Source organism: uncultured Bacteroides sp., from assembly GCF_902491285.1.
GTDB lineage: Bacteria > Bacteroidota > Bacteroidia > Bacteroidales > Bacteroidaceae > Bacteroides.
On sequence record NZ_CABUHK010000014.1, the window covers coordinates 1 to 57,671 of the forward strand.

43 protein-coding genes and 1 pseudogene (1 of these 44 running past the window's edge) are annotated in these 57,671 nt (G+C 43.4%); 24 read left to right on the top strand and 20 right to left on the bottom strand.

Features of this window, described 5'->3' with window-relative positions:
* Positions 1-703, bottom strand: a pseudogene (locus RDN93_RS05370) (pyruvate:ferredoxin (flavodoxin) oxidoreductase); the annotation flags it as partial.
* 32 nt (positions 704-735) lie between these two features.
* Complete coding sequence (locus RDN93_RS05375) at positions 736-1,914, bottom strand: AAA family ATPase (RefSeq protein WP_308744544.1); 1,179 nt, start codon at positions 1,912-1,914, stop codon at positions 736-738.
* Positions 1,915-2,076: 162 nt separating this feature from the next.
* Here RDN93_RS05375 and RDN93_RS05380 point away from each other — a divergent pair, with 162 nt between their 5' ends.
* The 4 genes from RDN93_RS05380 (at position 2,077) to RDN93_RS05395 (ending at position 9,450) form a co-directional block, all read left to right on the top strand.
* The gene (locus RDN93_RS05380; protein WP_308744545.1) at positions 2,077-3,276 is read left to right on the top strand and encodes a hypothetical protein; all 1,200 of its coding nucleotides are present in this window, start codon (positions 2,077-2,079) and stop codon (positions 3,274-3,276) included.
* A gap of 255 nt (positions 3,277-3,531) precedes the next feature.
* On the top strand, positions 3,532-6,801 hold the full coding sequence (locus RDN93_RS05385) for a TonB-dependent receptor (RefSeq protein WP_308744546.1): 3,270 nt from the start codon (positions 3,532-3,534) through the stop codon (positions 6,799-6,801).
* Between the two features lie 20 nt (positions 6,802-6,821).
* On the top strand, positions 6,822-8,243 hold the full coding sequence (locus tag RDN93_RS05390; RefSeq protein ID WP_308744547.1) for a RagB/SusD family nutrient uptake outer membrane protein: 1,422 nt from the start codon (positions 6,822-6,824) through the stop codon (positions 8,241-8,243).
* A gap of 7 nt (positions 8,244-8,250) precedes the next feature.
* The gene (locus RDN93_RS05395) at positions 8,251-9,450 is read left to right on the top strand and encodes a TlpA disulfide reductase family protein (protein WP_308744548.1); all 1,200 of its coding nucleotides are present in this window, start codon (positions 8,251-8,253) and stop codon (positions 9,448-9,450) included.
* Between the two features lie 106 nt (positions 9,451-9,556).
* Here the strand turns inward: RDN93_RS05395 and RDN93_RS05400 are convergent, their stop codons facing one another.
* Positions 9,557-11,008 carry a family 10 glycosylhydrolase gene (locus tag RDN93_RS05400; protein WP_308744549.1) on the bottom strand — a complete coding sequence of 484 codons (1,452 nt, stop codon included), beginning with the start codon at positions 11,006-11,008 and terminating at the stop codon, positions 9,557-9,559.
* Positions 11,009-11,117: 109 nt separating this feature from the next.
* On the opposite strand from RDN93_RS05400, the gene RDN93_RS05405 reads away from it, so the two are divergent.
* The 3 genes from RDN93_RS05405 to RDN93_RS05415 are packed head-to-tail and all read left to right on the top strand — an operon-like array spanning position 11,118 to position 13,265.
* Positions 11,118-12,548 carry a carbon starvation protein A gene (locus tag RDN93_RS05405; protein ID WP_308744550.1) on the top strand — a complete coding sequence of 477 codons (1,431 nt, stop codon included), beginning with the start codon at positions 11,118-11,120 and terminating at the stop codon, positions 12,546-12,548.
* A complete protein-coding gene (locus tag RDN93_RS05410; protein ID WP_167966660.1) occupies positions 12,545-12,775 on the top strand; it encodes a hypothetical protein in 231 nt (76 codons plus the stop codon). Before RDN93_RS05405 ends, RDN93_RS05410 begins: the two co-directional genes overlap by 4 nt.
* Before the next feature lie 4 nt (positions 12,776-12,779).
* On the top strand, positions 12,780-13,265 hold the full coding sequence (locus RDN93_RS05415; protein ID WP_022138348.1) for an outer membrane beta-barrel protein: 486 nt from the start codon (positions 12,780-12,782) through the stop codon (positions 13,263-13,265).
* Between the two features lie 105 nt (positions 13,266-13,370).
* On the opposite strand, the gene uvrA is transcribed toward RDN93_RS05415, so the two are convergent.
* Positions 13,371-16,142, bottom strand: coding sequence for an excinuclease ABC subunit UvrA (gene uvrA / locus RDN93_RS05420; RefSeq protein WP_308744551.1), 2,772 nt, complete (start codon positions 16,140-16,142; stop codon positions 13,371-13,373).
* A 17-nt stretch (positions 16,143-16,159) separates the two neighbouring features.
* Here uvrA and RDN93_RS05425 point away from each other — a divergent pair, with 17 nt between their 5' ends.
* A complete protein-coding gene (locus tag RDN93_RS05425) occupies positions 16,160-17,746 on the top strand; it encodes a family 10 glycosylhydrolase (protein ID WP_308744552.1) in 1,587 nt (528 codons plus the stop codon).
* Positions 17,747-17,819: 73 nt separating this feature from the next.
* Here RDN93_RS05425 and RDN93_RS05430 read toward each other — a convergent pair whose 3' ends face one another.
* The 4 genes from RDN93_RS05430 to purL form a co-directional block, all read right to left on the bottom strand.
* Positions 17,820-18,368 carry a chromate transporter gene (locus RDN93_RS05430; protein WP_308744553.1) on the bottom strand — a complete coding sequence of 183 codons (549 nt, stop codon included), beginning with the start codon at positions 18,366-18,368 and terminating at the stop codon, positions 17,820-17,822.
* A gap of 68 nt (positions 18,369-18,436) precedes the next feature.
* A complete protein-coding gene (locus tag RDN93_RS05435) occupies positions 18,437-18,988 on the bottom strand; it encodes a chromate transporter (protein ID WP_308744554.1) in 552 nt (183 codons plus the stop codon).
* The gene (locus RDN93_RS05440; RefSeq protein ID WP_308744555.1) at positions 18,985-23,004 is read right to left on the bottom strand and encodes a two-component regulator propeller domain-containing protein; all 4,020 of its coding nucleotides are present in this window, start codon (positions 23,002-23,004) and stop codon (positions 18,985-18,987) included. The genes RDN93_RS05435 and RDN93_RS05440 overlap by 4 nt, the downstream gene beginning before the upstream one ends.
* A gap of 274 nt (positions 23,005-23,278) precedes the next feature.
* Positions 23,279-26,983 (bottom strand): phosphoribosylformylglycinamidine synthase, encoded by a 3,705-nt coding sequence (gene purL, locus RDN93_RS05445; RefSeq protein ID WP_308744556.1) that lies wholly within the window; start codon positions 26,981-26,983, stop codon positions 23,279-23,281.
* A 583-nt stretch (positions 26,984-27,566) separates the two neighbouring features.
* Between purL and RDN93_RS05450 the strand changes: the two genes are divergently transcribed.
* From RDN93_RS05450 to RDN93_RS05490, 9 genes are all read left to right on the top strand, one after another.
* Complete coding sequence (locus tag RDN93_RS05450; RefSeq protein ID WP_308744557.1) at positions 27,567-28,220, top strand: LysE family transporter; 654 nt, start codon at positions 27,567-27,569, stop codon at positions 28,218-28,220.
* Between the two features lie 10 nt (positions 28,221-28,230).
* Positions 28,231-28,776: a DUF4924 family protein gene (locus RDN93_RS05455; RefSeq protein WP_308744558.1), complete on the top strand. Its 546-nt coding sequence runs from the start codon at positions 28,231-28,233 to the stop codon at positions 28,774-28,776.
* Entirely contained in the window at positions 28,777-29,625 is an 849-nt protein-coding gene (gene rfbD / locus RDN93_RS05460; RefSeq protein ID WP_308744559.1) for a dTDP-4-dehydrorhamnose reductase, read from the top strand. It abuts the gene before it with no gap.
* 5 nt (positions 29,626-29,630) lie between these two features.
* On the top strand, positions 29,631-31,205 hold the full coding sequence (locus RDN93_RS05465) for a peptide chain release factor 3 (RefSeq protein WP_308744560.1): 1,575 nt from the start codon (positions 29,631-29,633) through the stop codon (positions 31,203-31,205).
* A 77-nt stretch (positions 31,206-31,282) separates the two neighbouring features.
* Entirely contained in the window at positions 31,283-31,873 is a 591-nt protein-coding gene (locus RDN93_RS05470; RefSeq protein WP_308744561.1) for a sigma-70 family RNA polymerase sigma factor, read from the top strand.
* Positions 31,874-31,881: 8 nt separating this feature from the next.
* Entirely contained in the window at positions 31,882-32,718 is an 837-nt protein-coding gene (locus RDN93_RS05475; RefSeq protein WP_308744562.1) for a FecR family protein, read from the top strand.
* 659 nt (positions 32,719-33,377) lie between these two features.
* Positions 33,378-33,638, top strand: coding sequence for an OadG family protein (locus RDN93_RS05480; RefSeq protein ID WP_308744563.1), 261 nt, complete (start codon positions 33,378-33,380; stop codon positions 33,636-33,638).
* Positions 33,639-33,667: 29 nt separating this feature from the next.
* Positions 33,668-35,497: a biotin/lipoyl-containing protein gene (locus RDN93_RS05485; RefSeq protein WP_308744564.1), complete on the top strand. Its 1,830-nt coding sequence runs from the start codon at positions 33,668-33,670 to the stop codon at positions 35,495-35,497.
* A complete protein-coding gene (locus RDN93_RS05490) occupies positions 35,497-36,732 on the top strand; it encodes a sodium ion-translocating decarboxylase subunit beta (RefSeq protein ID WP_308744565.1) in 1,236 nt (411 codons plus the stop codon). Before RDN93_RS05485 ends, RDN93_RS05490 begins: the two co-directional genes overlap by 1 nt.
* A gap of 95 nt (positions 36,733-36,827) precedes the next feature.
* Here RDN93_RS05490 and RDN93_RS05495 read toward each other — a convergent pair whose 3' ends face one another.
* The 5 genes from RDN93_RS05495 to RDN93_RS05515 form a co-directional block, all read right to left on the bottom strand.
* The gene (locus RDN93_RS05495) at positions 36,828-38,099 is read right to left on the bottom strand and encodes a TolC family protein (RefSeq protein ID WP_308744566.1); all 1,272 of its coding nucleotides are present in this window, start codon (positions 38,097-38,099) and stop codon (positions 36,828-36,830) included.
* Positions 38,100-38,186: 87 nt separating this feature from the next.
* The gene (locus RDN93_RS05500; protein ID WP_308744567.1) at positions 38,187-41,222 is read right to left on the bottom strand and encodes an efflux RND transporter permease subunit; all 3,036 of its coding nucleotides are present in this window, start codon (positions 41,220-41,222) and stop codon (positions 38,187-38,189) included.
* Positions 41,219-42,274 carry an efflux RND transporter periplasmic adaptor subunit gene (locus tag RDN93_RS05505; protein WP_308744568.1) on the bottom strand — a complete coding sequence of 352 codons (1,056 nt, stop codon included), beginning with the start codon at positions 42,272-42,274 and terminating at the stop codon, positions 41,219-41,221. Before RDN93_RS05505 ends, RDN93_RS05500 begins: the two co-directional genes overlap by 4 nt.
* 177 nt (positions 42,275-42,451) lie before the next feature.
* Positions 42,452-42,859, bottom strand: a complete 408-nt coding sequence (locus RDN93_RS05510; RefSeq protein WP_308744569.1) for a hypothetical protein — start codon at positions 42,857-42,859, stop codon at positions 42,452-42,454.
* A 169-nt stretch (positions 42,860-43,028) separates the two neighbouring features.
* Positions 43,029-43,283 carry a type B 50S ribosomal protein L31 gene (locus RDN93_RS05515; RefSeq protein WP_005678397.1) on the bottom strand — a complete coding sequence of 85 codons (255 nt, stop codon included), beginning with the start codon at positions 43,281-43,283 and terminating at the stop codon, positions 43,029-43,031.
* Positions 43,284-43,654: 371 nt separating this feature from the next.
* Here RDN93_RS05515 and RDN93_RS05520 point away from each other — a divergent pair, with 371 nt between their 5' ends.
* Positions 43,655-44,659 carry a class II fructose-bisphosphate aldolase gene (locus tag RDN93_RS05520; RefSeq protein WP_308744570.1) on the top strand — a complete coding sequence of 335 codons (1,005 nt, stop codon included), beginning with the start codon at positions 43,655-43,657 and terminating at the stop codon, positions 44,657-44,659.
* Positions 44,660-44,829: 170 nt separating this feature from the next.
* On the opposite strand, the gene RDN93_RS05525 is transcribed toward RDN93_RS05520, so the two are convergent.
* From RDN93_RS05525 to RDN93_RS05550, 6 genes are all read right to left on the bottom strand, one after another.
* Positions 44,830-45,990 carry a sodium ion-translocating decarboxylase subunit beta gene (locus RDN93_RS05525; RefSeq protein ID WP_308744571.1) on the bottom strand — a complete coding sequence of 387 codons (1,161 nt, stop codon included), beginning with the start codon at positions 45,988-45,990 and terminating at the stop codon, positions 44,830-44,832.
* Position 45,991: 1 nt separating this feature from the next.
* Positions 45,992-46,423, bottom strand: coding sequence for a biotin/lipoyl-containing protein (locus RDN93_RS05530; protein WP_294546856.1), 432 nt, complete (start codon positions 46,421-46,423; stop codon positions 45,992-45,994).
* Positions 46,424-46,447: 24 nt separating this feature from the next.
* Complete coding sequence (locus tag RDN93_RS05535) at positions 46,448-47,368, bottom strand: OadG family transporter subunit (protein ID WP_308744572.1); 921 nt, start codon at positions 47,366-47,368, stop codon at positions 46,448-46,450.
* Between the two features lie 32 nt (positions 47,369-47,400).
* Positions 47,401-48,954 (bottom strand): acyl-CoA carboxylase subunit beta, encoded by a 1,554-nt coding sequence (locus RDN93_RS05540; RefSeq protein WP_308744573.1) that lies wholly within the window; start codon positions 48,952-48,954, stop codon positions 47,401-47,403.
* 29 nt (positions 48,955-48,983) lie between these two features.
* On the bottom strand, positions 48,984-49,388 hold the full coding sequence (gene mce / locus RDN93_RS05545) for a methylmalonyl-CoA epimerase (RefSeq protein ID WP_308744574.1): 405 nt from the start codon (positions 49,386-49,388) through the stop codon (positions 48,984-48,986).
* A gap of 174 nt (positions 49,389-49,562) precedes the next feature.
* Positions 49,563-50,561 (bottom strand): GNAT family N-acetyltransferase, encoded by a 999-nt coding sequence (locus RDN93_RS05550; protein ID WP_308744575.1) that lies wholly within the window; start codon positions 50,559-50,561, stop codon positions 49,563-49,565.
* A 238-nt stretch (positions 50,562-50,799) separates the two neighbouring features.
* On the opposite strand from RDN93_RS05550, the gene RDN93_RS05555 reads away from it, so the two are divergent.
* The 3 genes from RDN93_RS05555 to RDN93_RS05565 all read left to right on the top strand — a co-directional run bounded on the left by RDN93_RS05555 (position 50,800) and on the right by RDN93_RS05565 (position 56,410).
* The gene (locus RDN93_RS05555; RefSeq protein ID WP_308744576.1) at positions 50,800-53,916 is read left to right on the top strand and encodes a TonB-dependent receptor; all 3,117 of its coding nucleotides are present in this window, start codon (positions 50,800-50,802) and stop codon (positions 53,914-53,916) included.
* Between the two features lie 12 nt (positions 53,917-53,928).
* On the top strand, positions 53,929-55,728 hold the full coding sequence (locus RDN93_RS05560) for a RagB/SusD family nutrient uptake outer membrane protein (protein WP_308744577.1): 1,800 nt from the start codon (positions 53,929-53,931) through the stop codon (positions 55,726-55,728).
* Between the two features lie 139 nt (positions 55,729-55,867).
* On the top strand, positions 55,868-56,410 hold the full coding sequence (locus RDN93_RS05565) for a carbonic anhydrase (protein WP_308744578.1): 543 nt from the start codon (positions 55,868-55,870) through the stop codon (positions 56,408-56,410).
* Here RDN93_RS05565 and RDN93_RS05570 read toward each other — a convergent pair.
* The gene (locus tag RDN93_RS05570; protein WP_308744579.1) at positions 56,345-56,620 is read right to left on the bottom strand and encodes a hypothetical protein; all 276 of its coding nucleotides are present in this window, start codon (positions 56,618-56,620) and stop codon (positions 56,345-56,347) included. The two genes, RDN93_RS05565 and RDN93_RS05570, sit on opposite strands and share 66 nt — an antisense overlap.
* Positions 56,621-56,721: 101 nt before the next feature.
* On the opposite strand from RDN93_RS05570, the gene RDN93_RS05575 reads away from it, so the two are divergent.
* The 3 genes in view from RDN93_RS05575 to RDN93_RS05585 are tightly spaced (at most 7 nt apart) and all read left to right on the top strand, a layout consistent with a single transcriptional unit that may run on beyond the window.
* The gene (locus RDN93_RS05575) at positions 56,722-57,258 is read left to right on the top strand and encodes a nitroreductase family protein (protein ID WP_055221928.1); all 537 of its coding nucleotides are present in this window, start codon (positions 56,722-56,724) and stop codon (positions 57,256-57,258) included.
* Between the two features lie 2 nt (positions 57,259-57,260).
* Entirely contained in the window at positions 57,261-57,596 is a 336-nt protein-coding gene (locus RDN93_RS05580; protein ID WP_308744580.1) for a hypothetical protein, read from the top strand.
* A gap of 7 nt (positions 57,597-57,603) precedes the next feature.
* Positions 57,604-57,671 carry the 5' portion of a DUF2520 domain-containing protein gene (locus tag RDN93_RS05585; RefSeq protein ID WP_308744596.1) on the top strand. 727 nt of this gene lie beyond the right edge of the window, so 68 of the gene's 795 nt are visible here — the first part of the coding sequence; its start codon is at positions 57,604-57,606; its stop codon lies off the right edge, out of view.

Below are 57,671 nucleotides of genomic sequence, written 5' to 3' on the forward strand. Positions count from 1 at the left end.
TGCATGATTCACGATGTTGGAAGAAGTGGTCGGGGTTTTCAGCCATACCACGGGCAACCGGTTTCATTGGATTCAGTGCGCGGGCACGGAATTCAGCCAAAGCTTCCTGGTCGATCAGCGGAGCCAAGTCTTCGTTTTCCAACATTTCGATCTTCTGGATTTCGTGAGATGTACGGAAACCATCGAAGAAGTTCATGAACGGAACACGTGATTTGATAGTAGCCAAGTGAGCTACACCGGCCAAATCCATAACTTCCTGTACAGAACCTTCAGCCAACATGGCAAAGCCAGTCTGACGAGCTGACATAACGTCCTGGTGGTCACCGAAGATACACAATGCGTGAGAAGCCAATGTACGGGCAGATACATGGAATACGCAAGGCAAGAATTCACCGGCAATTTTGTACATGTTAGGGATCATCAGGAGAAGACCCTGAGAAGCAGTGTAAGTAGTAGTCAACGCACCAGCCTGAAGAGAACCGTGAACTGCACCGGCAGCACCACCTTCAGATTGCATTTCCTGTACCAATACTGTTTCGCCGAAGATGTTCTTACGTCCTGCGGCAGCCCATTCGTCTACGTACTCAGCCATAGTCGAAGAAGGAGTGATGGGGTAGATAGCTGCTACTTCAGAGAACATATACGAGATATGTGCTGCAGCCTGGTTACCATCACAAGTGATGAATTTCTTCTGTTTAGTCATAACTAAATTAAATATTTAAGTAAATAAATCTTTTAATATAAAAAGCCGAACATCCAGAGAGGTATCTGGTTGCCCCGACCTATTTCAGCCTTATGCAACGCATATGTCACATTCGGGTTATTCTTTATTTTTGCTCCTTCCTGGCAAATTTTGAACGGCATGACCTCATCTACCATAAAAGAGACGTTTTTATCTCCTTTGTGTATCTTATGGTCTTTCCATAATGAATTTGCGAAAAAAGTATCCAGCACATCCTGTTCTTCCACTTTCACCGGATAGATGGAGTACATCAGGTTGGAGTTGTGCATCATTATCTTGGACGGTTTTTTGGGAAATTCCTCTCCTTTCGGATAAACCAGATTAATGAGTCGTGCGTCTGCCAGATACTTGATATAATTCATCACCGTGGCACGGGATGTCTGTATGTCGCTAGCCAATTGGCTGACATTCGGAGCCTTCGGGCCATCGACAGCGAGCAAATATAGTAATTTTTTTATCTTTGAAAGATATTTCAGTTCAATTTGTTTGAGGAGCAGGATATCTACTTCCACCATCATGTTCATCGTCTTCAGCAGATTCTCCGAGAAATTACGCTTCTCGAGGAAGAACGGGTAGAATCCATGATGCAGGTAATCTTGAAAATAATCCAGCGGACGAACCTTGGAAAGTACTCCTTTGGCTATTTGCTCGTGAGTGCTGAGAATCTCTTCGAGACTGTAAGCCCGGAATTTCATGCCTGTCTGCAAGTTCAGGAATTCGCGGAAAGAGAATCCGCGCAAATTATAGCTCTTTGCGATATCACGCAGTTCGAGGTTTTCTTCTTTCAGTCGCATCACTGACGAACCGGTAAAGACAATCTTCAGATTGGGAAAACGGTCGTAACACATACGCAGTTCCTTGCTCCATTCCGGGTGTTTGAACACCTGGTCGATCAGCAATACTTTTCCACCGCGTTTCTGGAACTCGTTGGCAAAATCTACGATACTATGTCCCGAGAAGTAGAAGTTGTTCATGTTGATGAACAGGCATGAACGGTCGGTTCCGAATTTCTCTTTGGCGTATTGGAGCAGGAAAGTGGTTTTTCCTACGCCACGTGTCCCTTTGATACCAATCAAGCGGTCGCTCCAGTCAATCTCGTCCATAAGGTCGCGGCGAACGGGGGCATTAGTGTGCTCAACTAGGTAGGCGTGTGTGCGATAGAATGATTCCATTTCTGTTCTTTGTTTTTCGGGTGGCAAATATAGTGCTTTTTTTAGGATTTGCAAAGTAGAGATGGCAAAATTGTGCTTTTAATTCCAACTTTCTGTTTATTGTGGACTTTCCTGACTATTTCCTGCATATATTTGCAGAATAATGTTTTGAATTCGTTTGAGATGACTAAAAAGACTCTTTATATATTCAATCCGGAGCATGATTTGGCACTTGCCAGTGGTGAAGCGAATTATATGGCTCCGGCTTCCGCCAGGCGTATGGCTTCCGAACTGGCTTTGCTTCCGATGTGGTATGCGGAGGAGGGGAGTGCGGTATTGGCTCCTTCTGCTTATAATCTGGATTATTTGAGGCAAATGCAGGAATTGCTGGATATTCCGGTTCATCTGGTGACAGACCCGGAACTGGCTTCTGAACCGGATTGGGATATTCACCCTTGGGGCTGGGACGCAGCTTTGCGGAAGCGGCTTTCAGTGCTGGGCGTGGATGAAGCCCTACTTCCTTCCATGGAACAATTAAACGGTTTACGGGAATATTCCCATCGTTCCAAAGCCGTTTCATTGCTTCCGGAATTGCGGTTGAATGAACATTTCTGTGGAGAATCTTATTACTTGAAAACACCGGAAGAATGGAGAACTTTTGTGGAAGAGCGGGAAGGCTGCTTGTTGAAAGCTCCACTTTCGGGAAGTGGCAAGGGATTGAATTGGTGCAAAGGTGTATTTACTCCTTTTATTTCCGGTTGGTGTACGCGTGTGGCTGCTTCGCAAGGTGGAGTTATCGCGGAGCCTATATATAATAAGGTGGAAGATTTTGCCATGGAGTTTTATTCCGACGGTATAGGCGGAGTGACGTTTGAGGGATATTCTCTCTTTCATACCGGTAAGAGCGGAATGTATGAAGGGAACTGTCTGCTTTCTAATGAGGCTATCCGGAAACAACTTTCGCAATATGTCCCTTTAGAAACTTTGACGGACTTGGAGAGCCATTTGAAATGCAAACTTTCTATGCTAATAGGAATTGCCTATAAAGGTTATTTGGGAGTTGATATGATGATTTGCCGGTTTCCGGCGAATGAAAAAACTGTATTCCGGATTCATCCTTGTGTAGAAATTAATCTGCGCATGAATATGGGAGTCACGACACGTCTTCTGTACGATCGTTATATGCATACTGATTCTATAGGACGTTTCGGAATTGACTATAATCCTTCGGAAGGCGAAGCCTTGAAAGAACATGAGCGAATGTCGGCAGCCTATCCGTTGGAAATCAGGGAGGGGAAGGTGTATTCGGGCTATTTACCTTTAGTACCTGTCTATAAGAAAAGCTGTTATCGGGCGTGGGCATTGGTTACTTCTGGTTTTTAACCAAAACGGCGTGGACGGCTCAGAAAGTAAGGGATAGATGTATATAAGCTATTTTCCATACAAGTTCAGTCTTATCTACGTATAGATAATCACCCTTACGAATGAAGCAGGTCATTCTATTTTTTTTTAGTTGAACTTTTTTTTAGTCTAATCTTGATTTATTATTCAAAAAAACTAAAGAGTTGTATAATAATTCATATATTTGTATCCTAACATAGAAACAAAACAAATCATGAATATAAAAAAACAACTCGTATGATTAAATGGATTTGTTGTTCTGCACTTATTCTTTTTGCCTGTCCTTCTTTTTCGAACGCAGCCGGGGTATCCGGTGAGTCTGATAAGACAAACATGAATTTGGTGCATTCTGTAGAACAAAGTAGAGAAGTAGTTTTAGAAGGAAAGGTGACTGACAAGGACGGGATAGAACTTCCGGGAGTTTCGGTTTTATTGGAAGGTACTACGTATGGAACGGTGACAGATGTTGACGGCCGTTATCATTTGAAATTCCAGAGTACTAAAGGACAAAAAATCATTTATTCATTTATCGGGATGAAAACTCAGGTATATCTCTATACCGGTGTTTCTTCTCATAATGTGGTGTTGGAACCGGATGATATAGTCTTGGATGATGTGGTAGTAATAGGTTATGGCAGCAAGAATAAGAAGAGCCTGACAAGCTCGATTGCTTCTATGGACAAAAAGGAGATGGAACGACTTTCGGCCACTTCCGCCACCGTAGATAATATGTTGGCGGGTAATATCAAGGGTGTGTTGGTGTCAACTACCAGCGGCGAGCCGGGTGCGGCATTAAAGATTAATGTGCGTGGCATCACTTCCCCATATCCTAACATGGTGACCGGACAAGATAATAATATACCCTTGTATGTCATTGACGGAGTACCCATGTTTATGGAAAACAATTCATTGAATCCTTTGATGAACATTGCCCCCAGCGATATAGAAAGTATTGATGTGCTGAAGGATGCTGCCGCTACGGCAATTTATGGTTCCCGTGGCGCCAATGGAGTTATCATAGTCAAGACCAAAGGCGGGCGGAAAGGAGAGAAGGTTACTGTGGAGGCAGGGTATACTTTTTCTGTCGGCAATCCGGTGAAGAACTATGATCCGTTGAATACTTTTGAGTTCAAGGAGTTGCAGAATACGATTCTGAAAAACACGGTGAATGCGGTAAACATTGGAATGTCTGATGCCAACGGGATTGTGGATGTAATGAATCAGTTTGGTAAAGTAAGAGTACTCCAATATGATGAAAATGGCATTCCGTCTTTATTGGCGTATGACGGAATAGATGACTCTAAGTATGGAACAGCCAACACGGACTGGACACAGGAGGTGAGAAACAAAAATGCAGCGACTCATCAATATAATGTAGCAGTACGCGGCGGTTCGGAGAAGACCAACTATTCATTCTCTTTTAACGGTTTAAATCAGGAAGGGCTGTTGATAAATGATAATTTGGAACGTTATGCGGCCCGTTTGTCTTTGGATACAGAAATTAATAGTTATGTTTCTATGGGAGCTACCTTGAGCTATTCTTATTCCAACCGTAAGAGTGGTTCGCAGGAATCTTTTATAGGAACTAGTAGCGGTACTTGGCAGACACGTCCTGATGTATCAGTTTTTGATGAGAATGGTAACTACAATTGGATTAATGTATCAGGAGCCTATGGTTCAGGAGGAGGCGTATATATGTATGACCCTAATCCGGTAGCCCAGTTGCAGCGTAAAGCGGAATATGTCAATGACCAGTTCCTGGGAAATGCATATGCAGAAATTACTCCGTTGAAGGGATTGAAATTTCGGGCGGATATCAATATATCGCGCTATACATTCAAGAGTAGTTATTTTAGTCCGAAAAATACTCAAATGAAAATGGAGATGCCTGAGTATGATATGGTAGACTTGACTCCTTCCTTATTATCGACTTATAATAGTGGAATAACCAATACTTCTATTAATTTCCGTGCTGATTATAACCTGAACATAGATAAACATGGTATTACCGTTATGGCTGGATATGGTGCAGACCGCTATTGGATGGATTCCAACAACAATATGTATCAGGGATTTCCCAATGATGAAGTGCTGAATAATCCGGGTTCTGCAAGCATGGTATATCTGTATTCTGATTTCTACTCGCGCAGCGGGTTGAATTCGGTTTATGGACGCGCCACTTATGATTATGACAGTCGTTATCTGGTTGAAGCCAGCCTTCGTGCAGACGCTTCCTCCAAATTCGGGCCTGCCAATCAGTGGGGCGTATTCCCTGCCATATCACTGGGCTGGAGAATAAACAATGAGAAGTTTCTGAAAAGTATCAGTCAGATAGATGATTTGAAATTGCGCTTTAGTTGGGGTAAGACAGGTTCTACGAATGTAGCTGACTTTTCTTACAAGCAATTTTTTTTAGGGTCAGATAAATATATGGGTAATTCCACTACCACTTTACAGGATTTGCTTCCCAATACCGGTGTCCGTTGGGAAATGACTACGGAATATAATGTCGGAGTGGATTTTAGTTTTTTCAATAATCGTCTGACCGGTAGTATTGATGTATATCATCGCTATACGGACGGAGCTTTAGCTCCTGCTCCCCATATACTGGAGTCCGGTTTCAAGAGCTATTACAGCAATATCATTGATATGACCAATAATGGTGTAGAGGTGAATATCGGTGGTGATATCATCCGCAGCAAGAATTTTGGCTGGAATACGAATTTCAATATTGCTGCCAACCGTAATAAGGTTAAGCGTCTGAACGGTGCTACCATCAGTGCTGGTATGCAGGATGCTTATATTGAAGGAATGCCGGCCGGAACCCTGAAGGGATATAAAGTGAAGGGTATCTGTCAGGATTTGAGCGAACTGGAAGCTTTGAATGCCACTTCTCCTTCCGGAATTTATCAGACCAACACCGGGGTGGGTGACTATATCATGCAAGATATAGACGGTAATGGTATGATTGATGTCAATGACCGTGTAGTAATAGCCAATCCGGAGCCGAAATGTTTTGGTGGATGGCTGAATACATTGACTTATAAAGATTTTGCCCTGTCGTTCCTCTTGCAATACCAGTTTGGTGGCGAGGCTCTTTACAGTAATTTGCAAACAGATATGGGAGGAGCATTGGGGCAGAGTGTATTGCGCGAACTTTATGGAAATACGTGGACTACTGAAAACACGAATGCTCGTTATCCCCAGTTGGTATTTATGGGGCGTGAATCCTATAATTTGACGGATAATGACCGTTATGTTTTCAAGACTTCTTACCTGCGTATGAAAAACATAACGCTGTCCTATAAATTGCCCCAGGCGATGACTTCTAAATGGGGAGTGAATAATGCATCTGTATTTGCTACGGTAACTAATCTGTTTACCATCACCAATTGGCCCGGTTTGGATCCGGAGTCAATTGGAACCATAGTGACGCAAATGAGTTCTTCCAGTGACCCTTATCCCATGAGCCGTACATTCTCTCTAGGAGTGAAGGTACAATTTTAATGATTTAAAAACAGGAATATATGAAACTAATTTATAAACTTTTCTCCCTGTTGTTTGTCTCGGTTGCGGTTCAATCCTGTGACTTAATGGGGAGCATTGATGATATCAAACCTCAGCACGTGGTGGATGATGAGACTGTAATTGTTGATGCAAGTACTGCACAGATGGCCTTGAGTGGGGTGTATAGCAGTGTCCGTAGTTATGATGTATGTATCTTCCGCTCTTGTATGTCTGTTTGGGCGGGTACTTATGGCAAAACGAATACTAACGGTTCCAAGGATTTTATGGGCGACAGTCAGAATAAGACAGCTATAAAGGTCGAAAACATCGGCGTTGAGAATGTGTACAGAGGCTATTATTATATCATCAATGCAGTAAACTCATTCATTGATAACTTAAACACGAGTAATCCTTCCGATTTGTCCGAAACGCGTAAAAATGAAATGTTGGGTGAAGCCCGTTGTATGCGTGCTTTGATAAATATGCATCTGTTGCGCCTGTTTGGTGAATATTATGATAACAATTCAGAATACGGTATCGTTCTTTATGAAAAGCCGGTACGTGATAATGAACCGAAAGCTCGTTCCAAAGTTTCAGATTGTTATAAACTGATACAGGATGATTTGAAGTTCGCTTCTGTCAATGCGCCTGCTTATCAATATGAACATTCTTTGTTTAGTACATTGGTTGCCAAGGCATTGATGGCTCGTGTCTATCTGACAAAGGGTGAATATACGTCTGCGGCGGAATGGGCAGGCGAGGTGATAGATGAGGCTGAAGGCAGTGGATATGGACTGGAAGAAGATTTCACTACTGTTTTCACTACCCAGTTTAATTCTCCTGAAATGCTGTTTGCTCCGTATACTAATAAAGCGACTTCCGAGTTAATCAGTTCAAATTGGATTGCCACCGAAGCAGGACGACTGCTGATTACTTTGGGGAAAACGATGGGAGAAGGCGGAAAATTGGAACCTCGTTATCAAGCTACTTATGAGAACATAGAAAACATGAATAAAACAGCGAAATATCCTTTGATAGTAGATGGTTATTCAGACGTTAATTCCTATTATTTTATGCGTTTGCCCGAGGTCTATTATATAAAGGCGGAAGCGGAGGCACGTTTGGGGCATTATGATGTTGCACGTGAATTAATGCGCCCGCTGTGCGACCGTGCCGGATATGCTGATGACTACGTAGATCGTATCACAGATACGGATGTACTGGGCATGGTGTTGAAAAACAAGCTGATGGAACTCAGTGTTGAGAACGGAGAAGAGTGGTTCGACTTGGTGCGCTATCATCAGAAAGGTGGATTTGAAAGTTGGACAATAGCCGAAAAAGCCCAATTGCCAGCCTTCAATCAGCTTCTTCTTCCTATTCCTAGAACGGCTATGGCCGGAAATACTTTGTTAGTGCAGAATCCCGAATATCAATCTATATAAAAAAAATATGAAAAAAGTATTCTTATTAATGCTTTGTGCATTGTCTCTGATGGCCTGTCAGGAAAAGCAAGCAGAAGGTTACACAATTAGTGGTACGCTGAAAGGTAATGCCGAGGGGGCAAGGGTAATGTTATTGGATGACCAGGTGTTACCTCCGGTAAAACTGGATAGTGCCATCGTGAAAGATGGTAAATTCTCATTGAAAGGAAAGGTGGATACTCCGGAAATGTATTCCTTGATTATTGACATTAACGAACCGGGTACGGAACAGCCCGATTATCGGAATAAAAAGTTTAAAGTCAATTTTTATCTGGAGAATAGTGACATCACTTTTGATGGAGATGTAGCCACCTTACCTTCTTATTATTATAATCCGGAACGTAAGGGAAAACCTGTTATTAAAGGCTCTGTGTCTCAGGATTTATATAATAAACTGAAGGCATCTATCCAAGAGGCTTCCGAAGAGTTGGGGAAACTGGGGGAGCAGTATTCAAAAGAGTATCTCATTCCTGAAAGTGAAGGAAAAGATGCAACGGAACGTGGCATTGAAATAGTAAAGGCAGAGAAAGAATTAGCCAGACAAGTGAAAGAAGCTACATGGAAATTTATCAGGGAAAATACTTCCTCGGTAGTTGCTTTTGATGAGGCTTCCTACATAATAAAAGGTTATAGTGCTACTCCTACTTCTTCTGAAATAGATGAGTTGTTAGGACTATTGGAAGAACCGTGGACGGGTACCAAGCGGTTGAAAGAACTGCAGGAGGTTGCTGTTACGACTAAGAAGTTGGCCATCGGTGAACCTTATATAGATATTGAACTTCTAAATACGAAGGGAGAAAAGGTAATGCTTTCTTCTTTAGTTCCGAAGGACAAATATGTGATGCTGGAGTTTTGGGCTAGCTGGTGTGGCCCTTGTCGTGGTGAAATTCCTCACTTGGTGAAGATACATAATAAATATAAAGATTTCGAGATCATCAGTATTTCTGTAGACAGCAAAGAAGATGACTGGAAGAAGGCCATGAAGGAAGAAGGAATGGTATGGACTCAGCTACGCAATTCTAGCGGATTGGAAGGTGACTTAAAAGTGAAATATAACATTCTCGGTGTTCCCACTTGTCTGCTGCTTGATAAAGAGGGGAATTTTTATAAATCGGATATGCGTGGTGCTTATTTGGATGATTTTTTGGTAGAGACTTACGGTAAGTAAGCATATTTATTATAAGTTTGTTATTTGGCTCATGTAAGTTTACATTATGCTATCTGAATAAATAAGGGTAACTATCTCCTTGGGATTTAGTTGCCCTTTCGTATATTTACTCCTGTAAGGGTGTGCTTTCATTTCCGTAACGGTCTACGGCTGTAACGGCAAAATGCTTTTTAGCATTCCAAGGCAGGATAGGGGCATAAATATAACTTGTCTCCTTGATATTCTGCGCAACGATATTTTCCGGTCGGCTGATGTCTACCGGATATTCATTGGAAGCATAAATAACATACATCGGTTTGTTGCGTTCGTCATTATCCGTAGCAGCCTGCCATTTTAATTCCGTGTATCCATTCTCGATATTCGTTATTTTCAGCTCCGACGGAGCCGTAGGCGGAACATTGTCCAGCCAAGGCATCGGTGGCTGTAAAGCCGGATATGCATAGAAATTTTCCGCCAATTCATCGTAGATACCTTGTGTGTTCTCCATGAGATATTTCACCCTGTAGTGTGCTTCACCCGCCATTTTATGATTACGAATGAAGTTCATTTGGCGATCTATCTCATCACGCGTCCATTTTCCTTCGTCGGGATGAAGGAAATAGATACCGAGTCCCGGAATCACTTGTCGTCCGTTACTCTGTTCCTGCCAGTCGAGGGCAAAAGGATAGAAACTGTTTCCCTGAAAATACATCATTGGATATATCTGGTCCATGATACCTTCGCCAAGCCATCCTTGCGGGTCCTGGTAAACGGTAAAGAAAGCATTCCATCCGCGGGAAGGATAACGCGAAGTATCCCGGTACTTTCCTACCGGACTGGCACTGAGCTTTACCCACGGCTTCATCGCTTTTACACCTTTATGTATATAGCGCACGATTTCCGAAATATTATCCCGCCGCCACTGCTCCAGTGTACGCCCTTTGCCATATCGGCGGAAATCATACTTGTCGGGAAAGAGAGGAGCATTCTCCGGATAACGCAGGTAATCGAAATGCACCCCGTCTATATCATAACGGCTTACGACTTCCCGCACCAGTTTCATCAGATACTCTTTGGTGCCCGGATGTCCTGGATTAAGGAAATATTCATTTTTGTAAGGTACGCAAATATCTTTCATCCGTTTAGTGACAGACTGGCTGCCGAGAGAAGCAACGTGTTTTCTGTTTCCCAATGGGATAGTCACCATCCAGGCATGGCACTCCATACCTCGCTTATGACATTCCTCAATGGCAAAAGCGAGCGGGTCATATCCGGGATTTCCACCTGATTTGCCTGTCAGGATAGAGTTGAAAGGTTCGATGGATGAAGGATATAATACATCTCCGCGTGTACGTGTCTGAAACAGGATGGTATTGAAGTTGGCTGCTTTCAACTTATCGAGAATATCCACTAGTTCTTCCTTTTGCTTGCGGATACTTTGAGGACTTAAAGCACGTGTGCGAGGCCAGTCAAGACCATACAAAGCCGTAAGCCATGCGGCACGAACTTCATGTTTAGGCTGCGCAGCCACGAATAAGAAAGGAAACAAAAGTGAAAGAATGAAAATATATCGACGCATATTCTTTATTTTTTGTTTTAAATCCCTGCAAAGTTAGTAAAAGTGTCGGTAATGTTGGGCTGTTTCGTGAGATTATGTTACATTTGCCAAGCTAAAAAAACGACACACTATGATAACATTTACTCTATGCCTGCTGGCGCTGATAGTAGGCTATTTTACGTATGGACGCCTGATGGAGCGCGTCTTTGGTCCCGACGACCGTAAAACACCGGCACTTACCAAGGCTGATGGAGTGGACTATATCCCTTTGCCAACCTGGAAGATATTCATGATTCAATTTCTTAATATCGCAGGATTAGGTCCGATATTCGGGGCGATAATGGGGGCTAAATTCGGAACTTCCTCTTATCTGTGGATTGTATTGGGAAGTATTTTTGCAGGTGCGGTGCACGATTATTTTGCCGGAATGCTTTCTTTGCGAAATGGCGGGGAAAGTTTGCCGGAGATTATCGGTCGCTATTTGGGGCTTACGACGAAGCAGGTCATGAGAGGATTTACCGTCATCCTGATGATTTTAGTAGGTTCTGTTTTTGTTGCCGGTCCTGCGGGGCTGTTGGCAAAGCTGACGCCGGAAAGCTTGGATGCGACGTTTTGGATAGTTGTTGTGTTTGCCTACTATATTTTGGCTACTTTGTTGCCCGTTGATAAAATCATCGGTAAAATTTATCCGTTGTTTGCAGTAGCCCTCCTATTTATGGCAGTAGGAATCTTAGTGATGCTTTATGTCAACCATCCCGCTTTGCCGGAATTGTGGGACGGATTGCAGAATACAAATCCGGAAGCGAGTGAGCTTCCTATTTTCCCGATTATGTTTGTGAGCATTGCCTGTGGCGCAATTTCCGGTTTCCATGCTACGCAGAGTCCTTTAATGGCACGTTGCATGACTTCGGAACATCATGGACGCCCGGTGTTCTACGGTGCAATGATTACCGAAGGTATCGTTGCTCTTATTTGGGCTGCCGCTGCTACTTACTTCTTCCATGAGAACGGAATGGAAGAAAGCAATGCTTCCGTTATTGTGGATGCCATTACAAAAGAATGGTTGGGAGCAATCGGTGGGGTGCTTGCAATTTTGGGAGTGATTGCCGCTCCGATTACCTCGGGAGATACGGCTTTCCGTTCCGCCCGTCTGATTGTGGCGGACTTTCTGGGCATGGAACAAAAAAGTATACGCCGTCGTTTATACATCTGCATTCCGATGTTCGTGGTGGCTATCGGTTTGCTTTTATACAGTTTGCGTGATGCGAACGGATTTAATATGATATGGCGTTATTTCGCTTGGGCTAACCAGACTCTGGCTGTGTTTACCTTGTGGGCTATAACAGTCTTTTTGGCGGTATCCAAGAAACCTTATATCATAACTTTGATACCGGCACTGTTTATGACAAGTGTATGTTCAACTTATATATGTATTGCTCCCGAAGGATTGGGACTTTCGCATGCAGTCTCCTACGGCATCGGCATAGCGTGTGTAGTGATTGCGGCAGCTTGGTTCTATGTTTGGCTGGGCAAGCAGAAAACAAGAAAATTATCAGAATGAAGAAAATAAAGAAATCGACGGGAGTTGCGTTAGCATTCCTTATTTATGTATCAGTAACGGCGGCTTATTTGTTGCCACGTAACACAGAAGTTAGTCTGACAGAGAAAGTTCTGACAGTGGGCGTCTCTTATGTCATTGTCTTTCTTCTTTGGTTAGTGCTCCGTAAAAAGGAACAAATGCGCGAACGCCGCAAAAAAGACGAACAATCTATTCACTTAAAAAAGTAAGTTTATGAAGAAATTAGCTTTAGCTCTTTGCTTATTGGCAGTCTCTTTCACTGCACAGGCACAATTTGAGAAAGGAACTACGATTATTAATCCTTCATTGTCAGGATTGGACTTTTCGTATAGTAAAAATGATAAAGCAAAATTTGGTCTTGGCGCACAGGTCGGTACGTTCTTTGCCGAAGGCATTGCCTTGATGGTAAACGCCGGAGCCGACTGGTCGAAACCGGTAGACGAATACACGCTGGGTACAGGAGTGCGCTTCTACTTTAATAAAACCGGTATTTATCTGGGTGGCGGACTTGACTGGAACCGTTTCCGTTGGAGCGGTGGAAAACATCAGACGGATTGGGGACTGGGCATTGAAGCAGGATATGCTTATTTCCTTTCACGTACAGTAACCATCGAACCTGCCGTTTATTATAAGTGGCGTTTCAATGACGGTGATATGTCACGTTTCGGCGTTAAGATAGGATTTGGATTCTACTTGTAAGAAAGGAAAATATAATATACAAATTAAGCCCTTGCGAAAATATAACTTTCGTAAGGGCTTAATTTGTTATAGCTAGTTCCTATATACTCTACAATATTACGCAGACTATCTCAGTTTTTCTTTTAAGAACTGTCCCGTATAGCTTGCTCCGCAAGCGGCTACCTCTTCCGGAGTACCTACCGCTACTATATTTCCCCCTTTATCTCCGCCTTCGGGTCCGAGGTCAATCACATAATCAGCGCATTTGATAACGTCCATGTTATGCTCGATGATAACGATGCTATGTCCCCGACGGATAAGTGCGTCGAAAGCATCCAACAATTTACGAATATCATGGAAGTGCAACCCCGTAGTCGGTTCGTCAAAGATAAACATGGTCGGGTCTGCTTTCTCCTGGCTCAGATAGAATGCCAGTTTCACACGCTGGTTTTCACCACCGGAAAGGGTGGAAGAGGATTGTCCCAGTTTGATGTATCCTAATCCTACGTCCTGTAAGGGAAGTAACTTCTTCACAATTTTCTTCTGTCCATGCTCATTGAAAAATTCAACAGCTTGGTTCACGGTCATTTCCAATACATCATAGATGTTTTTATCGTGGAATTTCACTTCCAGTGTGTCGGATTTGAAACGTTTTCCGTGGCAGGATTCACATTCGAGCACCAAGTCGGCCATGAATTGCATTTCTACAGTAATGGTTCCGTCACCCTTACACTCTTCGCAACGCCCGCCTTCGCTGTTGAAACTGAAGAATCCGGCTGTGTAACCCATTTGTTTGGCTAAAGGCTGCTCAGACCACAGTTTACGGATTTCGTCATATGCTTTGATGTAAGTTACCGGATTGGAACGTGATGATTTGCCAATCGGGTTTTGGTCTACAAATTCTACATTCCGTAGGTCGCGCAAGCTGCCGCCAATAGAAGAGAACTCTCCCGGTCGCTCACTACATTCGTCCAATTCGCGTTTCAGTGCCCGGAAGAAAATATCCCTTACTAACGTACTTTTTCCGGAACCGGAAACTCCGGTAACGACTGTCATTACATTGAGTGGGAAACGGGCGTCCACCCCTTTCAGATTATTCTCGCGTGCACCTTTCAATTCTATATAGTTATTCCACGGCCGGCGATGTTCGGGAACGGGAATTTCTTCTTCTCCCAGAAGATAACGCACTGTGTAACTGTTGCTTCCTTTTTTCAGGTCTTTCATATCGCCCTGATAAACGACCTCTCCGCCCAGGCGTCCGGCATTGGGACCTATGTCGATAATATAATCTGCGGCACGGATAATCTCTTCGTCATGTTCCACGACCACTACCGTGTTGCCTAACTGTTGCAGTTGGCGTAATACATAAATCAACCGGTCTGTATCACGGCTGTGAAGCCCGATACTTGGCTCGTCAAGAATATAAAGACTGCCTACAAGGCTGCTGCCTAGTGATGTTGCCAGATTGATACGCTGGCTTTCTCCACCGGACAGGGAATTACTGAGACGGTTCAAGGTCAGGTATCCCAAACCTACATCAATCAGGAAGTGGATACGGTTGTTAATTTCAATCAGGATACGGCGGGCTACATCGCTGTCGTGCTCGTTGAGTTCCAGACCGTCAAAGAATTGCTTTAATTCCGTAATAGGTAAATCTACCAGTTCGGAGATATTCTTACCGCCTACCCGTACATATCCGGCTTCCGGTTTCAGACGTGTGCCGTGACATTTCGGACAAAGCGTCTTTCCCCGGTAACGTGCAAGCATCACACGATATTGTATCTTGTATTGGTTCTCTTCCAGCATCTTGAAAAAATCGTTGATACCGTGGAAGTATTGGTTGCCTTCCCAAAGTAGCCGGCGTTGTGCATCCGTCAATTCATAATAAGGTGTGAATATCGGGAAATCGAACTTGTCCGCATTGTGGATCAACTCATCTTTCCACTCTCCCATCTTTTCACCACGCCAGCATACAATAGCCCCTTCATAAACCGATAAAGAACGGTTCGGCACAACCAGATGTTCGTCGATACCGATCACCTTACCGAAACCTTCGCAGGTAGGACAGGCGCCGATAGGAGAGTTGAACGAGAACATCTGGTCGTTCGGTTCTTCAAAGACGATGCCGTCCGCTTCGAATTTCGTGCTGAAAGTGTGTAGCTTCGTTGTTCCGTCCGAAAGATAGAAACGCAACATACAGGTTCCGTCACCTTCATACATGGCTGTTTCGGCAGAGTCGGTGAGCCGGCTCATGGCATCTTTAGTGTTGGCTACCGCCATACGGTCTACCAGCAGATGGACTTCATCACCTGCCACGGGCGTATATTCATCTATACGTTTCATTTCACCGTTCACTTCGATACGGTTGAAACCCTGTTTCAAGTCTATTTCCAACTGTTGTTGCAGGGTGCGGTCTTCACGCAGGCGGATCGGTGTCAGTACCGTATATCTTGTACCTTCTGGATACGAGAGCATGCAGTTGACAATATCTTCCGTCGAATGTTTCTTCACCTCTTGCCCGCTGACGGGGCTGTACGTTTTCCCTACGCGGGAGTAGAGCAGGCGGAGATATTCGTAAATCTCGGTCGAAGTTCCCACGGTAGAACGTGGATTTCGGCTGTTTACTTTCTGTTCGATGGCAATGGCGGGTGGAATACCTTTGATGAAGTCACATTCCGGTTTGCTCATTCGACCCAGGAACTGGCGTGCATAGCTGCTCAGACTTTCTACATATCGGCGTTGCCCCTCGGCATAGAGCGTATCAAAAGCGAGGGAAGATTTTCCGGAACCCGATAATCCGGTGATTACAACAAGTTTGTTGCGTGGTATATCTACATCGATGTTTTTTAGGTTATTTACTCGTGCACCTTTTATCGAAATATAGTTGTTTTCTGACATAAAATACTCCTTGTTTTATGGTAGTCGGCAAAGTTAGCGAATTTATCGGGAGTTTGTATTATCTTTGCGTCACATTATTACGATTTAAGAATATTATGAAGCTGAAAAACTATCTTTTACTTTTAGCTCTTCTTCTTGCGGTAGGAGTGAGGGCGCAGGTGCCAACCGGCAATAAATACCCCAAACGTGAATTTCGTGCGGCATGGATACAGGCTGTCAACGGACAGTTCCGCGGTATTCCTACCGAACGGCTGAAACAGACGTTGATTAGCCAGTTGAACTCTCTTCAGGGAGCCGGCATTAATGCGATTATCTTCCAGGTACGTCCCGAAGCGGATGCGTTGTACGCTTCACAACATGAACCGTGGAGTCGTTTCCTGACCGGCACTCAGGGGCAGATTCCTTCTCCTATGTGGGACCCGATGCAGTTTATGATTGAAGAGTGCCAGAAGCGGAATATGGAGTTTCATGCCTGGATTAATCCTTACCGTGTGAAGACTTCATTGAAGAACCAGTTGGCACCGGAGCATATTTACCATCAGCATCCTGAATGGTTCGTTACGTATGGCGACCAGTTATACTTCGACCCGGCACTTCCCGAAAGCCGGGAATACATTTGCAAAATTGTGACTGATATCGTGTCCCGTTATGATGTGGATGCCATCCATATGGATGATTATTTCTATCCTTATCCTGTCAGGGGATTGGATTTCCCGGATGATGCGAGCTTTGCCCGTTATGGCGGCGGATTCACGAATAAGGCAGACTGGCGTCGTAGTAATGTCAATGTGTTGATAAAGAAGCTTCACGAGACTATCCGTGGGATAAAACCGTGGGTGAAATTCGGTATCAGTCCGTTTGGTATTTACCGTAATCAGAAGAGCGACCCGTTGGGAAGTAATACGAACGGTTTGCAGAATTACGATGATTTGTATGCCGATGTCCTGCTTTGGGCACGCGAGGGATGGATTGATTATAATATTCCGCAGATTTATTGGGAAGTCGGGCATAAGGCGGCCGATTACGAGACATTGGTGAAATGGTGGGCTACCCACTCGGAAAACCGTCCGTTGTTTATCGGTCAGTCTGTGCCGAACACTATCCAACATGCCGATCCGCAGAATCCTTCCATCAATCAGCTTCCACGGAAGATGGCTTTGCAACGTGCTTATCAGACGATTGGCGGTAGCTGCCAATGGTATGCGTCGGCTGTTGTCGAGAATCAAGGTAGATACCGTGACGCTTTAGTCAGTGAATACCATAAGTATCCCGCTTTGATTCCTGTCTTTGACTTTATGGATGACAAGGCTCCGGACAAAGTGCGCAAGATGAAGAAAGTATGGACAGAAGATGGTTATGTTCTTTTTTGGACTGCTCCGAAGGCGGATACAGAAATGGATAAAGCTGTCCGATATGTAGTTTACCGCTTTAGTGGAAAAGAAAAGGTGAACCTCGATGATCCTTCACATATTGTAGATATTACCCGCAATCCTTTCTACAAACTTCCATACGAAACGGGAAAAACTAAACACCGCTATGTAGTAACAGCTTTGGACCGTCTTCATAATGAATCGAAGTCTGTAAGTAAGAAGGTGAAACTATAAAGTGTAAATAATGAGGAATAAGAAATAAAGGATGAAGAACTTTGCTGTGTGGCGGTTCTTCATCCTTTATTTTTTAGTAAAGCAACAATCCTGCAATACCGCAAGCAATAATCATCAGAATCGGATTTGCTTTATATTTTCTCGTTCCGATAAAAGCAATCAGGAAGATAATGATACTGATAACGAATGAATAAGTATCTTCCGTAGGTGATCCGAAGTTCTCTACGTTCATTAATACCAGTGCGGCAGAAGCCAGCAACCCGACAACTGCCGGACGCAATCCGCTGAAAATAGACTCTACTACCGGATGTTTCTGATATTTCAGAAAGAATTTACTAATGGTCAGCATTAAGATAAAAGAGGGTAGGACTACCGCAAAGGTAGCAACGATAGACCCCCATACACTGCCTGTAGAAGTGAATCCTACATAAGTTGCCGCATTGATACCTATTGGTCCCGGTGTCATCTGGCTGATTGCGACAATATCCGTGAACTCTTGCGAACTTACCCATCCATAGCGGGTCACCACCTCACCTTGAATCATGGAAAGCATGGCATAACCACCGCCGAAGCCGAAGAGCCCGATTTTGAAAAACGTATAGAATAACTGTAGATAAATCATATGATTAATAATTTATATAATAATGTTAGGCGTATCCGTGTAATCTTTGCCTTCTCAACTTTACATTCTCAACTCTCAACTTCTTTGCCTTTTCTAAATTTTCCCCAAAGAAAGCCACCTACGCCCGCAGCGATGATAATCCAGATAGGAGAGAACCCCAACAGCCAGATTAGCAGTGCCGAAACAACGGGAATCCACAGGTTATAGCGGTTGATTTTCGCCGACCGTCCCATCGTAAAAGTCGGTGCGGCGATGAGTGCTACTACTGCCGGGCGGATTCCTTTGAAGATGCGTTCCACTATCGGATTGTCTTTGAAACTATGGAAGAATAGGGCAATAGCCAATATAATAATGAAAGACGGCAAGATCGTTCCTAATGCCGTGACAATACTCCCCCTAATCCCGCGTAGCTTATATCCTATAAAGATAGAAATATTAACCGCCAGTATGCCGGGGGCAGATTGGGAGATAGCCAGCAAGTCGATAAAGTCTTCCTGTGCTATCCATTTCCGCTTGGTGACGATTTCATTTTCGATTAACGGCACCATTGCGTACCCGCCGCCAATGGTAAAAGCGCCGATTTTAAAAAAGATTCCAAATGATTCGAGATAAATATTCATTCTTCTTTTTCTCCTTCTTTTTTATTTACTGCTTTTTTTTCTTTGAAGTATTGGCTGGGACTTACATTATAATGCTTCTTAAATACTTCACGGAAGTATTTGGCATCACTAAATCCTGTCATTTCCGCTATTTCTGTTATACTATGTATGTCTTCTTTGAGCAATCTTACGGCACGTTTCAGGCGGATCAGCCGGATATAATCTCCCGGCGACTGGTCGGTCAGTGCTCTTAATTTGTTGTAGAAACTGGTGCGGCTCATACCCATCAGGCTGCAAAGCACATCTACTGTGAGAGCCGGATTATCGATGTTATCTTCTATATTCTTCTTCACGTTTGCGATAAATTTCCAGTCAATATCCTGTGAGCAATTGATACAGTCTTCATCGTGCTCCTCTTCTTCTTCTTCTTCCAGGCTGGCATACTTGCTGCGCAGAAGCGCGCGGTTAGCCAGCAGATTCGAGATATTTGCTTTTAATATACCGATATTGAACGGTTTCACCACATACTTGTCTGCTCCGGTGTTGAGTCCAGAGAGAATGTCCTTCTCGTTGTTGAGGGCTGTCAACAGAATAACGGGAATATGTGATGTTTCGATATTGTTCTTGATAGCCTTACACAATTCGTCCCCTCGCATTTCCGGCATCATGATGTCGGAGATAACCAGTTCCGGCTTATATTCGGGAATAATTATCAAGGCTTCTTTTCCGTTGGAACAAACCTGGATGGTATAATCATCAGATAATGTTTGTGACAGATAGGTACGTAACTCGTCATTATCTTCCACGATTAAGATTCGTTGGTGGTCTGCATTCTTCTTCTTTTGTACAGTCTCGTAAATCTCGGGTGATGGAGGCGGAACGTCGCTGATAGTCTTGATTTCCTGACGTTGTTGTTTGCCTGGAGTTGCCAAATGCGCCTTACGATAGAGTTTGCTGTTCTTCGGGAAAGTGATTTTAATCACAGAACCCTGGTTCTCTACGCTCGACAGATTAATCTTTCCTTTGTGCAGCCGGACTAGTTTCCATACGAGCATCAGTCCGATACCGCTGCCGGTCACTTTGGAGTTGACGGTGTTACTGCCACGGAAATGAAGTTTGAACAGCTTGTTTTGTTCGCTGGCCGGGATACCGATGCCTGTATCTCTGACTTCCACGCTCCACGAATCGGTTGTTTCTGAGACGAAAATCTGCACGTTTCCATTTTCCGGCGTATATTTCAATGCGTTTGAAATGATGTTCTTGAAGATAGACTCCATCTTCTCCTTGTCAAACCAGACATTCATGTATTTGAAATTGCTTTCATAGGTAAAGTTGATATGTTTGATATTGGCATACTGCTGGAACGCATTGAATATTTCATTCATAAACGTATTGATTTCATGTTCCGAGATATATAGTTCGGAAGAATATACGTCCGCCCGTTCAAAGTTTATAAGATTGGTCGTGAGACGTAGCAGGGCATTCACATTACGTAAAGCCGTATTCATATTCGAAACACCCTCTTTGCTTAATGCTTCCTTTTCGCGAAGCTCTTCCAAGGGAGCTTTGATGAGTGTCAATGGAGTGCGGATATCATGTGCCGTATTGATGAAGAAGTGTATTTTCTCATCGGAGACTTTACGCTGTTTTCTTAAAATAAAAATACGCAGTAGAATTGCAGCAATGAGGGATAGTATGCCTGCATATAATAGCATTGCCCAGAATGTCAGCCAGAAAGGCTGGGCAATGATAATATCCAGACTTCTCTCTTCGAGTACGATTCGTTTATCTTCATTGGAGATGGTACGTACTTTCAGTGTATATGCGCCCGGCGCAAGATTGGTGTAACGGATTGTATTTTCGCTGCTGGGTTTGCTCCATTCTGTGTAGAATCCTTCCAGCTTCCAGGAATAAAGAATGTTGGAAGGATAATCATAGTTGATGGAAGAAACCTGCAGGGAGAAAATATTCTGATTGTATTTTAATTTCAGAACTTTGGTATCATTGATACTTTCTTTTAACGGAGAATTTTCATCTCCCGGGTAAACAGTCTGATAGAAAAGTTTGAAGTCGCTGAAAATCATCTTGGATGAATAGTTTCTGGGCAGTTTCATGTCTTTATGAAACTCGACTGCCCCGTCAGAACTGCCAAAGATAAAGTTATTGTTTTTGCGTAGTACGCCTGCCAGTGCATTGAAGTGCGTAGTCATTAATCCCATATCCTCCGTCCAGTTATGGAATTTCTTTTCTTGAGGATAAAAGCTTGTCAATCCGGTTTCTGTCCCCATCAGTATTTCTTCATCCGCATCCGATAATATAGTATAGATATTATTGGATATTAAGGCACAGTTTTCCGAGTGATAATGAGTGAACAGCTTCTTGTTAAAATCATAGATCAAGAGTCCTGAACCACTCGTTCCTATATATAATGAACCGTTTTTTGCCTGATACAGAGAGTAGATATAGGTTGATTCTACCGGTAGCTTGATGCGTTCCCATTTTCCGGATTCTTTGTCCAGCAGATATAAGCCCGTGGCGCTACCTATCCACATACTTTTATCATCTTTCTCGACGATGGCGGTAATGGAATTCAAACCGGGGTAAAGTCGTACGTCCTGTGTTTTCAGATGGATACGTTTCAGGTTGTAAAATCCTCCGGACCAGATGTATCCCTGTGAATCCATGCGGATGTCACGTATGTATTTATCCGGTCGCATACTGGTTTGGGTGTACAGCGGCGGCATGAAATAACTGACGCTAAAGGATTTTTTATCTATTTGGTAAGCGCCGGAAGAATAACCGCCTGCCCAGATAGTTCCGGGAGCTACCTCGCAGAGAGTGAGGAATATATGACTCTTATTTTCCTGTGACTTATCGAAAGAACTGAGTACCGAACGCCACTGTCCGGTCTTTGAATTGAAAAAGCTGATACCATTGTTCGTTGCAAACCATAAATCTCCGTCCCGGTCCTCAATGATTGCATTCACTTGGTCATTGATTAGGGACTGCTTGTTGCCTATGGAGTGCTTTATCCATTTATAACTGGAATAGCGGTTGTTCTGTACCGTTACTCCGATGGGATAATTAGCCAGCCAGATCCGTTCTTCGTCATCCACATAAATATCATTGATGCTGTTGCCGTTCATGCTGTTATTGCTGTTGTAGTCTGTGATGATATATGGATCCATCCGGAAGGTTTCGGTATTCATTTTGTGCACACCGCCGCCATCCGTAGCTATCAGTAATTCTTTCTTGTTCAGTGGCTTGAATTTATTAATAGTGATATCATTCAGGTTGTTCTTCGGTTGTACGACCGACTTGAGACTCATGTCGTAGACAAAGATGCCTCGCAGGAAGGTTCCTATGAATAGTTTGCCGGCCTTTCTGTCGAAATGTAAATCGCTGACCTGGAACTTCACATTCTCCAGCTTGTCGCAATTAATAAGCTCCAGGGTGTCATTCTCCAGTTTGGCATAGTGTATCCCCATTTCCGTGCCAATGAAGTAATGTGACTCGTCTATCTGCTCAATGTCAGTGATTTCCTCTTTTATTTCATTCTTGATAGGACATACTTGATCGGTTTCCGTGTTATAAAGAAAGATTGTTTCTTCGTTACACAGCCATATATGGTTGTTTTTGTCGAGCCAGGCAAAACTGACCGGAGCAGGCAAGTCGCGAAAGTTCTCTATCGGCAATTTGTAGACAAGTTCGAAACGGTCGTGCACCTGGTCGTATCGGAATATCTTACCTTTCTTGCCGATTTCCCACAGGACTCCATCCTGGTTGATGTACAGCCAGTTGAGGTTTAACAGAGAATTCACTTCTGTGTCACCATCCATCAACTTATATCGCTTGAAACTTTTTCCGTTGTATCTATCAATACCTTCGTGTGTTAGAAACCACATATAGCCGGTTCTATCTTTTTGAATGCAATAAACTCGCCGGTTGCTTAACCCATCCTCTACTCCTAGATATTGATAGGTCTGAGCGACACAGGTTAAAGGAAACAATAATAATAGAAAAATCCACTTTTTCATACAAATAGGACTTTTAAGGGTTATTGAATCTTGTTTCAGAGGGGGAAAGTTTGACAAAATTAATAAGAATTTTCGATACTGCAAAATTTTATGGCAAGATAACACGGCTCTTAAAGTGAAGCGAATCAGGTATTTTGCCACCATTTGTATAAGCTGTTTATTTATGGAGATTTAGTTGCAAAAAACGGAATTACGGTAGCAAAAAAGAGGAAAAGAAAAGGCCGGTATTTCAAAAAAATACCAGCCTTTCTTGGATGAAATATAAAAGAAGTTTTTATTTCATTTTTTCTTCAACCCATTTACGTGCATTAACAAATGCTTCGATCCAGGGAGTAACCTGATCGCTGTTCTTGCGGTCTGCCGGGTAACAACCGTTCTGCCATGGGAAGATGGAACGTTCCAAGTGAGGCATAATAGCCAGATGGCGTCCGTCTGCACTAGCCAGTGCTGCTATGGAATAATCGGAGCCGTTCGGGTTGGCGGGATATTCATCATAGCTGTACTTCGCTACTACATTATATTTATCTTCGTCATACGGCAGAGAGAACTTTCCTTCTCCGTGAGCCACCCAAATACCCAGCTTGCTGCCGCTCAGAGAGCCGAACATTACACTGCGGTTTGTCGGGATAGTCAGGCCGAGGAAGCGTGATTCGAACTTATGCGAATCGTTATGCAGCATCTTACCCTGCTTTTTCAGTTCCGGGTTGATAAGGTTGAGTTCCATCATCAACTGGCAACCGTTGCAGACGCCTAATGAGAGTGTATCTTCGCGGGCATAATACTTATCCAATGCTTCTTTTGCTTTCGGGTTGAACAGGAATGCGCCTGCCCATCCTTTGGCAGAACCCAGTACGTCGGAGTTGGAGAAACCACCACAGTAAACAATCATGTTTACGTCTTCCAGTGTTTCACGTCCGCTAATAAGGTCGGTCATCGTAACATCTTTTACGTCGAAGCCTGCCAGATAAAGTGAGTATGCCATTTCACGTTCGCCGTTTGTACCTTTCTCACGGATGATAGCCGCACGGATACCGCTCGGCGTACGACGGTTCGGGTCGATACCATATTGAGAGAACTTACCTTTGAATTCGGGCATGAAAGCAAATTCTACAGGTTGCATCTTATAGTTTTCAAAACGCTTCTTGGCGCAGCCGTTCATAGACTGTTTGCGGTCGAGCAGATAAGAAGAAGAGTACCATACATCGCGCATATAGTCGATGCCGAACTGGTAAGTAGCCCCGTCTTTAGATACAAGGATATGGCGTTCGTCAGTCGGTTTACCCAGTTTTATATAACCTACACCTGCATCTTCCAGAATCTTCTTCACTTCTTCTTTGTGCTTGTCGCTGATCTGGATAACGATACCCGGATTTTCGGCAAACAGAATCTTGACGATATCCTGTTCCTTCATCTTGTCAAGGCTGATTTCCATACCACCTTCTACGTTGGAGAAGCACATTTCGAGCAATGTAGTGATAAGACCACCGGCAGAAATATCATGTCCGGCAAGAATCAGTCCTTTGTTTACGAGTTCCTGTACGGCAAGGAAAGCGTCACGGAAGTATTCGGCATCTTGTACGCAAGGTACATCGTCGCCTACTTTACCCAGCGATTGTGCAAAAGCCGAACCGCCGAGTTTCAGTTCGTCAAAACTGAAGTCGATATGATAAAGAGTTGTCTTTTCGTTGTTCACCAATACCGGAGATACTACTTTCTTCACGTCAGAAACTTCACCGCCGGCAGAAACAATCACGGTTCCCGGAGAAATTACTTTTTCACCGTTCGGGTACTTCTGAGTCATTGACAAAGAGTCCTTTCCGGTAGGAACGTTGATTTGCAGGGCACAGCAGAAGTCGCTCAATGCTTTGACTGCTGTGTAAAGGCGGGCATCTTCACCTTCCTGAGAGCGGCAAGGCCACATCCAGTTGGCAGACAGGGAAATGCTGTCCATGCCTTCTGCCATCGGGGCCCAAACGAGGTTGGTCAATGCTTCGGAAACGGAAAGGATAGAACCGGCAGCCGGATTCGCCAATGCTGCTTGCGGAGCGTGTCCGATAGAAGTAGCGATACCTTTCTCGCCGCGGTAGTCGAGTGCTACGACACCGCAATCGCTCAACGGCAACTGAAGTTCACCCTGACATTGCTGACGGGCTACTTTACCTGTTACGGAGCGGTCTACCTTATTTGTCAACCAATCCTTGCAAGCTACTGCTTCAAGCTGCAATACATTCGTCAGATATTCATGGAGTTTGGACAATTCGTACTTCGGCATTTCATAATGACGTTCTACGGTTTTGTCTATCATATAAGTCTTGGGAGAAGAACCGAACATCTGTTCTACGGCAAGGTCGAACGGGCGTACACCGTCAGCCTGCTGGAAAGCGAAGCGATGGTCACCGGTTGTCTCACCGACTACATACATCGGAGCACGTTCGCGTTCAGCAATCTTACGTACATGTTCGATAGCTTCTTCTTTAATCAGCAGCCCCATACGTTCCTGGCTCTCGTTGGCGATGATTTCTTTTGCAGACAATGTCGTGTCACCGATAGGCAACTTGCTCATGTCAATCAAACCGCCACATTCCTCCACCAACTCGGAAAGGCAGTTTACGTGTCCGGCAGAACCGTGGTCATGGATAGAAACCACAGGATTCACGTCTTCTTCGCAAAGTGCGCGTACTACGTTGTTGGCACGCTTCTGCATTTCTGCGTTGGCACGCTGAACGGCATTCAACTCGATACCGCTGCTGTAACGACCTGTATCTACAGAAGATACGGAACCGCCACCCAGTCCGATACGGTAGTTGTCACCGCCGATTATTACGACTTTGTTTCCTGCTTCGGGAGCACCTTTCAGGCAGTCGCGCTGTGTCCCGTAACCTACACCGCCGGCAAGCATGATTACTTTATCGTAACCATACACTTCTTTGTTTTCCGTGTGTTCGAAAGTCAGTACCGAACCGCAGATCAGCGGTTGACCGAACTTGTTTCCGAAGTCGGAAGCACCGTTGGATGCCTTGATAAGAATTTGTTCGGGAGTCTGATACAGCCATTTGCGTACCGGAAGAATTTCTTCCCATTCGCGTCCTTCATCGGTACGTGGGTAAGAAGTCATGTAGACAGCAGTACCTGCAATCGGCCATGAGCCCTTGCCACCACCCATACGGTCGCGGATTTCACCGCCTGTACCGGTAGAAGCACCGTTGAACGGTTCTACGGTAGTGGGGAAGTTATGTGTTTCCGCTTTTAGTGAGATAACGCTCTTGATGTCTTTCACTTGGAAGTAATCAGGCTTGGAGTGGTCTGCCGGAGCAAACTGTTCAACAACCGGACCTTCTGCGAAGGCTACATTATCTTTGTAAGCAGAGATTATTTTATTCGGATTTTCCTGTGTCGTCTTTTTAATCATCTGGAACAGGGAAGATTCCTGCTCTACACCATCGATGATAAACGTTCCACCGAAGATTTTGTGGCGGCAGTGTTCGGAGTTGATTTGTGCGAAACCGAATACTTCGGAGTCAGTCAGTTTACGACCGAGGTCGTTTTCAACTTTCTTCAGATAGTCCATTTCTTCTTTAGAAAGTGCCAGACCTTCTTTTTCGTTGTACACTTCGAGGTCTTCGATGTAGATGATCGGTTCCGGCTGACGGTTTGTTGTGAATACGTTTTGGTCGAGTCCTTTGTACATACGTTGCAGCATCGGGTCGTAATCAGCGTTTTCATCTTTTACGGGGAAGTATTCCTCGATACGGCTGAGACCTTCAAGTCCCATGTTCTGGGTGATTTCTACTGCGTTTGTACTCCAGGGAGTGATCATCTCGCGGCGTGGACCGACGAAACAACCTTTCAGGTTTTCTTCACTTTCCATCACGGCTTCGCCAAAAAGCCAACAGAGTTTATTACTTTCGTCAGGGGTGAGCTGATGGTTGCTCTCTACGGCAATCACGCTCTTGGAAGGGGTTCTGAAAAAAAGAATCATGTTGTATATTTACGATTTTACGATTTTACGATTTTACGATTGAAGTCTCTGCAGGAGAAACTCTTCTCTTTTTCTGTGGCGCAAAGATAAGCAATTTCATTGGTGGTGAGAAAAAAAACGGAAATAAATATCTTTCCGGCTTTTCTTTTTATAAATTAGTTCATTTGGGTACGGAAATGAACTAATCTTAGTTTTTCTAAAATTAGATTGGCAGTATGCAATGATTTAATCCCCGTTATATATAAATTTATTCGTCTGACAGTTGTTGAACTTTCGTCTGACAACTGTTATTCTTCCGTCTGACAACTGTCAGACGAAAAAGCAACAATTGTCAGACGAATAAAATCATGCATCATCAATCATAAATTCATTCAGTATTAACGACAAATTAGCACAAGTTCGAAATTAGTTCATAACCGTACACCAATGAATTGGATTTTAGGAACAAAAAGAATAATTTGTGCTGCCTGCGTTTTCAAAGTCTTATTTTAAATTTCTCTTACTCCATGAAATAGGGGGCGATTCGTTGGAAAAAACGTTAATATCCTATCCTCATATCATAAAAAAGTGCGATATTTGCGGCATGATTCAGATAGAGACAATATTCGATATATTAGTTAAAGGCTTTATTATTGGCATTGTTGTGTCCGCACCTCTCGGTCCGGTGGGTGTCTTATGTATCCAGAGGACTTTGAACAAAGGGCGTTGGTACGGATTTGTGACAGGTCTGGGAGCCTCTTTGAGCGATATAGCTTATGCTTTGCTTACAGGTTACGGGATGAGTTTTGTATTCGATTATATCAATAAGAATATTTTCTATCTGCAACTGTTGGGGAGTATCATGCTACTCCTTTTTGGTTTATATACCTTTCGCAGCAACCCGGTGAATTCCATTCGTCCGGCTTCGTCCAGCAAGGGGTCTTATTTCCATAATTTTATTACTGCATTTTTCGTCACTCTCTCCAACCCTTTAATCATATTCCTATTTATCGGACTTTTCGCCCGTTTTGCCTTTGTGCAGCAGGGCGTTCTGGTCTTTGAAGAGATAACGGGATATTTTGCTATCGCTGCGGGAGCATTGACTTGGTGGCTCGGAATCACCTACTTCGTAAATAAAGTGCGTACCAAGTTCAATCTGCGTGGCATCTGGATACTGAACCGTGTCATTGGCAGTATTGTGATACTGGTGTCCGTGGCCGGATTGATTTATACATTATTGGGAGAGTCAATTTATTAGGAGATAGCTTATGAATCAGATTGCACAAAAACTGAAAGAGCAGAATATTGCTGAATACCTTATATATATGTGGCAAGAGGAAGACCTGATCCGCGCCAATCATTGTGAACCGGAAGAGATGGAAGCAAACGTGATTTCCCGCTATCCGGAAGATCGGCAGCCTGCCATGCGGGAATGGTATGGAAACCTGATTACAATGATGAACGAGGAAGGTGTGCGTGAAACGGGACATTTGCAGATTAATAAGAATGTGATTATCAATCTGACCGAACTGCATAACGCGCTGGCTTCTTCTCCTAAATTTCCTTTTTATAGTGCCGCCTATTTTAAGGCATTGCCGTTTATCGTAGAATTGCGGAATAAAAATGGCAAGAAGAATGAACCGGAATTGGAAACCTGCTTTGAAGCCTTGTATGGAGTGCTTTTGCTCCGGCTTCAGAAAAAAACGATCAGCGAAGGGACAGCGAAAGCAATGGAAGCCATTACTAGCTTCCTGTCTATGTTGGCGAACTATTATGATAAAGACCGCAAAGGTGAATTAAAACTTGATGAATAAATGAGAATTTTGGTAACGGGTGCCAACGGTCAGCTTGGCAACGAAATGCAGGTGCTTGCAAAAGAGAACCCGCAACATACGTATTATTTCACAGATGTACAGGAACTCGACATTTGTAATGAAAGTGCTGTTTGGGCTTATATTGCTGAAAAGCGAATTGAAGTGATTGTAAACTGTGCGGCTTATACGGCAGTGGATAAAGCGGAGGACAATGCGGAACTTGCTTACAAATTGAATTGCGAAGCTGCGAAAACTCTGGCAACCGTTGCACAATTTAATGGTGCGGCAATGATACAGGTTTCTACAGATTATGTGTTTGACGGCACAGCCCATACCCCATATACTGAAGACTGTGATCCTTGTCCGGATTCCGTATACGGTACTACAAAACTGGAAGGAGAATACGATGTGATGAATTACTGCGAAAAAGCAGTCGTCATCCGCACGGCATGGCTCTATTCCACTTTCGGCAATAATTTCGTGAAAACGATGATTCGTCTCGGGAAAGAGCGCGATAGCCTGGGAGTCGTTTTTGACCAGATAGGGACGCCTACTTATGCCAACGACCTGGCACAAGCCATCTATACCATTATAAATAAAGGTATAGTTCGTGGTATCTATCATTTCAGCAATGAAGGGGTCTGCTCCTGGTATGACTTTACTGTGGCTATTCATCGCCTGGCAGGAATCACCTCATGCAAAGTAAGACCTTTGCATACGGCGGAATATCCGGCAAAGGCAAACCGTCCCGCCTATTCCGTACTTGATAAGACAAAGATAAAAACAACGTTCGGCATCGAGATTCCTCATTGGGAGGAAAGTCTGAAACGATGCATTGACACCTTATAATATATATGGCAGATAATACAGAAATTTTGAGACGGCGAACGTTCGCCATTATTGCGCATCCTGATGCCGGTAAGACATCTTTGACGGAAAAACTGTTGCTTTTCGGTGGTCAGATTCAGGTGGCGGGTGCAGTGAAAAGCAATAAGATTAAGAAAACGGCTACATCCGACTGGATGGAAATCGAGAAGCAACGTGGTATCTCGGTGACAACTTCTGTGATGGAATTCGATTATCGCGATTACAAGATTAACATTCTCGACACTCCGGGTCACCAGGACTTTGCCGAAGATACATACCGCACATTGACCGCTGTAGACAGTGTTATCATTGTGGTGGACGGTGCGAAAGGTGTGGAAACACAGACACGCAAGTTGATGGAAGTGTGCCGTATGCGCAAGACTCCGGTAATCATCTTTGTCAACAAGATGGACCGTGAAGGTAAAGACCCGTTCGACTTGCTGGACGAACTGGAGGAGGAACTGATGATTCAGGTTCGTCCCTTGTCCTGGCCGATTGAGCAGGGAGCTCGTTTCAAGGGCGTATATAATATCTATGAACAGAAGCTGGACTTGTATCAGCCGTCCAAACAGATGGTGACGGAAAAAGTGGCAGTCGACATTCATACGGAAGAATTGGATGAACAGATCGGAAAAGCATTGGCAGACAAGTTGCGCGGTGATTTGGAACTGATTGAAGGCGTTTATCCTGAATTTGATGCTGAAACTTATCTGGCGGGTGACTGCGCTCCCGTATTCTTCGGCTCGGCTTTGAATAACTTCGGTGTCCAGGAGTTGCTGAACTGTTTCGTAGAGATAGCCCCGAGCCCTCGTCCTGTGCAGGCTGAAGAACGCGTAGTGAAACCGGAAGAACCTAAATTCACCGGATTCATCTTTAAGATTACTGCCAATATCGACCCGAACCACCGTTCGTGCGTGGCATTCTGCAAGATTTGTTCCGGTAAGTTTGTGCGTAATGCTCCGTATGTGCATGTGCGTCACGGAAAGACGATGCGTTTTTCGTCGCCTACCCAGTTTATGGCCCAGCGCAAGACAACGATTGACGAAGCTTATGCCGGAGATATTATCGGTCTGCCGGACAACGGTACTTTCAAGATTGGCGACACGCTGACGGAAGGTGAAATGCTTCACTTCCGCGGATTGCCGAGCTTCTCGCCGGAAATGTTCAAGTATATCGAGAATGCAGACCCGATGAAGCAGAAACAATTGGCAAAAGGTATCGACCAGTTGATGGACGAAGGTGTGGCACAGTTGTTTGTCAATCAGTTCAATGGTCGCAAGATTATCGGTACGGTGGGGCAGTTGCAGTTTGAGGTTATCCAATATCGTTTGTTGAACGAGTACAATGCGTCCTGTCGCTGGGAGCCGGTAAGTCTGTATAAGGCTTGCTGGGTAGAGAGTGACGACCCTGCGGAACTGGATGCTTTCAAAAAGCGTAAATATCAGTATATGGCGAAGGATAGGGAAGGGCGCGATGTGTTCCTGGCCGATTCCGGTTATGTACTTCAGATGGCTCAGATGGACTTCAAGAATATCAGATTCCACTTCTCAAGCGAATTTTAAGAAATAGTCGATGTATTTTCTTCTAAAAAACAGGTAAAAAAAGAACAAACATATCTCATATAAATGAGCGAAGAGAAATGAAGACACTATCCTGGGATAAAATTCAGCAGGGGGATGAGGATGCATTCAGGCAGCTTTATGACCAATATGCAGATTTGCTTTATGGATATGGCATGAAGATTGCCGGTGATGACAACGTGGTGACAGAGGCGATACAGTCGTTGTTTGTTTACATCTTTGAGAAAAGAGAAACGTGTGCTGCTCCCCAAGCCATACCTGCCTATCTATGTGTTTCGTTGAGACACATGATAGTGAACGAGCTGAAGAGGGAGAATAGTGAAACACTCAAATCGCTGGACGAAGTAGGCACCAATGAATATCGGTTTGATTTGGAAATAGACATAGAGACAGCTATTATCCGTTCGGAATTGGAAAAGGAGCAGTTGGCAGCTTTGCAGAAAGAGTTGAATGACTTGACAAAGCAACAGCGGGAAGTATTGTATCTGAAATACTATAAGAAGATGAGTCCGGAAGAAATAGCCCTGGTGATGGGGCTTACTTCCCGTACGGTATATAATACTACTCATATGGCTATAACCAGATTGCGGGAGCGTTTAGGTAAATCTTTATTGTTGGCAGTGATGGCTAATTTGTGGATATTTAATTGAGGTGGGATATGGAAAACTGGACAGAATCTTTAGACAAATACTTGGAAGAAGGAAAACTTCCTCTGATCGGTGAAAAGTTCTCTCGCAAAAAAGAAATCAGCGATAAGCTAAAGTTACAGCGTGAAGAAAGCCATAAGATTGCCTTGAGCCGTAGAAGAAAACAAGGTGCTGGGCGGAGCATTCCCTTCTCTTGGGGGATAGCCGCCATGTTCTTGCTTCTTTTGGGAGTGGGAGGATATCATTTCTCGGAGAAAAAGATAGTGACGGAAACTACGGCTATGGCATATGAATTGCCGGATGGCAGTAATGTGCGGATGATGGAGAACTCCTGTCTGACTTACAACCGGATTACTTGGCTTTGGGAGCGTAAACTGCAACTGTTGGGCAAAGCTTCTTTTGAGGTGACCAAAGGCAAGACATTTACTGTCTGTACCGAAGCCGGTGACGTGACGGTGTTGGGAACAAAGTTCCTGATTGACCAGAAAGGAAAGAAAATGTTCGTGAACTGTGAGGAAGGTAGTGTCAAGGTGGAGACTGCCGTAGGCAACAGGACATTGGTTGCCGGAGAAAGTGTGCGTTGTGATGAAAGTAAGATTGTTCTTGTTCCGAAACAGGATAATCCGGAGTTTCCGGAAGTTCTGGGATATGAAGACGACCCGCTGATAAATGTAGTGGCGGATATTGAACATATATTTAAGGTGAAGGTGGTGGGGCATGAGAAGTGCGACGGACTTACCTATAACGGGACGGTCTTGACGAGAGACTTGAACGCTACTCTCAAAAATGTTTTCGGTTCGTGTGGAATCAGTTACGAACTTCATGGAAAAGAAATATTTTTAAAATAAAAAAAGCCTCTTCTAAGCGTCTGGAAGAGGCTTTTTCGTTTTTCTTCAAATTTTCTTCGTTTTTTCTTGGTAAAAAAGAAACGTTTCTTTCTCTTCCTAATAGATGAGCTATTAATGATATTTGAAAGAAACGATAGAGATTTAATTAGAAGAGAAAATTTTAAGCTCAAAACAAACAATAGACAATTGGCGGTGAATGGTTGTCGGGTATTTAAGCGGGAAACGGCCCCCTCGTTGACAGTGGTGATTGCTCTTTAGGCTCGTTTCCTCCTATCAAACAGACATAGTTGGCTATAAAAGGGTTGACAACCGGACACTATACTTGCTGTACTAATTTGAAAAATGAACGCTGTGACAGCGCATGAGAGGTTTACAAAGAAGGTCGGCCCTTTTGGTGGTTAATAGGTTAAGAAGGTATGAAGCCAAAATGGGAAGCCGAACCTGTTTTTATCATTGAGTATTTTTATTTAATAATTGTTTTATCAGAATGTGAGAAAAGGTTGAGGGGCCTTTTCTCACATTGTTTTTATATATATATGATAACGGGGTAATTTATGGATTTATACTTTATATTCCTTTCTTAATTTATTTTATAACAAAAAAATGGTATTTTCGGACGCATTTTAGACAAACGACTTTAATTACTAATAATTTATTATATGGAAAATATCGAAACAGCGATTCTGCTGATGGTGGTCGGAATGGCTACCGTATTTGTTATTCTGCTGATTGTGATTTATTTAGGTAAATTTTTAATCACTCTGGTCAATAAATATGCTCCCGAAGAAGTGGTTCCTGTGAAGCAGGAAGCAGCGAAAGGTCCTGCGCCTGTTCCGGGAAATATTCTGGCAGCTATTACAGCCGCAGTGAATGTGGTGACATTGGGTAAGGGCAAGGTTACTAAAGTAGAAAAAATATAAATCTATAAAAAGTTATATCACTGAAAGACATGAAAAGAGAAGTAAAGTTTAGTTTGGTTTTCCGAGATATGTGGCAATCTGCCGGAAAATATGTACCTCGTGTAGATCAACTCGTCAAGGTAGCTCCTGCCATTATTGAAATGGGCTGTTTTGCCCGCGTAGAAACAAATGGCGGTGGTTTTGAACAGGTAAATTTATTGTTTGGAGAAAATCCGAATAAGGCTGTGCGTGAATGGACGAAACCATTCCACGAAGCCGGTATTCAAACCCATATGCTCGACCGTGCACTGAACGGACTCCGTATGAGCCCTGTTCCGGCTGATGTCCGTAAATTGTTTTACAAAGTAAAGAAAGCTCAGGGAACAGATATTACCCGTACATTCTGCGGATTGAACGATGTGCGTAATATCGCTCCTTCCATCACCTACGCAAAGGAAGCCGGCATGATTTCACAATGCTCGCTTTGCATCACTCATTCGCCTATCCATACGGTAGAGTACTACACCAATATGGCGCTGGAACTTATCAGACTCGGAGCGGACGAAATTTGCATCAAGGATATGGCGGGTATCGGCCGTCCTGTTTCATTAGGCAAAATCGTAGCGAATATCAAGGCTGCGCATCCTGAAATACCTGTCCAGTATCATAGCCATGCAGGTCCCGGATTCAATATGGCAAGCATTCTCGAACTGTGCGAAGCCGGTTGCGACTATATAGACGTAGGCATGGAACCTCTTTCATGGGGTACGGGACACGCTGACTTGCTCAGTGTGCAGGCGATGTTGAAGGATGCCGGATACCAAGTTCCTGAAATCAATATGGAAGCCTACATGAAGGTACGTGCGATGATTCAGGAATTTATGGATGACTTCCTTGGATTGTATATCAGCCCGAAAAACCGCTTGATGAACTCCTTGCTGATTGGTCCCGGACTGCCCGGCGGCATGATGGGCAGTTTGATGGCAGACCTCGAATCCAATCTGGAATCTATCAATAAATATAAGGCTAAGCATAATCTGCCGTTTATGACGCAGGATCAACTTCTTATCAAACTGTTTGATGAGGTTGCTTATGTATGGCCTCGTGTTGGGTATCCACCGTTGGTGACTCCGTTCAGTCAGTATGTGAAGAACCTTGCTATGATGAATGTGATGGCAATGGAAAAGGGTAAAGACCGTTGGGGTATGATTGCCGATGACATTTGGGATATGATTTTGGGTAAAGCCGGGCGTCTGCCGGGTAAGCTTGCTCCTGAAATCATTGAAAAGGCGGAACGCGAGGGTCGTAAATTCTTCGAAGGCAATCCGCAGGATAATTATCCGGATAATCTTGACAAGTATCGCAAGTTGATGAAGGAGAACAAATGGGAGGTAGGACAAGACGATGAAGAGCTCTTCGAATATGCTATGCATCCGGCTCAGTATGAGGCTTACAAGAGCGGTAAGGCAAAAGAGGATTTCTTGGAAGATGTTGCCAAGCGTCGTGCCGAAAAAGACAAGTCGCCGGAAGAAGACGCTAAACCGAAGACACTGACTGTACAGGTAGACGGACAGGCATACCGCGTGACTGTTGCTTATGGTGACACCGAACTTCCCGTTGCGCCTGCTGCCGCTGCTCCGGCAGGAGAGGGCCAGGATGTGCTTTCTCCGTTGGAAGGTAAATTCTTCCTGGTGAAGAATGCGCAGGAAACGGCTTTGAAGGTAGGGGATGCCGTGAAAGAAGGCGATGTAATCTGTTATGTGGAAGCGATGAAGACTTACAATGCTATCCGTGCAGAGTTTGGCGGTACGGTAACTGCTATCTGCGTTAATCCGGGAGACACGGTTTCAGAAGATGATGTATTAATGAAAATAGGATAATGAACGAGATATTTGAGAATTTGTACGACATGACTGCGTTCAGCAATATTATTGCCGAGCCGCAGTTTCTGATAATGTATGCCATCGCGTTCGTTCTGCTTTATTTGGGAATCAAGAAACAGTATGAACCGTTGCTGCTTGTACCTATTGCTTTCGGTGTGTTGCTTGCCAACTTCCCCGGTGGAGATATGGGGGTGATTCAGGCCGACGAGAATGGTATGGTAATGATAAACGGAGTAATGAAGAATATTTGGGAAATGCCTTTGCATGACATTGCGCATGAATTGGGACTGATGAACTTCATCTACTATATGTTGATTAAGACGGGGTTCCTGCCGCCGATTATCTTTATGGGTGTCGGTGCGTTGACGGACTTCGGACCGATGTTACGTAACTTGCATCTTTCTATTTTCGGTGCTGCTGCACAGCTTGGTATCTTTACCGTGCTGCTGGTGGCTATTCTGATGGGATTCACTCCGCAAGAAGCGGCTTCTCTCGGTATTATTGGTGGTGCGGACGGGCCTACGGCCATTTTTACTACTATTAAGCTTGCTCCGCATTTGCTGGGCCCGATTGCTATTGCTGCCTACTCTTACATGGCATTGGTGCCGGTAATTATTCCGCTGGTAGTGAAATTGTTCTGTTCAAAGAAAGAGTTGTGCATCAATATGAAGGAACAAGAAAAGAAGTATCCTTCGAAGACGGAAATCAAGAATTTGCGTGTGCTGAAGATTATTTTCCCGATTGTGGTGACTACGGTTGTGGCGCTCTTCGTGCCTAGTGCGGTTCCTTTGATTGGTATGTTGATGTTCGGTAATCTGGTGAAAGAAATCGGAACCAATACATTCCGTTTGTTTGATGCTGCTTCCAACAGTATTATGAATGCCGCCACCATCTTCCTCGGCTTGTCCGTAGGAGCAACGATGACTGCTGAAGCGTTCCTGAACTGGACGACAATCGGCATTGTTGTCGGTGGATTCCTTGCATTCGCACTTTCCATTACCGGCGGTATCTTCTTTGTGAAGTTTGTAAATCTCTTCTCCAAGAAGAAAATCAATCCGCTTATCGGTGCGACCGGACTGAGTGCTGTTCCAATGGCAAGCCGTGTGGCGAACGAGATTGCTTTGAAGTATGATCCGAAGAATCACGTATTGCAATATTGTATGGCAAGTAACATCTCCGGTGTGATCGGTTCTGCCGTAGCTGCGGGTGTGTTGATTTCCTTCCTTGCATAAGTGAAAAACAGACTTTAGAAATAGAAACCGGAGAATGGGCATCTTGGCTTATTCTCCGGTTTTCTTTATATATAGACTTTGTGAATTGTTTTTTCTTATTCACTGATAACTTTTTTGTATTCTGTTATTGCCATCTTTTCAGCTAGATAAGCATTAATCAGATTGGTGTGTGCCTGCGTCCATGATAACTGTGCGGAGAGTACGTCTACCATATTGGCTTTCCCTTCATTATACGAGAAAGTGACCAGGTCGAGGTTCTCATTTGCCAGATTCATTGTTTCTGTCGCAGTCTTTACCTGATATTCTGTTTCCGTCAGTTTGGTCAGTGCGGCGGAGAGTTCTTCATTGATGTTGTCTGTCACATAACTTTGTTGCAGCTTCTGTATGCCTATATATGCTTTCTGCTGACGGTTCGTCTTGAAGCGGGCGCCCCATCGGAAGATGGGAATGTTCAGATTAATACCGACAATGGGATTGAATGAAACATCATATCCGAGGTTGGGAGTAGCTGTTGCCCAACCACCGCTGAAGTACATATTCAACTGGGGATTAAACTGACTAAGCGCAGCTTTACGTTGAGCCTGGCTTTTCATGATATTGACTTCCGTGCTTTCATAATCGGCACGACGTTGCAATACATTCTCAAGGGACAGAATCTGAACAGGGGCAGAAGGCATATCAATCGTATAAAGGCTGTCTACCGGATTGTTAGGTTCCGCTCCCATTAGAATATTTAGTTTCTGCAGAGCCAGTGTGTAATTTTGGCGGGCCTTGATATATTGAAGTTCCGCTTCTTTCAGCCGGGTAGAGATCATAAGTAAATCCGTACGGCTGATCATCCCATCGTTGAAACGATCTTGAATAATATCGTACTGCTGCTTTATAATGCTCTGGTATTTATCTGCTGCTTTCAGCATTGCCTGCGAGGCGGAAGCGTTCCAATATACAGCATCGCTTTGATAGTGAATCTGGTCTATGGTGAGTTCTTCATTAAGCTGATTCAGCTTTTCGTCTGCTTTGGCTATCTTATGCTGCGCATTGAGCGCACCACCTGTATAGAGAGGTTGCGAGACGACAAATACCCCTTGGTAAGTGTGATTGCGGTATTCGCCCAGTGGCTCGTTCCATGCGCTGAGGTCACTCAGATTGAGTGTACCGTCTGCATTGATATCTATTTTGGGCAAGAATCCTGTATGGGCAATCTTCCGTGCTTCAACACTGGCCAAGGTCTTTAGTTTCTGTTGTTTCAGGATTTGACTGTACGCTTCCACTTTATCCCGGTAGGCTTCCCTGCTGAGATAGGGTTGTTGTGCCTCGGCTGTGAGACCGAGGAACAACAGTGACAGAGTTATAAGTTGAGTTCTCATTTTATTTTTAATAAATAGTAAATTCAAGTTTCATAAGGAAATCATTAAGTACATGATAATATGCCGGATGGAAACCTTGCTCCGGCATTACGCCGGTTTAATCCGCTGAATGGCGCAATAAGCTACCGGGAGTACAAACAATGTCAGTGCTGAAGCTACCAGCAGACCACCCATGATAGTAGCCGCCATTCCGCCGAACATGGCATCGAACAATAATGGTAACATACCTAAAATCGTTGTGCCGGATGCCATCGCCACAGGAACAATACGGCTGGTCGTGGCGCTTATGACTGCATCCAGAGGTTTCTTTCCTGTTGCCGCTTCCAGATCGATTTGCTCAACAAGTACAATCGCATTCTTTATATTCATACCAATCAATCCCAGCAAGCCGAGAATGGAGAAGAAGTCAAATGACTTGCCTAGGACTAATAATCCCAAAACGATTCCGATGAAAATCAACGGTAACATTAATAAAATTACTGTTGGTTTACGATAGGTACGGAACAGGAACAGTAATGTTACAAACATCAGGAAGAAGGTCAGCGGTAAATTCTTAGCCAACGCCTCGTTGGATTCCACTTGGCTCTCTTGTTCACCAAAATACTTCATCGTATATCCTTCAGGAACTTTAATCTCTTTCTGCACTTTTGACCATATTTGATTAAAGGCAGCGATAGCATTTACTCCACGCCGTGGGTCGCACTGAGCCATCATCACCATCTGCCGGTTATAGTCTTTCACATTCGAGAACCGATACTGAAAATCAAAATCAGAAACTACTTGTTCGAGACTGGTCGTTTCGTTGCCGGTTCCGAATACCGGTAATGTGCGCAAATCATTGATGCGGAACGAATTTACCGTATTATCTTTCAGCAAAATCGGAAGCACCTGGTCACCTTGCCGGTATTCGCCCAGTGTCATCCCTGTTGTTCCAATCTGGATACTCTGTGCCATGCCTTGGCGGGATACTCCTAACGGTTGTGCCCGTTCCGGACTATATATCGGTTTCCATACCGGAATCTTGTTTCCCCACGAATTGCGTATGTTAATCAAATCAGGATTCTGATGCATGATATCCAATACCTGGTTTGTGAGTGCTACAAGCGTGTCCGTATTGGGGCCGATAAAACCGATTTCAATAGCGGCATCTACCGGAGGCGACAGTTTGAACAGGCTTGTACGGGTGATCGCATTCGGATAATTGGCTTTCATGTATCCGTCGAAATCCTCTTCATATTCTTTCGTGTATTTACTATCCGTCAACTCCACCAGTATATTGGCAAAGTTGGGTTTCGGACCTACTGAGGTGGAAGCCAGATAATATCTGAGCGGTGTGCTGCCGAAGGTAATTGATACCTTTTTCACTTCCGGCTGTTTTGCCAGATGTTCTTCTACTGATTTCATTTCTTTCACGACATCGTTGATGCTATACCCGTCAGGATAGAATACGTCCGCACGGAAATAAGGTTTGTCCAGGGAAGGGAAGAAGTTTTGCGGCATCGTTCCCATTATAATCAGTGAAATGATGAATAGTGCAACCACAGAGCCTAGCGTCAATGTTTTCCTGCGAATCAACACATGGAGAATTGAAGCGAATTTATGATAGAATGGCTTGTCATACGGGTCTTTGGCACCGTTGTTAGCTTTTGCTTTCAGAATAAAATTACCGAATACGGTCGTTTGTGTGAGAGCAAGTACCCAACTCAATCCCAACGAAATGGCGAGTACGACGAAAAGCGGTTTGACGATTTCCGCCACAGAGGAAGGAGCGAGGTAGAGGGGAAGAAACGAACAGATAGCAATGAAAGTGGCTCCGAGCAATCCCCATTGCGGTCCGGTGGCACCATCTATCAGCGCTTTCCGCCGGTTTACTCCACGGGCTATGGCTATTTGCGCATTGTCTGTCACTACAATGGCGTTGTCCACCAACATTCCCATGGCGATGATGAATCCTGCCAATGAAGTACGGTTCAGTCCGACACCAAAGAAAGACATGATGAGCAGTGTGCCGCCGATGGAGAAAATGAGTGATGAACCGATTAATACTCCTGCACGCAAGCCCATCACTAACATGATAATCACGATTACTATCAGGATGGATTCTATCAGGTTGATGATAAATCCGTTGTTGGCTTCGTTGGCTATTTCGTTCTCCAGATATAAGCTTTGCAACTCCAGTCCCACAGGCATGAGCGGTAGCAATTCGTTTAATTTCGCTTTTACATTTTCGCCTGTCTGCACTACGTCCCGTTGCGGGTCGGTAGAGACACCAATGCCGATGGCACGTTTTCCATTCACATGCATGATATTGGAAGGTGGATCCATGTATCCTTTCTCTATAACGGCGATATCACCCAGTTTTACTTGTCCGGCTTTTGTTGTAATCACTTGGTTGCGGATGTCGTCCACGGTGGTGTACATGCCATTGGCAGTCACCCGTAGCTGTTGCTCGCCTGCACGGATTTCTCCGGTATTGATAATTTGGTTTTGGGATTGCAGCAGACTGGCGAGCTGCTTCGGATCAATCCCCATTCCCACCAGTTTATTGGTCGAGATAAAGATATTGACTACTTCCGTCTGTACTCCGAACAGGGCGACTTTCATTACTCCGTCCGCAGTGACTACCTGTGTCTTGATTCGCTCTGCCCAGTTGCGCATTTCTTCGTAAGAGAAGCCATCGTCTGCTGTCAGGCCATAATAGATGCCGAATACATCACCGAAATCATCGGAAACGGTCGGTGTGGAAGCACCGCTTGGCAACTGTGGCTGTATATTGAGTACTTTTCGCCGCAACTCATCCCATTTTTGTGGGATGGAACTGGCTGCCAGTGACGGTTGCAGCTCGAATGTGATTTTAGAGAGCCCGTACATAGATTCTGATTTAATCTTGTACACACCGCTCATACTTTGAATCTCGCGGGAGATAGGTTCGGTAATCAATCGTTCCACCTCAGCCGGTTCGGCTCCCGGATAACGGGTCATGATAACCGCTGACTTGATGACGAAGGGAGCATCCTCTTTCTTACCCAACTTACTAAAGGAAGTGATTCCTCCTATTAGTAACACAGCAAGAAAGAAATAGATGATTTTCGTGTTGTCTAATGAATATTTAGCTAAGTTCATTTCTCAATTTCTTTTACAGTTTCTCCTTCTACTAACTGATACACACCTGCAATAACTATTTTCTCTCCGGGTTTTAGTCCTGCGGAGATAAGAGCCTGGGCTTCTCCGGTTGGCGCATTGACGCTAACTTCACGCTTGTGGACTTTGTCGCCTTCTACCACCCATACATACATTTTCTTTCCTTCACTTTCACCGAATACAGCGCTAAGCGGTACAATTGTCCAACTGTCTTGCACGAGCGGGCCCACATCTGCCGTAAAACGGATACTGCACGTAAAGCCCGGTTTTACGGCGTAGAGATCCCGGTCGAAAGACGGGTCGTCAATCGTGATGCTGACTGGAATTCCGGTGCCATCTGTCGAGATATCAAGATATTCTTCGAGCTTTGCCTGAAACACGTGCCCTTTGAACGTATCGAATTCTACAAGGAAACGCGGCTCTTTGGCACGCAGCAGATAAAGGTAAGCATCCGGAATGGTAAACTTAATGCGCAGATTACGTGTATTGACTAACTGCACTATGCCTTCACCTGAATTGACACGTTGGTAGTTCTCTACCAAACGCTTTTCTATGGAGCCGTCGAAAGGAGCTGTCAATTTCGTGTCGCGCATATTATTGGCGGATAATTCGTACTCGGACTTCGCTTTCTGATAGTTGGCCAGGCTGATTTCGTATTCTTGTACGGAGATAGCTTGGCGGGAGAGGAGCCGCTTGTTACGTTCTACCTGTGCGGTAGCCGTTTCGTAGGCGGATTTTGTGGCAGCATATTGTAATGCAATGTCTCTAGGGTCAATTGCTGCTATCAGTTGTCCCTTTTTAACTTTTTCTCCCTCGATTACAGGTAATTGGATGATTTGTCCGCTGACGCGGAAAGCCAGTTTCACATACTCCACAGCTTCTACGATTCCCGAAAAATCTTTTCTGATAATCGATCTCGATTCTACAGTTGTTGTTTTTACGGGACGGGCTGTTGTTACTTTCGTCTCTTTTTTCTGTCCGCAGCCGGCTAGCAAGATTACAGCCGCCAGGACTAATCCATATTTCTTCTTCATATACCACACTGATGTTTAGAGTTTTCGCGTTGATTCGTTCTTCTTTTTTAAAGATAATAAACAACTTACGGATATGAATGTTCAAGGTTCGTTCTTTTTTGTGCGATGTGCATGATAAAAGTAATCCCCGGCAATAAAGTTACTGCTGGGGATTGCTTTTATTTGTTTTCTGAAATCTTAGTTTCGTTGTCTTTTGGGTTTTCCGGAAAAGATTGTCAGTTCGAAAATAGTAAATATGATTTCGGTTGTGGAATAACCGTTGAGATCATATTCCAGGTTTTCGTTGTCGGAGTAATATTTGAGATAAACGGTTGGAGTTCCTTTATCGAAATCAAGAAAAAGATAAGAAGTGTAATCGTAGATACCCAGGCCGGCAAACTCATTTAATATGGCAGTATTGAAGAGCGTGCACCATCCTGTTGTCTCTTCCTGTCCCGACATTTCGAATCTGCGATGTTCTTTACTGAAATCCTCTTCTTTTACATACTTGAGTTGCTTTTTAATTTCCGGACTGAAAGCCAGGCGTTGTCTGATGAATTTGAGGACTTCTTCTTTTGTCATTTGCTTCAATTGGGTTATTTCCATTTTGGGGTTTATTAAGTTGCCAAAGTTACTTTCTTTATTTGAAAATCAGTAGGAATCGGAACTATTTCTTTAAAAAAAATCTGGTTTGTCTTGCTGTGGCGTTTTAAACGAAAAAGAGGAAATTCTCTAGTGGGAATCTCCTCTTTTTTCATCTTTAAGAAAGATCGAATTATTTCTTCTTACGGTCACCGTAGCGGCTCATGAACTTATCAACACGTCCTGCAGTATCTACCAATGTAGATTTACCTGTATAGAACGGGTGAGAAGTGTTAGAGATTTCAATCTTCAGCAACGGATAAGTTTCACCTTCGAATTCGATGGTTTCTTTAGTTGCTACAGTTGATTTAGATAAAAACATGTCACCATTTGACATATCTTTAAATACTACCGGACGGTATGATTCTGGATGAAGGCCTTTTTTCATTTCAGTATCTGTTTTTTTAATTTATATTCTGTTACTATTTTGGTAAGAAATAGTGTAATGGTCATTTTCAGAGCGCAAAGATAATGCATTTATGTGAAATAGAAAAAGGTTTTGCAGAAAAAAAAGAAGATAAAGTGGTTTGGTGCTCTGTGAGATCACTCTAATTACTCACCACCTGACTATTTTATCTTTTAGTTATTTATTTGCAAGGTAGACATTACAATCTAATGCCGGACTAGCTTTCCGGCTGGATTTAGATGGCCGATTTAAACCTTTTTCTACTATATTTTTCTTTCCGATGTTCGTTATTCGATGGATAATGCTTACTTTTGCGTAGAATTTTTATTCACTAACAATAAACTTTAAACAAAATGGTAAATTACAAAGATTTAGGATTGGTAAACACAAAAGAAATGTTTGCTAAGGCTATCAAAGGTGGATATGCTATCCCAGCATTCAACTTCAACAATATGGAACAGATGCAGGCTATCATCAAGGCTGCTGTTGAAACTAAATCTCCTGTGATTCTTCAGGTTTCTAAAGGTGCTCGTCAGTATGCTAACGCTACTTTGTTGCGTTATATGGCTCAGGGTGCTGTAGAATATGCTAAAGAATTAGGCTGCGCACATCCCGAAATCGTTCTTCATCTTGACCACGGAGATACTTTCGAAACTTGTAAGTCTTGTATCGATTCTGGTTTCTCTTCAGTAATGATCGACGGTTCTCATCTCCCTTACGAAGAAAACGTTGCATTGACTAAGAAAGTGGTTGATTACGCTCACCAGTTTGACGTAACAGTTGAAGGCGAACTTGGTGTATTGGCAGGAGTAGAAGATGAAGTTTCTGCTGACCACCACACATATACTGATCCTGAAGAAGTTATTGATTTCGCTACTCGTACAGGTTGCGACTCTTTGGCTATCTCAATCGGTACTTCTCACGGTGCTTATAAATTTACTCCGGAACAATGTCACATCGATCCGGCTACCGGCATGATGGTTCCTCCTCCATTGGCATTCGACGTTTTGGATGCTGTAATGGAAAAACTTCCGGGATTCCCTATCGTTCTTCACGGTTCATCTTCAGTTCCTCAGGAAGAAGTGGCAACTATCAACAAGTTCGGTGGTAACCTGAAAGCTGCTATCGGTATTCCTGAAGAATGGTTGCGTAAAGCTGCTACTTCTGCAGTTTGCAAAATCAACATTGACTCAGACTCTCGTTTGGCTATGACTGCTGCTATCCGTCAGACTTTTGCTGAAAAACCGGCTGAATTCGACCCACGTAAGTATCTTGGTCCGGCTCGTGACAATATGGAAAAATTGTACAAGCACAAAATCATCAACGTACTTGGTTCAGACAACAAATTGGCTCAGTAATCATCAGATTATTCCAATATAATAGGAAAGGCTGCTTCCGGTTGACGGTTGCAGCCTTTTTTATTCTTGTTTGCTACAACAGAACAGATAAGATAAACTGTAAGATAATAAAAACGCTCCTTTCCCGAAAGAAAGAAGCGTTTTATTATAAAGGATAGTTGTCTTACGTCTTACATCAAGAATCCCAACAGGATACCGGCAGCGACAGCCGAACCGATTACACCTGCTACATTCGGTCCCATAGCGTGCATCAGCAAGTAATTGGCCGGGTCGTATTCCAGGCCGATAACTTGTGAGATACGTGCCGAGTCAGGAACTGCAGATACGCCTGCGTTCCCAATCAATGGATTGATCTTATTGCCCTTCTTCAGGAAGAGGTTGAATATCTTCACGAAGATTACACCGGACGCAGTTGCAATAACGAACGACAATGCACCGAGGGCGAAAATCTTGATAGAATCGAAAGTAAGGAACTCCGAAGCCTGAGTAGAAGCACCTACTGTCAAACCTAACAGGATAGTGATCGTGTCAATCAACGGACCGCTTGCCGTATTGGCAAGACGACGGGTTACACCGCTTTCTTTCAAGAGGTTACCAAAGAACAGCATACCCAGCAAAGGCAGACCGGAAGGAACCAGAAAACAAGTCAGCAACAAACCGATAATCGGGAAAATCACCTTCTCTGTGTGAGAAACGGCACGCGGCGGTTTCATGCGGATGACACGTTCGTTCTTTGTGGTGAGCAGACGCATGATAGGCGGCTGTATCACCGGAACCAACGCCATATAGGAGTAGGCGGACACCGCAATGGCTCCCATCAGGTTAGGTGCTAGCTTAGAGGACAGGAAGATAGCCGTCGGGCCGTCCGCACCACCGATAATACCGATTGCACCGGCTTGCATAGGGTCGAATCCCATTTCCAATGCGATCATGTATGCACCGAAGATACCGAACTGTGCTGCTGCACCGATCAACATCAATTTCGGGTTGGAGATAAGTGCCGAGAAGTCCGTCATGGCTCCAATGCCCAAGAAGATGAGCGGCGGATACCATCCGGAGGTTACTCCCTGATACAATATATTCAAAACTGAACCTTCTTCGTAAATACCGACTTTCAGTCCGGCATCCATATTAAAAGGTATATTACCGATCAGCATACCGAACCCGATAGGAATCAGCAACATCGGCTCGAACTCTTTGGCAATAGCCAAATAGATGAACACCAAGCCTACAAGAATCATAACCACATGTCCCGCAGTAGCGTTAGCGAAACCCGTGTAGGTCCAGAAGTCGGCAAGGTTGTTTCCTAAAAAGTTTATAAAATCTCCCATATTATTCAATAATTACGAGGTCATTACCTTCAAGAACAGAATCTCCCTTATTTACATTGATGGCAGTAATCTTGCCGTCTTTGTCCGCATTGATATTGTTTTCCATTTTCATGGCTTCCAATATAATGATGGTCTGTCCTTTCTTTACAGTATCACCTACATTCACTTTGATGTCGAGGATAACGCCCGGCAGTGGAGACTTGACACCTGATTTACCGGTAGACGGAGCGGCCGGTTTCACCACTTGGGTAGGAGCGGTAGGCGCATTAGGCATAGGGCGTACTACTACCGGTTTGGCAGCCGCTTTGGGCTGTTTTTCCATTTCTACTTTATAATGTGTACCGTTCACTTCTACATGAGCGATATTGTCTTCAATATCTCCGATGGTTACTTTATATGAGTTACCGTTGATTTTATATTTATATTCTTTCATCGTTTTTACTTTTTATAAGGTGACTTACTTTCTGGGAGGAGTTTCACGCAAAGTATAAATCTTCGAACTCCACGGTGAATAGCTGCGTTTCACACGAGTGATGGTCAGTACGGTTTCTTCTACGTCGTGTACTTCATCCTGCATTTCGTGCAATGCCATAGAGATAGCGGCATAGACTTCACCCGGAGCTTGCGACAATTCTTTAGCTTCGCGTTTGTCGATACCTTTAGATTTCATTGCATTGCGGTTACTCAAGTTCACGGCAACCTTGCCTACAATCTTGAAAGCAATAAAAAGAAGAATCAATCCGCAGAATACCACGCTCATGGCAGAAATGGACATACCGATACCTACCGAGTCATGCTCTTCGAACTTTTCCATCTTGGCATTGCTGTCAAGGGTCTGGTTGTTTGTGCTCGGAGTTACATATTTGTCCTTGCTTCCGCCTTTCACTTCCCAGTCTGCTGCTCCGTCGCTTATACGTGCAAACGATTGGTCGGCCTTCAAAGCACCTGCCGGTACTACAATCTGGTCCATCAGCTTTTTACCGGAGTCAAACAATCCTACCCAGTTGGCTGTTTCGGGATTCAGTTTGAAACTAGTGTGGAAAGTTCCGCGGTTGGGTTGGCCGTCTGCCCAGAATAAGGCGTGTTGGCGTGGTTTCACTACCGTAAGTATATCACCTTTCGGGATAAAGTAAGTGACTGTATCGCCCGGCTGGCTGCTTACTTTCAGCAAGCAAGCTGCTAAATCGGCGCTACCGAATGATTTATTGAATATTTCAATCCATGCACTGTGCAGTCCGTAATCATCCTGAAAGCTGCTTTGGTTATCTATCAGGATTTCGTTCAGAACCAGCTTGTTATTAGACTTTTTCTCTCCACAAGAAGTCAGCCCAATCAGCAATAGCAAAGAAAGGAATATTCCGATTTTGGTTTTGTTCATAATCGTTCTTGTTTTTAATGTGAAAAGTTGGATTACAACGGAATATTACCATGCTTCTTAGCCGGGTTGGTCAGTTTCTTGGTTTGCAACTGCTGCAAAGCGCGGATGACACGGAAACGTGTGTTACGTGGTTCAATCACATCATCAATGTAACCGTATTTAGCTGCATTATAAGGATTGGCGAACAGTTTCGTGTATTCTGCTTCTTTTTCGGCAAGGAACTGAGCCGGATTTTCCTGATCTTTTGCTTCACGTGCGTACAATACTTCTACTGCACCTGCACCACCCATTACTGCGATTTCAGCCGTCGGCCATGCATAGTTCATATCACCGCGAAGTTGCTTACAACTCATCACGATGTGAGAACCGCCATAAGACTTGCGCAATGTGATAGTTACTTTAGGTACGGTAGCTTCACCGTAAGCATACAGCAACTTGGCGCCGTGAAGAATAACGCCGTTGTATTCCTGGCCTGTTCCCGGAAGGAATCCCGGTACGTCTACCAATGATACGATAGGAATATTGAATGCGTCGCAGAAACGAACGAAACGTGCACCCTTACGAGATGCGTTGCTGTCAAGCACACCTGCCAGATATTTAGGCTGGTTGGCAACGATACCCACGGATTGTCCGTTGAAGCGTGCGAAACCGATGATAATATTCTTGGCGTAGTCTTTCTGGATTTCCAGGAATTCCCCATTGTCAACAACAGCACCGATTACTTCGTACATATCGTATGGCTTGGTCGGACTGTCAGGGATAATATCGTTCAGAGAATCTTCCAGGCGGTCGATCGGGTCTGTACAATCCACATATGGAGCTTCTTCAAGATTATTCTGAGGAATATAGCTCAACAGTTTGCGGATGAGGGCAAAACCTTCTTCTTCAGTCTTGGCAGTGAAGTGAGTGACGCCTGATTTAGTTGAGTGAACACTTGCACCACCGAGGTTTTCCTGGCTTACATCTTCACCTGTTACGGTCTTTACAACTTTAGGTCCGGTAAGGAACATATAAGAAGTACCTTCCATCATCAGCGTAAAGTCCGTCAAAGCCGGAGAGTAAACGGCACCACCGGCACAAGGACCGAAGATACCTGAAATCTGCGGGATAACACCGGAAGCCAGAATGTTACGCTGGAAGATTTCTGCATAACCAGCCAATGCGTTGATACCTTCCTGAATACGTGCGCCACCCGAGTCGTTGATACCGATACAAGGAGCACCCATCTTCATGGCCTGATCCATGATTTTACAGATCTTCAATGACATCGTTTCCGATAATGAACCGGCGGAAACAGTGAAATCCTGTGCGAAAACATATACCAAACGTCCTTCGATAGTACCGCAACCGGTTACTACACCATCACCCGGATAATGTTTTTTGTCCATGCCGAAGTTCGTGCATCTGTGCTCAACGAACATATCCATTTCTTCGAAGCTACCTTCGTCCAGCAGCATAGCCAAACGCTCGCGTGCTGTATATTTCCCTTTTTCATGTTGCTTCGCAATTGCTTTTTCGCCGCCCCCGAGACGTGCTACGGCACGGCGTTCAATAAGCTCTTTAATTTTTTCAAGTTGATTACTCATGAGTTCTTGTTAGTTTTTAGAGTTTATGATTAATGTTCGCAGAGTTCTGTCAGCACACCCAGAGTTGATTTCGGGTGAAGGAAAGCGATGTTCAAACCTTCTGCACCCTTGCGCGGAGCTTTGTCGATAAGACGGATTTCCTTGTTTTCCGCTTCCGCCAAAGCATTGGCTACACCGTCTTCTACAGCAAATGCAACGTGGTGAACACCCGCACCTTTGTTTTCAATAAACTTTGCAATGGTACTCTCAGGGCAAGTCGGCTCCAACAGTTCGATTTTTGTTTCGCCTACTTTTAAGAAAGCGGTTCTTACTTTTTGATCTTCCACTGTTTCAATGTTGTAACACTTCAGACCTAATACATTTTCGTAGTAAGGAAGGGCTTCTTCAATGCTTTTTACAGCAATGCCCAGATGTTCAATGTGTGAAATCTTCATAACTATACTTTTTTATTTGGTTTTAATTATGTGCTTATACGGCATAAAACAGCACAAAGAAAGGCATTTCTTACCTAATAAAGAAATATTTCTGCATTTAATTGTTGCGTTATAAAGCATAAAAAATGGCAGGAAAGGAACACAGGAAGTCGTTTTGTAATCTTGAGATTACATTTAGACATAAAATTTGACTAGAAGTTTGTTTAACCAATTCCAACTGACGCGAAACCAACGGCGCGTGCTGCTCTGCTTTCCACCGAAGCGAAGTACGAAATCACGGTAACCGTGTTTGCGGAACGGAAGCCCTACGTCCATAAACTCCATATGCCGGAATCCACGTTCGTGAGCGTCTTCCAGCGCTTTCCAAACAGCGAGCACACCGGGATATTGCAATGCGTATGTTTTTCGCATCCCACCCGAGAACCAGAGGAAAGCGTCTTCGCCGGAATAAATGCAAACCGAACCGCCGATAATCTTCTCCTTATATTTGACAATGAATATTTTTGCCTGTTTCCCTTTGATTAACATACTGTTCATATGCCGGAAGAAATCATTGGCAGGAAAGTATCTGCGTATGCGGGAAGAATATACTTTGTGTAACATTCGTGAAAAGTCGCGTATTTCTTCTACGGTATGTGCTTCTTCTACTCTTGCTCCGTTATTAATTCCTTTTTTTATCTGTCGGATACGTGACGGACTGAACCGGTCTTCAGTCTTTTTCATACTGTGCAGTGAATTACGCACCCGTAACCAGTTGACCGGAAAATAATCATTACTCCGGAAGAATTTGTAACCGAACATGGAATTGTTTAGATTGCGGAATTCAATAAGAAAGCAAGTTCGTGATGCTTCCTGAGTGAGATGTTCGAGCATTTCACCGAAAACTTCTTCCGCTTTTTCCTTATTAGTGGAAAGAGTTTCGTCCAAAGCTTCGCCTTCGCTATATACTACGCAGTGCTTGACCAACGAAGAGGGAAGCCACTTCTTTGCTTTACGGATAGCAGCAAGTAAACGTGCCATCGGTTTGCCGTCTTCTGTCGCTACTATTAATAAAGGTGTATACCCCGGAGTCGCTTCATAAATAAGAAACAGCTCTTTGGAGTGGAATGTATTCTTTCCCGATAAATCGGGAATATCCTTTCCTTTATAATATGTTGTTAGTTTAAGTGGCATCTAGGTACAAATTTACACTTTTTATTCTTCATGCAACAATAAAATGGAGATTTTGTTGGGAATACTTGAATTTATAGGTATTCTAGCTTTACATTTTGAATTGAGAAATGTATTGAAAAAGAAAAATAAGATATTAATGGTGAGTACTTATTGGAATCATAAACGTCTTTTAATTGATTATAATCAATTGTTTTTTTGTAAAACAAGGATAATTAATATTAACTTTAAATTAGAACGAATGAAAGATTATGCATTTGTTGAAGCGTGGAAGACACATTGTAGCCGTACTTCCATGATTTTAGGGCTATCCTTATTGTGTGCCCCTCTATCTTTTTCTGTTTATGCAGGAGATGGAGCCTCTAATGCTATGGTGCAAGTTATCACACAAACGAAAACTGTAAAAGGAACTATTATTGATGAAAATGGTGAACCGCTGATTGGTGTTTCCATTGTTGTGAAAGGTACAAGTACGGGTACGATTACAGATTTTGACGGTCACTTCTCAATTGATCTCCCGGCGGGAAAGAAAGAGCTGGTTATCTCTTATATCGGGTACAAGGAACAGACGGTAACTGTAACTGGCAGTACGCCGGTCAATGTGAAAATGGTGGCGGATACTCAGGCTTTGGATGAAGTAGTGGTGATAGGTTATGGTATGGTGAAGAAGCGCGATTTGACGGGTGCGGTGACTTCCGTTAAAAGTGGCGAAATTACGATGAGCCCGGTTAATAATCCGATGGAAGCATTACAGGGGAAAGTCGCAGGTCTGGATATTATGAAATCTTCAGGAAAGGCAGGTGCGGATGTTGATATTCAATTGCGTGGTACTCGTTCTATTTATGGTTCTAATACTCCCTTGTTTATTATCGACGGAATTCAAGGTAGTTATAATCAAGTGAATCCGGCGGATATTGAATCTATTGAAGTCTTGAAAGATGCTTCTTCAACAGCTATTTATGGATCGGCAGGAGCCAATGGTGTTGTAATTATTACCACCAAACAGGGTAAAACGGGAAAAGCTACGGTTAACTTTGATGCCTACGTCGGAATCAGTGGCTTTGCCAAATTTCCTCATGGAATGGTTGGCGATGAATATGTTAATTTAAAGAAAGAAGCTTGGCGGACAAAAAATAACGAAGAATATCCGGAATTTATGTCTACAATCTTTGATAAACCAGGGGTACTTGAAGCTTATGAGGCCGGTAAATGGATTGACTGGGTAGACGAAGTAATGGGGAAAAATGGTGTTCAGCAAAACTATAACCTATCAGTGACAGGAGGGACGGAAAAGACAAAGATTTTTGCTTCTTTGAATTATAATAATGAAGAAGGGCTGATTAAAAACGATGATCGTAAACGTTACAGTATGCGTCTGAATTTGGATCAATCAATTTTCTCTTGGGCAAAAATCGGTTTCAATACCAATCTGACGTATACCGATAGTAATTCGCGTAACCAAGGTGTGTTTGTGAATGCATTGACTTTCCTGCCATTAGGTGATGTTTATGATGCCGAAGGTAACATAAACTATGAATATTGTAAAGATGGGGGAAAGGTGAATCCGATGGCTGATGAAGCCAAAAATCAATATGTAAACAATACACGTAGCACGTATTTTGCCGGTAATGCTTATCTGGAATTGACTCCATTGAAAGGATTGTCTTTCAAATCGGTACTTGGAACTACATTGAATAATGCCCGCAATGGGGTTTTCTATGGAAAGAAATCGATTGCTAATATAACTTCCGGTTATCAGGCGCCTCTTGCTGAGATATATAACAGCTCTTCTTATGCTTATAGATGGGAGAATGTACTGACTTACAATTTTACATTGGCCAAAGATCATAATTTTGGTATCACAGGGATCACTTCCTGGTCAAAAAAACAGGATGAAGCAAATGAGAGTCATGCACAGGGACAGGAACTTGCTTCGCAATCATTTCACAATCTGGGAGCTGGTACGGAAAAAGTAGTAGTAAGATCAAGTTTCTCACAGACACAATCAATGTCTTATGCATTTCGTTTCAACTATAATTATCAAGGTAAGTATTTGTTTACTTTCTCTAATCGTTGGGATGGGGTTTCTCATTTAGCTGTCGGACATAAATGGGACTCTTTTCCGGCTGCGGCTATTGCGTGGCGTATTAGTGACGAAGCTTTTATGGAGAAAACACAGAACTGGCTGTCTAATTTTAAGTTTCGTGCAGGCTATGGTGTAACTGGAAATTCCGGCCGTAAAGATGCCGCTTATTCTTCTACTACAGGAAGTTACACCTATACGACCGGGGTCGGTTTCGGGAATAGCGGAGTCGGTCATATTCAGTTTGGAGGAACGTATGGTAATCCTGATGTAGGCTGGGAAAAGTCTTACAATACAAACATTGGTATTGATTTAGGATTGTTTAATGGAAGAGTTAATCTGACTCTCGACTGGTACAATACAGATACGAAAGATTTGTTGTATGCACGTACGATGCCGATCACTTCAGGAGTATCGGGCTGGGGCTCACCGTTAAAAGCATGGCAGAACCTTGGTGAGACAAATAATAAAGGTGTCGAAATCTCGTTAAATACTCAGAATATAGTAAAGAAGAATTTCACATGGTCTTCCAATATAACCTTTACTGCCAATAAGGAAAAGATTGTTTCTTTGCCGGACGGAGACGTGAAAGACGAAAAACTATTTGAAGGAGAAGCAATCAGTGTCTTCTATGACTATAAAAATTTGGGAATCTGGTCGACAGCAGAGGCAGATGAAGCCGCCCGGTATAACTGTAAACCTGGTGATATCAAACTAGCTACAGATGGCTCGTTCAATGATAAAGGTATTCATACGTACAGTAATAAAACAGACTATTTTATCTTGGGTAAGAAGACACCGGACTGGATTCTCGGTTTTCAGAATAACTTCACCTATCGTGATTTTGACTTGAGTTTCTTTATCATGGCTCGTTGGGGATTTATGGTTAACAATGATGTTATCACTCGTTATAACCCGACCACAAGCTGGGATAATTCACCGACAGGAATTGACTACTGGACACCCGAAAACCAGGGAGCTTATTTACCTCGTCCGGGTCTTCATGAACAAAAAAGTAATTATGTCGGCTTCTCCTCTTTAGCTTATATGGATGGTTCATATGTCAAAGTGAAAAATATCACTTTGGGATATTCTCTTCCCAAAAAGTGCTTGGCTAAGATTCATATGGAAAAACTTCGTGTATATGCTACAGCTTACGATCCGTTTATTTTCGCTAAAGAAGAGTTGATGAGAGACTTGGATCCGGAGCGTAACGGTGCATCGAATTTCCCGTTGACCAAGAGATTTGTATTTGGTGTAAATGTAACATTTTAATTAGTGAGAGTTATGAAAAATAGAAAAATATATAATGTATTGTTAGCTACAGTCTGGATTCTTGGAGGAGTATCCTGTTCTCTGGACGAATACAATCCGGGAGGTTCGGATATTGAATCATTGATGACAACTCAAAATGGCTTTCAGTTGGCAATAAACAATTGTTACTTCGGATTGCAGCGTAGTTTTAATGGCAAGCAGATTTATATTCAACTAGCAGAAGCAGGTACTGATTTGTGGACGGCTAAACAAAATTCGAACACGAATGCTAATTACTTTAAATATGCGGAAGGAGGAGCAATGAACTTGAATATGGCTCAAAGTATCTGGAATTCCGGATATGATGGGATTGGTTCCTGCAATTTGGCACTTGCACAAGCTGATAAAGTTATTGACTGGGAATCGGTAGAAGTGAAAAATGCTACTATTGCAGAAGCGCACTTTTTAAGAGCTTTATATTACTATAATCTGGTAGAAACATTTGGTGGGGTTACTCTTGTTACCGGTAAAGCTGAAAGTGTAAACATGGCTCCGGGCAGGGTTGAGCCTTTGGAGGTTTATAAGAATTGTATCATTCCTGATCTGGAATTTGCTGCCACCTATCTGCCTGTATCCCGTCCGGAAGAAGAGGGGCGTGCCTTACGAAAATCCGCTAAAGCCTATTTGGTGAAAGCTTATCTGACAACTAAAGAATATGGTTGCTCTGATTATTTGCAGGCAGCCAAGAATTTGGCAGACGAGTTGATTCGTGATTGTGAAGCCGGTGGGGCAAACCTGGATACTTATATGTATTCTTCTTATGAAGAAGTATTTGCTGATGCTAACAATCAGAATAATAAGGAGTCGATGTTTTCCATTGCTTGTAGTAGCCAGTATGGTAGTGTCAACAAGTGGCAGAACAACTTGAATTGGATGGAATTTTACTGTAATACTTATTATTTTCCTGCTATTGAAAAGACAGAAGATGGAATTAAACAGTGGGGAGGTAATCCCGAAGGTGAATTTATGCCTTCCAAATATTTATTGGACTTGTATGTAGAGGCTGATAATACACTTGACCCCCGTTATTTCGCTTCTTTCAAGACCGCATGGGTAGCTAATAAAAACTTCACTTGGTCTGAAGATAAAATTACGGAAATGGACAGGACCAATAACATAACAACTGCTACGTCTTTGAAAGCAGGCGATGACGCTATCCGTATAATTCGTCCGGAAGAAGCCGGTTATGAGACTTTGAAGGCTCAGAAACTGAGTGCTCCTTATATGATTGTGGACATTGAAGATTTATATGATGATAATGGAAGGGTGAAAATGAACTATACTCGTCAGAACGACGGTAAAAGTGTTTTGAATCCATTTTATTATTTCTATCCTTCCTTATCCAAGTTTAATACGACAAACGTTACAGTATCTAACTGGAGTAAGGGGCGTTATGGGAGCAATGCTTCAATTATAACGATGCGTATGGCCGAAATTTATTTGTTAGCTGCTGAAGCTGATTTTTATCTGACAGGCGGAACTAATGCGAATAAATATATAAACAAGGTACGTAGCCGGGCTGGTGCCTCTACATATAATGGTACAGTGAATATTCAGTATATTTTAGACGAACGGGCAAGAGAGTTGGCGGGTGAAAGTACCCGATGGTTCGATTTGAAGAGAACCGGTAAATTGTCATCGGAATACCTGAAACAAACCAATCCGGATATCGGTCAGTATTTTCAGGACAATACTCATACCGTGCGCCCTATTCCGCAGTCATTTACGGATGTGATAGAGAATGGCGTGAATTATCAGAATCCGAATTATTAAGAAGCTCTTTTGTAAGTTAAAAAAACAGATGAAGATTAATTTTTAATTTATGGAGGAGGGATATATCGCGATGATATGTCCCTCTTTCTTGTTTTTTCTTTATCTTTGTATGGTTACATATCAAATAAAACAAAAAGTTATGTTAGAAGAAATACTTGCTTACAACAAAAGGTTCGTTGAGAACAAGGGATATGAAGCGTATATTACAAACAAGTATCCCGATAAGAAAATTGCTATTCTTTCCTGTATGGATACACGGCTGACAGCGTTGTTGCCTGCCGCATTAGGTATCAAGAATGGAGATGTAAAAATGATAAAAAATGCGGGTGGGGTTATTTCCCATCCCTTTGGTAGTGTGATTCGTAGTCTGCTCGTTGCTATTTTTGAACTGGGTGTAGAGGAAATTATGGTGATTGCACATTCCGATTGTGGAGCCTGTCATATGCACAGCGAAGAAATGCTTGAGAAAATGAAGGCGCGGGGCATCAATCCGGATTATATAGACATGATGCGTTTCTGCGGAGTCGATTTCCATTCGTGGCTCGATGGCTTTGAAGATACGGAGAAGTCGGTGCGAGGAACAGTTAATTTTATTGTGCGCCATCCTCTGATTCCGTCAGACGTGAAGGTTTACGGTTTTATTATTGATTCCACTACCGGAGAGTTGACGAGAATAGTATAATTCGTTTATATTATAGGTAATCCGTTTAAAAAAGGACAAAAAATAAGGCAGCTCTTTGTTGGCTGCCTTTATCTTTTTGCGGTTATATACTTTCTTTGACTGGTGCACCCGTTTGTGACAAATAGGGTGTCCGTACATTTCAATTTCAGCCTCCCGGCTTGCTTTACGATTCGCTTTAATGTAATCGTCCTGCGTAATTCGCTTTTTCATACCATGATATTATTTGTCAGTGCAAAGATACTATTTTATTTCTTATTACGCTTGGTTTGCTTTATCTTTGCATACATTAATCAAATGAAACCGGAAATAATATGGAAAATTTCAGTGAATTGATAAAGAACCGTCGCAGTATGCGCAAGTTTACTGATGAAGAACTGACGCAGGACGAAGTTGTTGCATTGATGAAAGCAGCCTTGATGTCCCCCTCTTCCAAACGCAGTAACAGTTGGCAATTTGTGGTAGTTGATGATAAAGAAATGTTGAAAGAGTTGTCTCATTGTAAAGAACAGGCTTCTTCCTTTATTGCCGATGCCGCTTTGGCAATTGTCGTAATGGCCGATCCGTTGGCGAGTGATGTGTGGATCGAAGATGCTTCTATCGCTTCCATTATGATACAGTTGCAGGCCGAAGACCTTGGCTTGGGTAGTTGCTGGGTGCAGGTACGTGAGCGTTTTACTGCTACCGGAATGCCTTCTGACGAATTTGTCCATGGAATACTGGATATTCCTTTACAGCTTCAGATACTTTCCGTCATTGCTATCGGACATAAAGGGATGGAACGCAAACCTTTCAATGAGGAACATCTTCAGTGGGAGAAAATTCATATCAATAAATTCGGAGGAAAATAACAATGGGAGCTGCCAAAGCAAATAACAGTAAAGATACCTATATGGCTACTGCCGTTACCTTTATGGTAATCGGAGCACTTTATTTGATAGATAAACTGATTCATTTTTCTTCCGTCGGCTTACCCTGGGTGATGAATAAGGATAACATGCTGCTATATGCTTCTATTTGCTTCCTTATTTTCAAGCGTGATAAATCCATCGGCTTCGTATTGCTGGGGCTTTGGCTGGTGATGAATATCGGTCTGGTGATGTCGTTATTGGGTTCATTGTCAGGGTATTTACTGCCGTTGACCTTGCTTGTAGTCGGAATTATTCTATTTTGGATTGCAAAACGGTAAAGAGATGATGAACAGAAGTATAGAAGACACCCCGATTGTGTTTATCGGTGCGGGAAACCTGGCCACCAACCTGGC

What these genes read in the sequence shown, in the direction of transcription:
- RDN93_RS05440 (WP_308744555.1), bottom strand. Translation starts at nt 23,004, where the DNA reads ATGAAAAAGTGGATTTTTCTATTATTATTGTTTCCTTTAACCTGTGTC.
- RDN93_RS05510 (WP_308744569.1), bottom strand. Translation starts at nt 42,859, where the DNA reads ATGGAAATAACCCAATTGAAGCAAATGACAAAAGAAGAAGTCCTCAAA.
- RDN93_RS05490 (WP_308744565.1), top strand. Translation starts at nt 35,497, where the DNA reads ATGAACGAGATATTTGAGAATTTGTACGACATGACTGCGTTCAGCAAT.
- RDN93_RS05380 (WP_308744545.1), top strand. Translation starts at nt 2,077, where the DNA reads ATGACTAAAAAGACTCTTTATATATTCAATCCGGAGCATGATTTGGCA.
- RDN93_RS05555 (WP_308744576.1), top strand. Translation starts at nt 50,800, where the DNA reads ATGAAAGATTATGCATTTGTTGAAGCGTGGAAGACACATTGTAGCCGT.
- RDN93_RS05495 (WP_308744566.1), bottom strand. Translation starts at nt 38,099, where the DNA reads ATGAGAACTCAACTTATAACTCTGTCACTGTTGTTCCTCGGTCTCACA.
- RDN93_RS05560 (WP_308744577.1), top strand. Translation starts at nt 53,929, where the DNA reads ATGAAAAATAGAAAAATATATAATGTATTGTTAGCTACAGTCTGGATT.
- uvrA (WP_308744551.1), bottom strand. Translation starts at nt 16,142, where the DNA reads ATGTCAGAAAACAACTATATTTCGATAAAAGGTGCACGAGTAAATAAC.
- RDN93_RS05465 (WP_308744560.1), top strand. Translation starts at nt 29,631, where the DNA reads ATGGCAGATAATACAGAAATTTTGAGACGGCGAACGTTCGCCATTATT.
- RDN93_RS05570 (WP_308744579.1), bottom strand. Translation starts at nt 56,620, where the DNA reads ATGAAAAAGCGAATTACGCAGGACGATTACATTAAAGCGAATCGTAAA.
- RDN93_RS05530 (WP_294546856.1), bottom strand. Translation starts at nt 46,423, where the DNA reads ATGAAAGAATATAAATATAAAATCAACGGTAACTCATATAAAGTAACC.
- RDN93_RS05425 (WP_308744552.1), top strand. Translation starts at nt 16,160, where the DNA reads ATGGTAGTCGGCAAAGTTAGCGAATTTATCGGGAGTTTGTATTATCTT.
- RDN93_RS05375 (WP_308744544.1), bottom strand. Translation starts at nt 1,914, where the DNA reads ATGGAATCATTCTATCGCACACACGCCTACCTAGTTGAGCACACTAAT.
- RDN93_RS05390 (WP_308744547.1), top strand. Translation starts at nt 6,822, where the DNA reads ATGAAACTAATTTATAAACTTTTCTCCCTGTTGTTTGTCTCGGTTGCG.
- purL (WP_308744556.1), bottom strand. Translation starts at nt 26,983, where the DNA reads ATGATTCTTTTTTTCAGAACCCCTTCCAAGAGCGTGATTGCCGTAGAG.
- RDN93_RS05515 (WP_005678397.1), bottom strand. Translation starts at nt 43,283, where the DNA reads ATGAAAAAAGGCCTTCATCCAGAATCATACCGTCCGGTAGTATTTAAA.
- RDN93_RS05430 (WP_308744553.1), bottom strand. Translation starts at nt 18,368, where the DNA reads ATGATTTATCTACAGTTATTCTATACGTTTTTCAAAATCGGGCTCTTC.
- RDN93_RS05450 (WP_308744557.1), top strand. Translation starts at nt 27,567, where the DNA reads ATGATTCAGATAGAGACAATATTCGATATATTAGTTAAAGGCTTTATT.
- RDN93_RS05550 (WP_308744575.1), bottom strand. Translation starts at nt 50,561, where the DNA reads ATGCCACTTAAACTAACAACATATTATAAAGGAAAGGATATTCCCGAT.
- RDN93_RS05410 (WP_167966660.1), top strand. Translation starts at nt 12,545, where the DNA reads ATGAAGAAAATAAAGAAATCGACGGGAGTTGCGTTAGCATTCCTTATT.
- RDN93_RS05575 (WP_055221928.1), top strand. Translation starts at nt 56,722, where the DNA reads ATGGAAAATTTCAGTGAATTGATAAAGAACCGTCGCAGTATGCGCAAG.
- RDN93_RS05500 (WP_308744567.1), bottom strand. Translation starts at nt 41,222, where the DNA reads ATGAACTTAGCTAAATATTCATTAGACAACACGAAAATCATCTATTTC.
- RDN93_RS05455 (WP_308744558.1), top strand. Translation starts at nt 28,231, where the DNA reads ATGAATCAGATTGCACAAAAACTGAAAGAGCAGAATATTGCTGAATAC.
- RDN93_RS05505 (WP_308744568.1), bottom strand. Translation starts at nt 42,274, where the DNA reads ATGAAGAAGAAATATGGATTAGTCCTGGCGGCTGTAATCTTGCTAGCC.
- RDN93_RS05475 (WP_308744562.1), top strand. Translation starts at nt 31,882, where the DNA reads ATGGAAAACTGGACAGAATCTTTAGACAAATACTTGGAAGAAGGAAAA.
- rfbD (WP_308744559.1), top strand. Translation starts at nt 28,777, where the DNA reads ATGAGAATTTTGGTAACGGGTGCCAACGGTCAGCTTGGCAACGAAATG.
- RDN93_RS05525 (WP_308744571.1), bottom strand. Translation starts at nt 45,990, where the DNA reads ATGGGAGATTTTATAAACTTTTTAGGAAACAACCTTGCCGACTTCTGG.
- RDN93_RS05385 (WP_308744546.1), top strand. Translation starts at nt 3,532, where the DNA reads ATGATTAAATGGATTTGTTGTTCTGCACTTATTCTTTTTGCCTGTCCT.
- RDN93_RS05485 (WP_308744564.1), top strand. Translation starts at nt 33,668, where the DNA reads ATGAAAAGAGAAGTAAAGTTTAGTTTGGTTTTCCGAGATATGTGGCAA.
- RDN93_RS05395 (WP_308744548.1), top strand. Translation starts at nt 8,251, where the DNA reads ATGAAAAAAGTATTCTTATTAATGCTTTGTGCATTGTCTCTGATGGCC.
- RDN93_RS05565 (WP_308744578.1), top strand. Translation starts at nt 55,868, where the DNA reads ATGTTAGAAGAAATACTTGCTTACAACAAAAGGTTCGTTGAGAACAAG.
- mce (WP_308744574.1), bottom strand. Translation starts at nt 49,388, where the DNA reads ATGAAGATTTCACACATTGAACATCTGGGCATTGCTGTAAAAAGCATT.
- RDN93_RS05470 (WP_308744561.1), top strand. Translation starts at nt 31,283, where the DNA reads ATGAAGACACTATCCTGGGATAAAATTCAGCAGGGGGATGAGGATGCA.
- RDN93_RS05415 (WP_022138348.1), top strand. Translation starts at nt 12,780, where the DNA reads ATGAAGAAATTAGCTTTAGCTCTTTGCTTATTGGCAGTCTCTTTCACT.
- RDN93_RS05540 (WP_308744573.1), bottom strand. Translation starts at nt 48,954, where the DNA reads ATGAGTAATCAACTTGAAAAAATTAAAGAGCTTATTGAACGCCGTGCC.
- RDN93_RS05405 (WP_308744550.1), top strand. Translation starts at nt 11,118, where the DNA reads ATGATAACATTTACTCTATGCCTGCTGGCGCTGATAGTAGGCTATTTT.
- RDN93_RS05520 (WP_308744570.1), top strand. Translation starts at nt 43,655, where the DNA reads ATGGTAAATTACAAAGATTTAGGATTGGTAAACACAAAAGAAATGTTT.
- RDN93_RS05480 (WP_308744563.1), top strand. Translation starts at nt 33,378, where the DNA reads ATGGAAAATATCGAAACAGCGATTCTGCTGATGGTGGTCGGAATGGCT.
- RDN93_RS05400 (WP_308744549.1), bottom strand. Translation starts at nt 11,008, where the DNA reads ATGCGTCGATATATTTTCATTCTTTCACTTTTGTTTCCTTTCTTATTC.
- RDN93_RS05435 (WP_308744554.1), bottom strand. Translation starts at nt 18,988, where the DNA reads ATGAATATTTATCTCGAATCATTTGGAATCTTTTTTAAAATCGGCGCT.
- RDN93_RS05535 (WP_308744572.1), bottom strand. Translation starts at nt 47,368, where the DNA reads ATGAACAAAACCAAAATCGGAATATTCCTTTCTTTGCTATTGCTGATT.
- RDN93_RS05580 (WP_308744580.1), top strand. Translation starts at nt 57,261, where the DNA reads ATGGGAGCTGCCAAAGCAAATAACAGTAAAGATACCTATATGGCTACT.